This is a genomic window from Agrobacterium vitis (genome assembly GCF_013426735.1).
Lineage (GTDB): Bacteria > Pseudomonadota > Alphaproteobacteria > Rhizobiales > Rhizobiaceae > Allorhizobium > Allorhizobium vitis_D.
Genome location: NZ_AP023272.1, coordinates 57,672 through 113,740 on the forward strand (window position 1 = coordinate 57,672; position 56,069 = coordinate 113,740).

Annotated in this window: 56 protein-coding genes (2 of these 56 cut by a window edge); 35 read left to right on the top strand and 21 right to left on the bottom strand. The window is 59.0% G+C overall.

Features of this window, described 5'->3' with window-relative positions; genetic code table 11:
• A protein-coding gene (locus H1Y61_RS00285; RefSeq protein WP_180573376.1) for a LysR family transcriptional regulator crosses the window boundary here: on the top strand, window positions 1-445 show its end. It extends 485 nt beyond the left edge of the window; the window shows 445 of its 930 coding nt (coding positions 486-930); its start codon lies beyond the left edge, outside the window; it ends in the stop codon at window positions 443-445.
• A gap of 137 nt (window positions 446-582) precedes the next feature.
• Here H1Y61_RS00285 and H1Y61_RS00290 read toward each other — a convergent pair whose 3' ends face one another.
• Window positions 583-1,398, bottom strand: a complete 816-nt coding sequence (locus H1Y61_RS00290) for a class II glutamine amidotransferase (protein WP_174109727.1) — start codon at window positions 1,396-1,398, stop codon at window positions 583-585.
• Between the two features lie 28 nt (window positions 1,399-1,426).
• A complete protein-coding gene (locus H1Y61_RS00295; RefSeq protein ID WP_180573377.1) occupies window positions 1,427-1,687 on the bottom strand; it encodes a hypothetical protein in 261 nt (86 codons plus the stop codon).
• Here H1Y61_RS00295 and H1Y61_RS00300 point away from each other — a divergent pair.
• From H1Y61_RS00300 to H1Y61_RS00310, 3 genes are all read left to right on the top strand, one after another.
• A complete protein-coding gene (locus tag H1Y61_RS00300; protein ID WP_180573378.1) occupies window positions 1,680-2,591 on the top strand; it encodes a pirin family protein in 912 nt (303 codons plus the stop codon). The two genes, H1Y61_RS00295 and H1Y61_RS00300, sit on opposite strands and share 8 nt — an antisense overlap.
• Window positions 2,592-2,713: 122 nt before the next feature.
• Window positions 2,714-3,289 carry a tyrosine-protein phosphatase gene (locus H1Y61_RS00305; RefSeq protein ID WP_180574362.1) on the top strand — a complete coding sequence of 192 codons (576 nt, stop codon included), beginning with the start codon at window positions 2,714-2,716 and terminating at the stop codon, window positions 3,287-3,289.
• A 48-nt stretch (window positions 3,290-3,337) separates the two neighbouring features.
• On the top strand, window positions 3,338-3,742 hold the full coding sequence (locus tag H1Y61_RS00310) for a GFA family protein (protein WP_180573379.1): 405 nt from the start codon (window positions 3,338-3,340) through the stop codon (window positions 3,740-3,742).
• An 11-nt stretch (window positions 3,743-3,753) separates the two neighbouring features.
• Here the strand turns inward: H1Y61_RS00310 and thiD are convergent, their stop codons facing one another.
• The gene (gene thiD / locus H1Y61_RS00315; protein WP_322790780.1) at window positions 3,754-4,626 is read right to left on the bottom strand and encodes a bifunctional hydroxymethylpyrimidine kinase/phosphomethylpyrimidine kinase; all 873 of its coding nucleotides are present in this window, start codon (window positions 4,624-4,626) and stop codon (window positions 3,754-3,756) included.
• A gap of 211 nt (window positions 4,627-4,837) precedes the next feature.
• Between thiD and otsB the strand changes: the two genes are divergently transcribed.
• Together otsB and otsA are read left to right on the top strand one after the other, a co-directional pair.
• A complete protein-coding gene (otsB, locus tag H1Y61_RS00320; protein WP_180573380.1) occupies window positions 4,838-5,644 on the top strand; it encodes a trehalose-phosphatase in 807 nt (268 codons plus the stop codon).
• A gap of 50 nt (window positions 5,645-5,694) precedes the next feature.
• Window positions 5,695-7,098, top strand: coding sequence for an alpha,alpha-trehalose-phosphate synthase (UDP-forming) (gene otsA, locus H1Y61_RS00325; protein WP_180573381.1), 1,404 nt, complete (start codon window positions 5,695-5,697; stop codon window positions 7,096-7,098).
• A gap of 64 nt (window positions 7,099-7,162) precedes the next feature.
• On the opposite strand, the gene H1Y61_RS00330 is transcribed toward otsA, so the two are convergent.
• Entirely contained in the window at window positions 7,163-8,746 is a 1,584-nt protein-coding gene (locus tag H1Y61_RS00330) for a peptide chain release factor 3 (protein WP_180573382.1), read from the bottom strand.
• 84 nt (window positions 8,747-8,830) lie between these two features.
• Here H1Y61_RS00330 and dut point away from each other — a divergent pair, with 84 nt between their 5' ends.
• Window positions 8,831-9,295 carry a dUTP diphosphatase gene (gene dut / locus H1Y61_RS00335; protein ID WP_180573383.1) on the top strand — a complete coding sequence of 155 codons (465 nt, stop codon included), beginning with the start codon at window positions 8,831-8,833 and terminating at the stop codon, window positions 9,293-9,295.
• Here the strand turns inward: dut and H1Y61_RS00340 are convergent.
• Window positions 9,292-9,924: a LysE family translocator gene (locus H1Y61_RS00340; RefSeq protein WP_180573384.1), complete on the bottom strand. Its 633-nt coding sequence runs from the start codon at window positions 9,922-9,924 to the stop codon at window positions 9,292-9,294. The genes dut and H1Y61_RS00340 overlap by 4 nt on opposite strands.
• Before the next feature lie 129 nt (window positions 9,925-10,053).
• Here H1Y61_RS00340 and H1Y61_RS00345 point away from each other — a divergent pair, with 129 nt between their 5' ends.
• The gene (locus H1Y61_RS00345; RefSeq protein WP_174109720.1) at window positions 10,054-10,671 is read left to right on the top strand and encodes a LysE family translocator; all 618 of its coding nucleotides are present in this window, start codon (window positions 10,054-10,056) and stop codon (window positions 10,669-10,671) included.
• Window positions 10,672-10,806: 135 nt separating this feature from the next.
• Window positions 10,807-11,775, top strand: a complete 969-nt coding sequence (gene cysK / locus H1Y61_RS00350; RefSeq protein WP_012654775.1) for a cysteine synthase A — start codon at window positions 10,807-10,809, stop codon at window positions 11,773-11,775.
• 324 nt (window positions 11,776-12,099) lie between these two features.
• Here cysK and H1Y61_RS00355 read toward each other — a convergent pair whose 3' ends face one another.
• The 9 genes from H1Y61_RS00355 to rsmI all read right to left on the bottom strand — a co-directional run bounded on the left by H1Y61_RS00355 (window position 12,100) and on the right by rsmI (window position 21,309).
• The gene (locus H1Y61_RS00355; RefSeq protein ID WP_180573385.1) at window positions 12,100-13,632 is read right to left on the bottom strand and encodes a YifB family Mg chelatase-like AAA ATPase; all 1,533 of its coding nucleotides are present in this window, start codon (window positions 13,630-13,632) and stop codon (window positions 12,100-12,102) included.
• 322 nt (window positions 13,633-13,954) lie between these two features.
• Entirely contained in the window at window positions 13,955-14,902 is a 948-nt protein-coding gene (gene gshB, locus H1Y61_RS00360) for a glutathione synthase (RefSeq protein ID WP_156531300.1), read from the bottom strand.
• Between the two features lie 86 nt (window positions 14,903-14,988).
• Entirely contained in the window at window positions 14,989-15,480 is a 492-nt protein-coding gene (locus H1Y61_RS00365; RefSeq protein ID WP_012654772.1) for a cupin domain-containing protein, read from the bottom strand.
• Between the two features lie 151 nt (window positions 15,481-15,631).
• Entirely contained in the window at window positions 15,632-16,738 is a 1,107-nt protein-coding gene (locus H1Y61_RS00370; protein WP_180573386.1) for a sn-glycerol-3-phosphate import ATP-binding protein UgpC, read from the bottom strand.
• A gap of 11 nt (window positions 16,739-16,749) precedes the next feature.
• Complete coding sequence (gene ugpE / locus H1Y61_RS00375; RefSeq protein ID WP_180573387.1) at window positions 16,750-17,592, bottom strand: sn-glycerol-3-phosphate ABC transporter permease UgpE; 843 nt, start codon at window positions 17,590-17,592, stop codon at window positions 16,750-16,752.
• 10 nt (window positions 17,593-17,602) lie between these two features.
• Window positions 17,603-18,484 (bottom strand): ABC transporter permease subunit, encoded by an 882-nt coding sequence (locus H1Y61_RS00380; RefSeq protein ID WP_180573388.1) that lies wholly within the window; start codon window positions 18,482-18,484, stop codon window positions 17,603-17,605.
• A gap of 75 nt (window positions 18,485-18,559) precedes the next feature.
• A complete protein-coding gene (locus H1Y61_RS00385; RefSeq protein ID WP_180573389.1) occupies window positions 18,560-19,858 on the bottom strand; it encodes an extracellular solute-binding protein in 1,299 nt (432 codons plus the stop codon).
• A 147-nt stretch (window positions 19,859-20,005) separates the two neighbouring features.
• Entirely contained in the window at window positions 20,006-20,392 is a 387-nt protein-coding gene (locus H1Y61_RS00390) for a YraN family protein (RefSeq protein WP_235680794.1), read from the bottom strand.
• Entirely contained in the window at window positions 20,389-21,309 is a 921-nt protein-coding gene (rsmI, locus tag H1Y61_RS00395; RefSeq protein WP_174109716.1) for a 16S rRNA (cytidine(1402)-2'-O)-methyltransferase, read from the bottom strand. The genes H1Y61_RS00390 and rsmI overlap by 4 nt, the downstream gene beginning before the upstream one ends.
• A gap of 299 nt (window positions 21,310-21,608) precedes the next feature.
• On the opposite strand from rsmI, the gene dnaN reads away from it, so the two are divergent.
• From dnaN to pyrF, 4 genes are all read left to right on the top strand, one after another.
• On the top strand, window positions 21,609-22,727 hold the full coding sequence (gene dnaN / locus H1Y61_RS00400) for a DNA polymerase III subunit beta (RefSeq protein WP_041697382.1): 1,119 nt from the start codon (window positions 21,609-21,611) through the stop codon (window positions 22,725-22,727).
• 242 nt (window positions 22,728-22,969) lie between these two features.
• Window positions 22,970-23,563 (top strand): phospholipid N-methyltransferase PmtA, encoded by a 594-nt coding sequence (pmtA, locus tag H1Y61_RS00405; protein WP_012654764.1) that lies wholly within the window; start codon window positions 22,970-22,972, stop codon window positions 23,561-23,563.
• A 13-nt stretch (window positions 23,564-23,576) separates the two neighbouring features.
• Complete coding sequence (locus H1Y61_RS00410) at window positions 23,577-24,164, top strand: histidine phosphatase family protein (RefSeq protein WP_180573390.1); 588 nt, start codon at window positions 23,577-23,579, stop codon at window positions 24,162-24,164.
• Window positions 24,164-24,859 (top strand): orotidine-5'-phosphate decarboxylase, encoded by a 696-nt coding sequence (gene pyrF / locus H1Y61_RS00415; RefSeq protein ID WP_180573391.1) that lies wholly within the window; start codon window positions 24,164-24,166, stop codon window positions 24,857-24,859. The genes H1Y61_RS00410 and pyrF overlap by 1 nt, the downstream gene beginning before the upstream one ends.
• A 19-nt stretch (window positions 24,860-24,878) precedes the next feature.
• On the opposite strand, the gene H1Y61_RS00420 is transcribed toward pyrF, so the two are convergent.
• Complete coding sequence (locus H1Y61_RS00420) at window positions 24,879-26,030, bottom strand: right-handed parallel beta-helix repeat-containing protein (protein WP_180573392.1); 1,152 nt, start codon at window positions 26,028-26,030, stop codon at window positions 24,879-24,881.
• A gap of 251 nt (window positions 26,031-26,281) precedes the next feature.
• Between H1Y61_RS00420 and H1Y61_RS00425 the strand changes: the two genes are divergently transcribed.
• Window positions 26,282-26,572 carry a DUF1330 domain-containing protein gene (locus tag H1Y61_RS00425; RefSeq protein ID WP_156536332.1) on the top strand — a complete coding sequence of 97 codons (291 nt, stop codon included), beginning with the start codon at window positions 26,282-26,284 and terminating at the stop codon, window positions 26,570-26,572.
• Between the two features lie 153 nt (window positions 26,573-26,725).
• Complete coding sequence (locus H1Y61_RS00430; protein ID WP_180573393.1) at window positions 26,726-27,703, top strand: complex I NDUFA9 subunit family protein; 978 nt, start codon at window positions 26,726-26,728, stop codon at window positions 27,701-27,703.
• A gap of 732 nt (window positions 27,704-28,435) precedes the next feature.
• On the opposite strand, the gene H1Y61_RS00435 is transcribed toward H1Y61_RS00430, so the two are convergent.
• Entirely contained in the window at window positions 28,436-29,242 is an 807-nt protein-coding gene (locus tag H1Y61_RS00435) for an undecaprenyl-diphosphate phosphatase (RefSeq protein WP_012654758.1), read from the bottom strand.
• Between the two features lie 173 nt (window positions 29,243-29,415).
• On the opposite strand from H1Y61_RS00435, the gene H1Y61_RS00440 reads away from it, so the two are divergent.
• The 13 genes from H1Y61_RS00440 (at window position 29,416) to guaA (ending at window position 42,896) form a co-directional block, all read left to right on the top strand.
• Complete coding sequence (locus H1Y61_RS00440; RefSeq protein WP_012654757.1) at window positions 29,416-30,108, top strand: glutathione S-transferase family protein; 693 nt, start codon at window positions 29,416-29,418, stop codon at window positions 30,106-30,108.
• Window positions 30,109-30,161: 53 nt separating this feature from the next.
• The gene (gene queG / locus H1Y61_RS00445) at window positions 30,162-31,292 is read left to right on the top strand and encodes a tRNA epoxyqueuosine(34) reductase QueG (RefSeq protein ID WP_409363991.1); all 1,131 of its coding nucleotides are present in this window, start codon (window positions 30,162-30,164) and stop codon (window positions 31,290-31,292) included.
• Window positions 31,289-32,167, top strand: a complete 879-nt coding sequence (locus H1Y61_RS00450) for an SDR family oxidoreductase (protein ID WP_180573395.1) — start codon at window positions 31,289-31,291, stop codon at window positions 32,165-32,167. Before queG ends, H1Y61_RS00450 begins: the two co-directional genes overlap by 4 nt.
• Window positions 32,168-32,477: 310 nt before the next feature.
• Window positions 32,478-32,870 (top strand): septal ring lytic transglycosylase RlpA family protein, encoded by a 393-nt coding sequence (locus H1Y61_RS00455; RefSeq protein WP_409363992.1) that lies wholly within the window; start codon window positions 32,478-32,480, stop codon window positions 32,868-32,870.
• A 198-nt stretch (window positions 32,871-33,068) separates the two neighbouring features.
• Window positions 33,069-34,355, top strand: coding sequence for an RsmB/NOP family class I SAM-dependent RNA methyltransferase (locus H1Y61_RS00460; protein WP_180573396.1), 1,287 nt, complete (start codon window positions 33,069-33,071; stop codon window positions 34,353-34,355).
• Between the two features lie 117 nt (window positions 34,356-34,472).
• Window positions 34,473-35,750: an imelysin family protein gene (locus tag H1Y61_RS00465; RefSeq protein ID WP_180573397.1), complete on the top strand. Its 1,278-nt coding sequence runs from the start codon at window positions 34,473-34,475 to the stop codon at window positions 35,748-35,750.
• Window positions 35,751-35,768: 18 nt separating this feature from the next.
• A complete protein-coding gene (locus H1Y61_RS00470) occupies window positions 35,769-37,355 on the top strand; it encodes a di-heme oxidoreductase family protein (protein WP_180573398.1) in 1,587 nt (528 codons plus the stop codon).
• Window positions 37,355-38,479 (top strand): imelysin family protein, encoded by a 1,125-nt coding sequence (locus H1Y61_RS00475; protein WP_180573399.1) that lies wholly within the window; start codon window positions 37,355-37,357, stop codon window positions 38,477-38,479. The genes H1Y61_RS00470 and H1Y61_RS00475 overlap by 1 nt, the downstream gene beginning before the upstream one ends.
• A gap of 5 nt (window positions 38,480-38,484) precedes the next feature.
• On the top strand, window positions 38,485-39,558 hold the full coding sequence (locus H1Y61_RS00480) for a DUF1513 domain-containing protein (protein ID WP_180574364.1): 1,074 nt from the start codon (window positions 38,485-38,487) through the stop codon (window positions 39,556-39,558).
• Between the two features lie 48 nt (window positions 39,559-39,606).
• A complete protein-coding gene (locus H1Y61_RS00485) occupies window positions 39,607-40,071 on the top strand; it encodes a TspO/MBR family protein (RefSeq protein WP_180573400.1) in 465 nt (154 codons plus the stop codon).
• Between the two features lie 105 nt (window positions 40,072-40,176).
• Window positions 40,177-40,614: a PaaI family thioesterase gene (locus H1Y61_RS00490; protein ID WP_180573401.1), complete on the top strand. Its 438-nt coding sequence runs from the start codon at window positions 40,177-40,179 to the stop codon at window positions 40,612-40,614.
• Window positions 40,611-41,249: a 5'-methylthioadenosine/S-adenosylhomocysteine nucleosidase gene (locus H1Y61_RS00495; RefSeq protein ID WP_174109704.1), complete on the top strand. Its 639-nt coding sequence runs from the start codon at window positions 40,611-40,613 to the stop codon at window positions 41,247-41,249. The genes H1Y61_RS00490 and H1Y61_RS00495 overlap by 4 nt, the downstream gene beginning before the upstream one ends.
• Before the next feature lie 84 nt (window positions 41,250-41,333).
• Entirely contained in the window at window positions 41,334-42,896 is a 1,563-nt protein-coding gene (gene guaA / locus H1Y61_RS00500) for a glutamine-hydrolyzing GMP synthase (RefSeq protein ID WP_012654745.1), read from the top strand.
• 156 nt (window positions 42,897-43,052) lie between these two features.
• Here guaA and H1Y61_RS00505 read toward each other — a convergent pair whose 3' ends face one another.
• A complete protein-coding gene (locus H1Y61_RS00505) occupies window positions 43,053-43,706 on the bottom strand; it encodes a TetR/AcrR family transcriptional regulator (RefSeq protein ID WP_180573402.1) in 654 nt (217 codons plus the stop codon).
• A 195-nt stretch (window positions 43,707-43,901) separates the two neighbouring features.
• Between H1Y61_RS00505 and H1Y61_RS00510 the strand changes: the two genes are divergently transcribed.
• Window positions 43,902-44,072, top strand: a complete 171-nt coding sequence (locus H1Y61_RS00510) for a hypothetical protein (RefSeq protein ID WP_180573403.1) — start codon at window positions 43,902-43,904, stop codon at window positions 44,070-44,072.
• 84 nt (window positions 44,073-44,156) lie between these two features.
• Window positions 44,157-45,272: a lipocalin-like domain-containing protein gene (locus tag H1Y61_RS00515; protein ID WP_235680796.1), complete on the top strand. Its 1,116-nt coding sequence runs from the start codon at window positions 44,157-44,159 to the stop codon at window positions 45,270-45,272.
• Between the two features lie 39 nt (window positions 45,273-45,311).
• Here the strand turns inward: H1Y61_RS00515 and H1Y61_RS00520 are convergent, their stop codons facing one another.
• Window positions 45,312-46,196, bottom strand: coding sequence for a LysR family transcriptional regulator (locus H1Y61_RS00520; protein WP_180573405.1), 885 nt, complete (start codon window positions 46,194-46,196; stop codon window positions 45,312-45,314).
• Window positions 46,197-46,305: 109 nt separating this feature from the next.
• Here H1Y61_RS00520 and H1Y61_RS00525 point away from each other — a divergent pair, with 109 nt between their 5' ends.
• The 4 genes from H1Y61_RS00525 to H1Y61_RS00540 all read left to right on the top strand — a co-directional run bounded on the left by H1Y61_RS00525 (window position 46,306) and on the right by H1Y61_RS00540 (window position 53,316).
• Window positions 46,306-47,877: a proton-conducting transporter transmembrane domain-containing protein gene (locus H1Y61_RS00525; protein ID WP_180573406.1), complete on the top strand. Its 1,572-nt coding sequence runs from the start codon at window positions 46,306-46,308 to the stop codon at window positions 47,875-47,877.
• Between the two features lie 13 nt (window positions 47,878-47,890).
• Entirely contained in the window at window positions 47,891-50,335 is a 2,445-nt protein-coding gene (locus H1Y61_RS00530) for a YbcC family protein (RefSeq protein ID WP_409363948.1), read from the top strand.
• Window positions 50,336-50,712: 377 nt separating this feature from the next.
• On the top strand, window positions 50,713-52,212 hold the full coding sequence (locus tag H1Y61_RS00535; RefSeq protein WP_235680798.1) for a putative bifunctional diguanylate cyclase/phosphodiesterase: 1,500 nt from the start codon (window positions 50,713-50,715) through the stop codon (window positions 52,210-52,212).
• A 111-nt stretch (window positions 52,213-52,323) separates the two neighbouring features.
• Window positions 52,324-53,316 (top strand): adenosine kinase, encoded by a 993-nt coding sequence (locus H1Y61_RS00540; protein WP_180573408.1) that lies wholly within the window; start codon window positions 52,324-52,326, stop codon window positions 53,314-53,316.
• A gap of 43 nt (window positions 53,317-53,359) precedes the next feature.
• Here the strand turns inward: H1Y61_RS00540 and H1Y61_RS00545 are convergent, their stop codons facing one another.
• A complete protein-coding gene (locus H1Y61_RS00545) occupies window positions 53,360-53,899 on the bottom strand; it encodes an SH3 domain-containing protein (protein WP_156549125.1) in 540 nt (179 codons plus the stop codon).
• A gap of 288 nt (window positions 53,900-54,187) precedes the next feature.
• Here H1Y61_RS00545 and H1Y61_RS00550 point away from each other — a divergent pair, with 288 nt between their 5' ends.
• Complete coding sequence (locus H1Y61_RS00550; RefSeq protein ID WP_070151247.1) at window positions 54,188-55,192, top strand: 2-hydroxyacid dehydrogenase; 1,005 nt, start codon at window positions 54,188-54,190, stop codon at window positions 55,190-55,192.
• Between the two features lie 79 nt (window positions 55,193-55,271).
• Here the strand turns inward: H1Y61_RS00550 and H1Y61_RS00555 are convergent, their stop codons facing one another.
• Both H1Y61_RS00555 and H1Y61_RS00560 read right to left on the bottom strand, forming a co-directional pair.
• Entirely contained in the window at window positions 55,272-55,748 is a 477-nt protein-coding gene (locus tag H1Y61_RS00555; protein WP_180573409.1) for a GNAT family N-acetyltransferase, read from the bottom strand.
• Between the two features lie 42 nt (window positions 55,749-55,790).
• Window positions 55,791-56,069, bottom strand: the 3' end of a protein-coding gene (locus tag H1Y61_RS00560) for a molybdopterin-synthase adenylyltransferase MoeB (RefSeq protein WP_156631268.1). Its footprint extends 492 nt past the window's final position; only the last 279 of its 771 coding nucleotides appear in the window; its start codon lies beyond the right edge, outside the window; it ends in the stop codon at window positions 55,791-55,793.

Here is a 56,069-nt window from a genome sequence, read left to right on the forward strand (position 1 = left end):
CAGCATAGAGACCGTCGATATTGAAGACATGGTGCTGGCTTTGCCTGACACCCATCCTTTGGCCCTGCACAGTCAAAACCGTGACAGCGATACCGTCGCGCTTGCCGCGCTGGCCGCAGAAACTTTTGTTCTCTATCGCCGTCCCCTGGCGCAAGGACTGTATGACCGGATCATCGCCGCCTGTCAGGCCGCCGGTTTCAGTCCGAATGTCGCACAGGAGGCACCGAAACTGGTCTCCACCCTCAGCCTGGTGGCGGCGGGCCTTGGCCTGTCGATCATTCCGCAGTCCATGGCACGGCTGGAAACCTCCGGCGTCGCCTATCGTCGTTTTGCGCCCGGCTCCGGCCTCGATGCACCCCTTTCGCTTGCCTATCGCCGCGATTCCTATCGTGGTGCGCTGAAGACCTTCGTTGAGGAAGTGAGGCAGCAAGTCAGCACACCATGATGCCGCAGCCCTATTGGCATCCAGGGCAAACGTAGAGTTTGTCAGGGAAAAGTGGAATCCGGTTTTCCCAAAAAGACAAACGAAAACAAGAGAATCTAGAGTCTGTCTGGTTCAATCTGAACCCGACAGACTCTAGATTAGCCAGCCATTTCCGTCACCCGAGCAGGCGCGTTGCCGATTTCCGGCTCAAAACCCATGACGTTCAGACCGGCATCATTGAGGATCACGGCGCTGCCCGGCGGGATCTCTACCCAGGTTTCCGTGTCATCGTTGAGCGGTTCGGACACCAGGCAATGCCCGCCCTTGCTCCCCATCGGCCCGGCATACAGCGTCGGGGCAAAGGCGTCGGTGGAATAGCGCACCGCATACAGCGCCTCGCCATCAGAGAAGGCGGCGGTGAAACGCACCCGGGTCGTGCCAATGATCTCTGCGCTCAGCCTTTCGGCAAAACCGATGGCCTCGGCCATCGCCGCAATCGGGCGATGTTTCATGCCGAATTGCATGGCTAGCAGGAACAACAACTCAGAATCCGTCGAGCCGGTGCGGGCGTTGAAATATTCGTCGTCCAGCATGCTTTCCATGGCGCGGCGGATACGGTCGAAATGATCGATCTGGCCGTTATGCATGAAAGACCAGTTACCATACACAAACGGGTGGCAATTGTCGCGCCGGGTGGCACCATGGGTTGCGGCGCGCACATGCGCCAGAAACAGCGGCGAGCGGATCTGCCGAGCAATGCTTTTCAGGTTACAGTCCGACCAGGCAGGCAGAACATCGCGAAACCGGCCTGGCTCCGGCCGGTCGCCATACCAGGCAAGGCCAAAACCGTCCGCGTTGGTGGATGTCTTGGCGCGGGTGGCGCAGACGGATTGCTCGATCAGCGAATGGGCGGGTGACGATACCAACTCCTCGATAAAGAGCGGTTCTCCCCGATAGGCTGCCCAACGACACATGGCATTCATGCTCCGGCAAGACCGGTCCTCATTTGTCCCGGCAAAGCCAATCTTGAAGGAAGGTGTATAATGAAGCGTAAAGCTCGGCTTTCTTCATGTCAGATTCGTGACGAAAGCAGTAATCACATTTTGCAGTGCGGCATTGTGTTTTGTGAAGATCGGAGGTGTTTCCGTGAAGAACCGCTTCTGTGAACACTGCGTTGCGCTTGATGCCCTTCGCCTGCGTTTGAAAAGCCTTATATTGGCTGCAAATCATATTCCGCTCGAAAGGAGCCAGACCGATGTCCATTCGCCCCGTCAAACATGAAAGCCGCGCCACGCCCACCATGGAAGGTGCCGGTGTCAAGCTGCACCGCGTCTTCGGCTTTGGCGATCCCTCGATGACTGATCCGTTCCTGATGATGGACGATTTTCGCAATGATGATCCGCAGGATTATATCCGTGGCTTTCCCTGGCATCCGCATCGCGGCATTGAAACCATTACCTATGTTCTGGCCGGAACGGTGGACCATGGCGACAGCCTCGGCAATCAGGGCCAGCTAGGCGCCGGTGATCTTCAGTGGATGACGGCAGGTAGCGGCATCATGCATCAGGAAATGCCGAAGGGCGATTTTTCCGGCAAGATGCACGGATTCCAGCTCTGGGCCAACCTGCCCTCCTCGCTGAAGATGACCGCACCGCGCTATCAGGACATCAAATCCGCCGACATTCCTGTCGTGGTCGATGATGACGGTACGGCGGTGCGGGTGATCAGCGGCGATTTCTGGGGCAAATCCGGCCCGGTCGATGGCATTGCCGCAGAGCCTGTTTATCTCGATATCTCCGTTCCACCCGGCAAGACCAAGCGTTTTCCTGTCGATACCTATCGTTCGGCCTTTGCCTATATTTTCGCGGGCTCCGGCTCGTTCCGCGATGCCTCCAAGCCGTTCGGTGTCAAAGTCGAGAAAGAATTTCAGGGCGAAGAACTGAATATCCGCGACCTCTCGGGCAACCGCACGCTGGTGGTCTTTGATACCGGCGATGAAATCACCGTTCAGGCTGGCGAAAAGGGTATCCGCTTCCTGCTGGTGACCGGCAAGCCGATCAAGGAGCCAGTGGCCTGGCATGGACCGATCGTCATGAACAGCCGGGCAGAACTGATGGAGGCCATGCGCGAATTGAAGAACGGCACCTTCATCAAGGCCGATCATTGATCACTGCGTATTGACGAAATAGTGATAATAGGACGCGGTGGGTGGGCCGCGTCTTTCAGTTCGATGTCAGGTTCAGCTTTTACAGGGTGGATGGTTATTTGATCCGATCCCTGTGTGAGCCCATGTCCATCCTGCTGGCGAAAGCCATCCGCTATACCACCCTTGCCTGCCTGACCGGTCTGCTGTCCTGTGGCGCTTATCTTGGCTATCTCCGGCTGTCGGGCAATTTCCACGAGGTCATTCCAGGCGAGTTCTACCGCTCCGCCCAACCGAGCGCCGCCGATATCAAGGATTATGCCGGGCGCTACGGTATCAAGACCATCGTCAATCTGCGCGGATCATCACCCTCGCCCTGGTATGCGCAGGAAGTCGCAACCGCCCGGGAACTTGGTATCGACCACATCGATTTTCGCATGTCGGCTGCCAAGGGCCTGACCATCGACAAGGCTGAGCAACTGGTCGCTCTGCTGAAGTCCGCACCAAAGCCCATCCTTATCCATTGCGAGGGCGGTGCAGACCGCAGCGGTCTCGCCTCCGTGCTCTATCTGCAACAGATCGCCGGCGTGCAGGAGGACACAGCAGAGCAACAACTCTGGCCGGTGATCTATGGCCATGTTGGCATCCCCTATGTCACCAAGGCCTATGCCATGGACCGCAGTTGGCTGGATTTTGAAAAGGCCATGGGGATCGAAAGCTGAGCCTAATGCATTATAGTCCCCTAGAATGCATCGAGGGAGGCTCAGAACATGCAGATTGATGGACAGTGCCATTGTGGCAATGTGACCTATCGTGCCGAAATCGACCCTGAGAATGTCGGCATTTGCCATTGCACCGATTGCCAACGCCTGACAGGTTCACCATTCCGGGTCACGGTTTCAACCCCGCGCGACAAGCTGCATCTAACGGGAAGTCCACCGAAATCCTATGTGAAATACGGCGACAACGGTCGCGTGCGCCATCAGTTCTTCTGCCCGGACTGCGGCGCGCCGGTACTGACGACTGGCGAGGGCATGGATGCCGATACCTGGGGTGTCCGCTGGGGTAGCATCAACCAACGGGAAGCCCTGCTGCCAAAACATCAAAGCTGGCGCCGGTCCTCCGTCCTCTGGCTCGACAGCATCGGCGCCCTCCCAGGGTCAGAGACGGAATAACATTCTGTCGGCTACTTCGGCCATGTCTGGTAAAAATGATGAACAGGTCCGTGGCCGGAACCAACAGTCAGTTGCCCTGCCGACCGAACAGCGCCAGCCAGCCAGGCCTTTGCCACCGTGACCGCTTTTGCCAAAGCATCGTCTTTTCCACTGTCCTTCGTCCCATGGTCCATGGCTTTGGCAAGTTCGGCGGCAATCGCGCTGGACAGCGAGCAACCGGTACCATGAGTGTTGGAGGTGGCAATCCTTTTGCCTTCCAGCCACAGGGTCAGCGTTGGCGTGACCAGCAGATCGGGGCTCTCGTTACCGGGCAAATGCCCACCCTTCAGAAGCACCGCCTTGGCACCCAGTCCCAATAAGGCCCTGGCCTGTGCCTCCATGCCGTCGCGGTCCACGGCCTCGGCCACACGCAGAAGTGCGGCAGCCTCCGGCAGGTTGGGGGTAATCAGGCGGACCCGCGGCAAGAGCTGGCCGACCAGCGCACCGATCGCCTTCTCATCCAGCAATGCGGCGCCGCCCTTGGCAACCATGACCGGATCAAGGATAACCGGCACTGCCGGATGGCTTGAAAGCACACCAGCCACCGCGCCGACGATATCGGCATTGGCCAGCATGCCGATTTTCACCGCATCGACCCGGATATCGGCAAAAACCGTCTCAACCTGTCTTGCGACGAACATGGGATCCAGCGATTCGATAGCCGTCACCCCTTGGGTATTCTGGGCCGTCAGCGCCGTCAGCGTCGCCATGCCATAGACACCCAAAGCCGAAAATACCTTCAGGTCCGCCTGAATACCCGCTCCGCCAGACGGATCGGAACCGGCAATCGACAAGACATTGGCGATGCGAGGCAGAGGCGTTTCATCGTTTGTTTGAACGGTCATGATCGTCCTCGTCGAAGTCAATAGTCTCCAACACCTCGGCTCCTTTTGATGGAAAAGGTGGGCGGCGGGGCAGATCTATCGCAGTTTTCCATGCTCCTGTCACGGTCCCGCCCATTATGCTGCATTGCGCAATTAACTGCATTTTTCGGGAACCAAACTGGACACCCGTCGTTATCTCGGCGTCAAGAGGTCGTGTGAAACGAGGCGGGATATGGAAAACCAGCAATCGGCAATCAAGCGATCGCCAGCGCGAACCGAACAAAAAGACGCAGCAGCGCTGCTGTTTGATCTTCTTCAGGCCGAGCCTCACCGCTACGCATTGTTTCTCGATATTGATGGTACCTTGCTGGATCTTGCCGAGAGCCCGGATGGTATCCGTGTGCCGGTTGGTCTGGCAGACGATCTGGAAGTGCTTTCATCACGCATGGGCGGGGCGCTTGCGCTGGTAACGGGGCGGGCCTTGGCCTATGCCGACCGGCTGTTTGCGCCAAAGCATTTCCCGATTGCCGGATTGCACGGAACCGAGCGGCGAACGGTTGAAGGCACCGTCATCCGCAGTGAGCCGAGCCCGGCTTTTCTGGCTGTCAAGGAAGAGCTTCCGAAGCTCGAACAGGCATGGCCGGGCGTGTTGGTTGAGGACAAGGGTGCCGCCATCGCCGTTCACTATCGCCAGGCGCCCGCCTACGCCGACGTGGTGGAGAAAGCCATGGCGGATGCCTTTCAGGCGGCAGGTCCCGGCTATGAGCTGCAACGCGGCAAGATGGTCGTTGAAATCCGTCCTGACAGCGCCGACAAAGGCCGGGCCTTGCAGTCCTATCTGGCCGAGCCGCCCTTCACCGACCGCGTTGCCATCGCCATTGGTGACGACGTGACCGACGAGGCGATGTTTGAATGCGTCAACCGTTTGGGCGGGCTGTCGATCCGCGTTGGCGATCTCGAAGGAAGCGTGGCCAGCCAGTCTCTGGCGAGCCCGCAACTCCTGCGTGACACACTCGCCAAATTGGCCCGCCAAAGCTGACGTTCAGGGGCTGACGTTCCGGGGCTGACAACGATAAGAAGGATAATGATATGAGCAGACTTGTTGTGGTTTCCAACCGTGTTCCCGTACCCGACAAGACCAATAAGGCGCCGGCGGGAGGTTTGGCCGTCGCGTTGCGGGCTGCCCTTGAGGACAAGGGCGGCATCTGGATGGGCTGGTCAGGCGTTTCCAGCGGCGAGGAAGAAGCCGGTGAGCTTGCGATGATCGAGGATGGCAAGATCACTTACGCGCTGACGGATCTAACCGACCGCGATGTCGATGAATATTATCACGGCTTTGCCAACCGCGTGTTGTGGCCAACGTTTCACTACCGCCTCGACCTGACCGACTATGCCCGCAAGGATATGACCGGCTATTTCCGGGTTAACCGGTTTTTCGCCGAGCGGCTCGTGCCGCTGCTGAAGCCTGACGATACGATCTGGGTCCAGGATTATCACCTGATCCCGCTGGCCAAGGAATTGCGGCAGATGGGCGTGAAGAACCGGATCGGTTTCTTCCTGCACATCCCGCTGCCGCCCGCCGATGTGCTGTTTGCCATGCCGGTCTATGAAACGCTGATTGAAAGCCTGGCCCATTACGATCTGGTCGGCTTCCAGACTGATTTCGACCATGCCAATTTCGTCGGAGCCCTGGTGCGCGAAGGCATCGGCGAGGCGATCTCCGGCAACAAGATCAAATCCCATGATCGGACGTTCAAGGCGGGCCACTATCCGATTGGTATCGAGACGGCGGCCTTTGCCGCCTACGCCCGCAGGGCGGTGCGTAACGTGATGGTGAAGCGTGCTGCGCAAAGCATCGAAGGCAAGGCACTGGTAATCGGCGTCGATCGGCTGGATTATTCCAAGGGCCTGACCCAGCGGCTGGATGCCTATGAGCATTTCATCAATGCCAATCCGAACTATCAGGGCAAAGTCACCTATTTACAGATCACCCCGAAATCCCGCTCTGAAGTGCCGGAATATGAGGCGATGCAGCGCACCGTGGCCGAACAGGCCGGGCGCGTGAATGGCGCGCTGGGCACGGTCGATTGGGTGCCGATCCGCTACATGACCCGCTCCGTGGCCCGTCCGGTGCTGGCCGGGCTCTACCGGCTGGCCAAGGTCGGGCTTGTCACGCCGATGCGCGATGGCATGAACCTGGTTGCCAAGGAATATGTTGCCGCCCAGGACCCCGATGATCCCGGTGTTCTGGTTCTATCGCGTTTCGCCGGAGCGGCCCGCGAGTTGAAAGGGGCCTTGCTGGTCAATCCATACGACACGGAAGGCACAGCCCAGGCCATTGCCCGCGCCCTCGATATGCCACTTGCCGAACGCCAGCAACGCTGGAAAGGCATGATGGACCATCTGCTGGTCAACGATGTCAACCATTGGTGTGACACGTTCCTCTCGGATCTGATGGAAATGCCAAGGGAAAAGTCCGCCGAAGCGGCGTAAAACAGGGTTCGACCGCACCACGATCATTCAATCATGATGCGGTCTCAGACTTCTCCAACGATAATCACGCCGCCTTGGCGACGTGATATTCCTTGATCGCCACCATCTTGATCGCCGGATAACGTTCTGCCTCATAGCGCAGCGAAAACGCATCCTGCGCCATGAACACCGGGTCGCCATCCAGATCCCGGCAGATATCGCCGCGCCGCGCCGCCATAAACTTGTCGAGTTCGCCGGGTTGATCTGACGAAATCCAGCGGCAGACGGAAAAGCGCGACATTTCAAACGACACAGGCAGGGTATATTCACCCGAAAGCCGCTCCTTCAACACATCGAGCTGCAAGGCTCCGACCACGCCGACAATGGCGGGCGAACCGTCCTCCGGCGAAAACAGCTGCACGACGCCCTCTTCGGCCATTTGCTGTAAGGCTTCCTTCAGCTTCTTGGCCTTCATCGCATCTTCGAGCCGCACGCGGCGCAGAATTTCCGGCGAAAAGTTCGGCACGCCCTGAAACACCAGCGCTTCGCCTTCGGTCAGCGTATCGCCTATGCGCAGCGTGCCGTGGTTGGGAATACCCACCACGTCACCGGCAAAGGCGGTATCGGCCAATTGCCGCTGCGAGGCGAAGAAGAATTGCGGTGCTGTCAGGCCCATCAGCTTGCCGGTGCGCGCCAGCCGCGCCTTCATGCCGCGCTCCAACTTGCCGGAGCAGATCCGCGCAAAGGCAATGCGGTCGCGGTGATTGGGGTCCATATTGGCCTGGATCTTGAAGACGAAGGCGGTCATCTTGTCTTCCGCCGCATGCACCTTGCGGATATCGGCCATCTGGTCGCGTGGCGGCGGAGCGAAATCACCCAGAGCATTGATCAGGTCGCGCACGCCAAAATTTCGGAGCGCCGAGCCGAAGAACACAGGCGTCATATGGCCTTCCAGAAAGGCCTGGCGGTCGAAGGGGCGGCAGGCCTCCTGCGCCAGTTCCAGCTCGTCGATAAAGGTCTGACGCTCGTTTTCCGGCAGGTTTTCCGCGACATTCTTCGGGCTGTTGACCGGCAAAGCCTCGACCTGCTTGTCGGAACCACGGAAGGTGTTATCGACCAGATTATAGGAGCCGCAGAAGCTTTTCGACCGACCGACCGGCCAGGTAATCGGGGCGGTGTCCAGCGCCAGCTTTTCTTCTACTTCATCCAGAACCTCGAAAATATCCCGGCTTTCACGGTCCATCTTGTTGACGAAGGTGATGATCGGAATATCGCGCATCCGGCAGACTTCGAACAATTTCAGCGTGCGCGGCTCGATACCCTTGGCAGCATCGATGACCATGACGGCAGCATCCACCGCCGTCAGCGTGCGGTAGGTGTCGTCAGCAAAGTCTTCATGGCCGGGCGTATCGAGAATATTGAAGACATTGCCTTCATACTCAAAAGTCATCACCGAGGTGACGACGGAAATGCCGCGCTCGCGCTCGATCTTCATCCAGTCCGAGCGGGTCTGTATCCGGTCTTTCTTGGCTTTCACCTCACCGGCCAGCTGGATCGCGCCGCCGAACAGCAGCAGCTTTTCGGTCAGCGTGGTTTTACCAGCATCCGGGTGAGCGATAATAGCGAAGGTGCGGCGGCGGGAGACCGCCTCTGCGAGCGTTTCGGCCATGTGAGGAATTCCTTTTAACTGGCCGGTTATCTAGCGTTTTGGCGTTCAATATGCAATTGACCCCGGCAAACAAAGGATACCTCCATGCACGATACGTCCGCGCCACGCCTTCATCTCAAACGTCTACCCCATGGTGACGGGCTGGAATTGCCCGCCTATGAGACGGCGGGTGCGGCTGGCATGGACCTGCGCGCAGCCGTGACCGAGGCCGAGCCGCTGACCCTTGCCCCCGGAAAACGCGCTCTGGTGCCAACCGGGCTGATTATGGAAATCCCCCAGGGCTTTGAAGCGCAGATCCGCCCCCGCTCCGGCCTTGCCTTTAAAAACGGCATCACCTGCCTCAACACCCCCGGCACCATCGACAGCGACTATCGCGGCGAAGTAAAAGTGCTGCTGATCAATCTCGGCCCCGAGGATTTCACCATCACTCGTGGCATGCGCATCGCCCAGATGGTGATTGCGCCGGTGACCCAGGCGCAGGTGATTGAGGTAACAGAAACATCGGATACGGTGCGGGGTACGGGCGGATTTGGCTCGACGGGCGTTTAACGCTGCGCCTGTGTCGCCATTCTCACGGCCAGCACGGCCAGTACCGTCCCCATTAGCCAGCGCTGCACCATGATCCATAGCGGGCGGCGGCTGAGAAACAGGGCGATGGAGCCGGCCATCAGCGCGATCATCCCATTGATCGTGGTGCCGATGGCGATCTGGGTGAGGCCGAGCAACAGCGATTGGATGAAAACGCTGCCGCTGGCGGGATCGATGAATTGCGGCAGCAGCGACAGATAGAGAACGGCCACCTTCGGATTGAGGAGATTGGTCACGAGGCCCATGGCAAGCAGCCGTTTCGGGCGGTCCTTCGGCAGGTCGCGCACCTGAAACGGTGAACGCCCGCCCGGCCTGACCGCCTGCCAGGCAAGATAAGCGAGATAGGCTGCACCGGCCAGTTTCAGCGCCTCATAGGCATAGGGCACGGCCATCAGCAACACCGTAATTCCCAGCACCGACATCAGCATATAGATCAGGAAGCCCAGCGCGACACCACCCAGCGAAATCAGCCCGGCCATCGGCCCCTGACAGATGGAGCGTGAGACGAGATAGACCATATTCGGGCCGGGTGTCAGCGCCATTCCGAGGCAGATCAGGGCAAAGGCAAGAAGTGAAGTCGTCGTGGGCATGGCGTGTCCTTGGCAGGAGGCTATAAACCCCAAAAGACCAGAAAGTCCGACATCGGGCAATTTCAATCGTGTCACCGTTGCAAGTTGCAGCCGGGCGGATTAGCACTGGCGTATCGATGGAGACGTATTATGACCCTTGCCAGCCTGCTTGCCTATGCCGGAGCCCTGTTCATTGCTGCTGCCATTCCCGGCCCCGGCATGACGGCGATTGTGGCGCGGGCGCTTGGCTCCGGTTTTCGTCCGACCTTTTTCATGGGGCTGGGCCTGATCCTGGGGGATCTCTGCTATCTGACCGCCGTTATTCTGGGCCTTGCCTATATTGCCCAGACGTTCGTGACGCCATTCCTGATCATCAAATTCGCAGGCACGCTCTACCTGGCCTATATCGCCTGGAAACTCTGGACGGCAGGGCTTTTGCCACAAAATATCGAAGCGCGCAAAACTGCGGGCGTGATGACCTCCTTCCTGTCCGGCCTGTTCGTGACGCTCGGCAATCCGAAGACCATGCTGTTCTACGTCGCCCTGGTGCCGACCCTCATTCCGCTTCAGGCCATTGGCCCGTCGGATTACGGTCTATTGGTCGGCACGACATTCGTGGTGCTGATGGCCGTGCTCATTCCCTATATTCTTCTGGCCGCCAAAGCCCGGCTGCTGCTGAAACAGCCATCGGCATTGAAACTGCTCAACCGGGCCGCCGCCAGCATCCTGGCCGGAACCGCCGCCTATATCGCCACAAAGGCAGCGTGAAATAAACATTTGTTTTCGCTGGCTTTGCAGCGGGTTTTTTCTCCCCGGAACCACGGCGATAGGCAAAGGGTTCTGGTCGCTTGGGTGATTTGATCCTATTGTCGCTGCAAAGCGCGTTATTCTGGAGGACCAAACATGTCTGAAGCAAAGAAGCCTGGCCGAGGCCGCATCTATGGTTCGATCACCGAGACCATCGGCGATACGCCCATCGTGCGGCTGGACAAGCTGGCGAAGGAAAAGGGCGTCAAGGCTCATCTTCTGGCCAAGCTGGAATTCTTCAACCCGATTGCCTCCGTCAAAGACCGCATCGGTGTGGCGATGATCGAGAGCCTGGAGACGCAAGGAACGATCACACCGGGCAAGACCGTTCTGGTCGAGCCAACCTCCGGCAATACCGGCATTGCGCTGGCCTTTGCCGCTGCTGCCAAAGGCTATCGCCTGATCCTGACCATGCCGGAAACCATGTCCATCGAGCGTCGCAAGATGCTGGCGCTGTTGGGCGCAGAACTGGTGCTGACCGAAGGGCCCAAGGGCATGAAGGGCGCGATTGCCAAGGCCGAGGAACTGGCCGCGACCATTCCCGACGCGATCATCCCACAGCAGTTTGAAAACCCGGCCAATCCGGAAATCCACCGCAAGACCACCGCTGAAGAGATCTGGAACGACACCAATGGCGAAGTAGACATTTTCGTTTCCGGCATCGGCACTGGCGGCACGATTACCGGCACCGGCCAGGTGCTGAAAGCCAAGAAGCCGTCTGTTCAGGTGATCGCCGTGGAACCCGCCGACAGCCCGGTTCTGTCGGGCGGCAATCCCGGCCCCCACAAGATCCAGGGCATCGGTGCCGGTTTCGCCCCGAAGATCCTCGATACCGGGATCTACGACGAAGTCGTCACCGTCACCAATGACGAAGCGTTTGAACTGGCCCGGCTGGTCGCCCGGCTGGAAGGCGTGCCGGTTGGCATTTCATCGGGTGCCGCCCTCACCGCCGCCATCAAGGTCGGTCAGCGCCCCGAAAACGCTGGAAAGACCATCGTGGTGATCATCCCCTCCTTTGCCGAACGCTATCTCTCGACGGCACTGTTTGCCGGGCTTGGCGAATAATCGCATTCAATGCGCTTATCCAAACGATTGGCGATTGGCGATTGGCGATTGGCGATTGGCGATTGGCGATTGGCGAGCATCGAACAATGAAGACGAGGGCTACAGCGGAATTTGTAGCCCTCAATTTATTGGCAAACCTCGATCTCGGCATTTCGTCATCCTCGGGCTTGTCCCGAGGATGTGTTGTGGCTGAATAAGCGGTAGACATTGTTATTTAAATTGACGCACTTAGATACTCGGCACAAGGCCCAGCATGACGTCGAGGATAAATGCAGCCTTTGTTAGCAGTTTGAGGGCTACAGCAGCAGGTGCAGTCCTGTTTCGTTATGCAGCAGCCGTCAGGCGTTCCGAGGGAATGCGGTAGGAAATTGCCTCGGCCAGATGAATCCTGCCAAGTGCCTCCGAGCCATCCAGATCGGCCAATGTTCTCGCCACTTTCAACACCCGGTGATAGGCGCGGGCCGAGAATTTGAACTTCTCCGCGGCGTCCCGCAATAATTGCAAGCCGGCAGCATCCGGCGCGGCCAGCTTTTCGATCAGCGCTGTCGAGCACCGGGCATTCATGCGGATTTCAGGTACGCCCGCCTCGATAAACCGTTCCGTTTGCCGCTGTCGGGCGACGGCGACCCGGCGGGCGACATCGGCGCTTTTTTCCGCGGCCATCGGCTTGATCAGGTCCATGGCCGAGACGGCGGGGACATCGATGCGAATGTCGATCCGGTCCAACAGCGGACCGGAAATCCGGCCCTGATATTCGGTCAGGCAGCGAATGCCGCGTGCGCAGGTATGGCCCGGCTCACCCGCCATGCCGCAACGGCAAGGGTTCATCGCGGCAATCAACTGGAAGCTGGCCGGATAGGTGACGCGATGATTGGCGCGAGCGATGACGCATTCGCCGCTTTCCAGCGGCTGGCGCAAGGCATCCAGCACCTGCGGCGAAAATTCCGGAAACTCATCGAGAAACAACACACCGTTATGGGCAAGCGAGGCCTCGCCCGGCCGGGCGCGCAACCCGCCGCCGACCAGCGCCGCCATGGTGGCGGAATGATGCGGCGTGCGAAATGGTCTGCGGTCTGACAATTTTCCACCGGCCAATTGCCCGGCGATGGAATGGATCATCGACACATCCAGAAGCTCCGGTGCAGACAGGACCGGCAGGATGGATGGCAACCTAGCCGCCAACATGGATTTTCCCGATCCCGGCGGGCCGACCATCAGCAGGTTGTGGCCTCCCGCCGCGGCCACTTCCAACGCCCGCTTGGCGCTTTCCTGACCACGAATATCGGCAAGGTCGGGCAGATTGCCCGGCAGCGCCCGGCTGGCCGGATTCGGGCGCGTCAGAACCTGGGTGCCACGAAAATGATTGGCCAGCGCAATAAGACTGCGGGGGGCGAGAATATCCATGTTCGACCCCGCCCAGGCCGCTTCTGGGCCGCTATCGGCGGGGCAGATCAACCCTTTGCCAAGCGCATTGGCCGCCATGGCCGCCGGTAGCGCGCCCGCCACGGCGGCAATCGTGCCATCTAGGTTCAACTCACCAACCACAAGATAATCGCCCAGCACATCAGCGGGAATGGCGCCGAGCGCGGCCATCAGACCAAGGGCAATGGCCAGATCGAAATGCGAGCCTTCCTTGGGCAGATCCGCCGGTGCCAGATTGATGGTGACACGCTTGGGCGGCAGCGCCAGCCCGGAAGCATGCAGAGCCGCCTGAACCCGTTCCCGGCTTTCGGCCACCGCCTTATCCGGCAGGCCGACAATCTGCACGCCGATCTTGCCGGGCGCGACCATGACCTGCACATCGACAGGCACACCATCAATTCCCTGAAACGCAACCGTTCCCACCCGTGCAACCATATCCCAGCCCCCTTGCCGGCAGCGATCCATCCGCCCCTACGCAATTTCATGGATTTCGCCGGACGAAAAAGAGAAAATGCGTTTAAAATCAATTTATTAAATCAAGACATCGAGCGGAGCGCCTAACGGGCACGCTGCAATTTCCTGCAACCATAGTTTTGCATGAAAAACAAAGGACGACAAGAACAATAAATGAACAAAGACCCGTTTCGAGGGCAAAATGGTTGTATTTGGTTGCGCTTTCAGAACAAAGGGGAACGCTTCCGGCACCCCGCAACGCCAAAGGTTTTAGCAAACCCAACGTGGCAGGGCGCAGAAAGGATCAGGACCGCTTTTTCTCGATAGCGTTCCAGAGCAGGCTGGCGATATCGGCGCCGCCGAAATTCTTCACCTCGCGGATACCGGTTGGCGAAGTGACGTTGATCTCGGTCATATAATCACCGATCACATCGATGCCGACCAGCAGGAAGCCACGTTCGCGCAGGGCAGGCCCGATCCGGGCGCAGATCTCGCGTTCGCGCGTCGTCAGTTCCGTCGGTTCCGGCTTGCCCCCGGCATGCATATTGGAGCGCGCATCATGTTCAGCAGGCACCCGATTAATCGCGCCGACGGGCTCGCCATCCACCAGAATGATCCGCTTGTCGCCCTTGCGCACGGCGGGCAGATAGCCCTGGGCGATGAAGGGCTCGCGGAACATCTGGCCGAACATTTCCATCAGGGAGGAGAAATTGCGGTCATCGCGGGTGGAATGGAACACCCCTGCCCCGCCATTGCCGTAGAGCGGCTTCAGGATGATATCGCCCTGTTCGGCCCGGAAAGCGGCAATTTCCGCCGGGTCGCGGGTGATCAGCGTCGGCGGCATCAGGTCGGCATATTCGGTGACGAAGATCTTTTCCGGCGAATTGCGCACCCAGGCCGGATCGTTGACGACAAGCGTCTTCGGATGAATGCGCTCCAGCATATGCGTGGCGGTGATATAGGCCATGTCGAAAGGCGGGTCCTGGCGCAGCAGCACCACATCCATGGTGGACAAATCGACGCGCTCCGGGCTGCCGAGGGTGAAGTGATCGCCCTTCACATCGCGCAGTTCCATCGGCTCAACCGTCGCATAGACGCGGCCATCGCGCATGGTCAGCCGATCAGGTGTATAGTGGAACAGCTTATAGCCCCGGGCCTGAGCCTCCAGGCTCATGGCGAAGGTGGAATCCCCTGATATATTGATGGAGGATACATGGTCCATTTGGACGGCGACATTGCGGATCTGGGCCATAATCTTTCTCGCGTTGCATTTGGAGGAAGATTTAGGACGCGGCGACCACGAACGCAACGTCCGGCAGAGGCCAAATTTTCACCCAATCAAATCGGCGCGCGTGATCCGCTCCGCAGGGCATTTCGAAGCCGGTAAAGCGTCGCGATTGGCTCCGGAAAAGGTTTACGCAGAAATGCGATCTTGCGCACATAGGTCTCAATGCGCCAGGTGGCCCAGGTCCCGCCCTTGAAATAGGCGATATCACCAGTCTTCAGCAACCGCTCGGTGCCATCCTGGGCGGTCACATGCACTTCGCCCTCCTGGATCACCACAGTCTCATCCCAGCCGAAATACCAGCGGAAACTGCCAGCGGTGCAATCCCAGACAGCTGTCGAGCTTGCTTCATCAGGGCTTTGCGAGTGATTGGCCAGCCGGGCCTGCGGATCGCCCTCAAGAATCCAGTCCGGATTGATTGGCGCTGGTTGCAGGCTCAAATGATCGGCATTGGCGGCCACCAGCGGTGGTGTGTCTTCCGCTCTAAACCGTGGCAAAGCCATGGCGGCCCCGGCCATGGCTGCAAACAAAAGCTTGACTGGCATCGATGTCCCCCATGATGTCCCCGAATTTTATGGGAAGCCTATCAAATTCGGGTTAATCCAGTCACATGCATTTTAGCGTTTGCCCAAGAAAGCGGTGAAGGGAAACGTGACAATCGGCTCTCGCTGGCAATGGCGTGAGCCGACCGGCTTTTCAGGCCTCTACCGTCTCAGCCTGAGCCCCGAAGGTCATCTGTGCGGTGGCAAAGGGCAGAGCAAGGCGACGGCCTTCCCGGTCGAAGAAATGGAATTTCTCTGGATCGACCCCCAGCCGCATCTCGTTCGACAGCACCGTCGAAACCGGCAGCGAGGCGCAAAGAGCCTGATCGCCGACAAAACCATGTACGAGGCGGACAGCACCCAATTCTTCCACATAATCGACCCGGAACGGCACATAGGGCTGGCCAGGGGCTGCCACTGTCAGATCCTCGGCACGAAGGCCGATCGTCACTTCGCCGCGATAATCGGTCTCGCCCTCAAAGGTGAAGCTGACCGGCCAAAGCGACAGACGATTGCCGTCCAGGCGGCCGGTGATCAGGTTCATGGCTGGCGAGCCGATGAAGCTGGCGACAAAGGTCGAGGCAGGAGCGTGATAAACTTCAAGCGGCGTACCGATCTGCTCGATCCGGCCACCGTTCAGCACCACCAGCCGGTCGGCCAGCGTCATCGCTTCCAACTGGTCGTGCGTGACATAGATCGATGTCGTGCCAAGCCGGCGTTGGAGCTTGCGGATCTCGACGCGCATGGAGACGCGCAGCTTGGCATCGAGATTGGACAGCGGCTCGTCGAACAGGAAAACGGCGGGCTTGCGCACGATGGCACGGCCCATGGCAACGCGCTGGCGCTGGCCACCGGACAGTGCCTTGGGCTTGCGGTCCAGATAGGGTTGCAGTTCCAGCATCCGGGCGGCCTCGGCCACGCGGGCCTCAATCTCGTCCTTAGGGGTTTTGCGGTTTTTCAGGCCATAGGCCAGGTTCTGCCGCACCGTCATATGCGGGTAGAGCGCGTAATTCTGGAACACCATGGCGATGTCGCGGTCTGCCGGTTCAACCTGATTAACGGCGCGATCACCAATGCGCACCACGCCTTCTGAAATGCTTTCCAGCCCGGCCACCATGCGCAAAAGCGTGGATTTGCCGCAGCCGGAGGGGCCGACCAGCACGATGAATTCGCCGTCGTTGATCTGGATGTCCACGCTGTTCACAGCACGCACACCGCCGTCATAGATCTTGGAGACCTGATTGATATCGATGGAAGCCATTGGACTGTCCTTTACTTGTCGGTTTCGGTGAGGCCCTTGATGAACCAGCTCTGGAACACCACCACGATGATGACAGGGGGCAGCATAGCGAGCACGGCCATGGCAAAGGCTTCGTTATAATCGGGAATTTGTGCGCCCACCCAGACCTGAAGGATCTGCTTGATACCGCGCATCAGCGTGTAAAAGCTCTCGTCCGTGGTCATTAGCATGGGCCAGAGATACTGGTTCCAGCCGTAGACGAACATGATGATGAACACCGCCGCAATCATCGTGCGCGACAGCGGGATCAAAATATCAATCAGGAACTTGAACGGACCGGCACCGTCGATACGGGCCGCTTCCAGCAACTCTTCCGGCACGGATTTAAAGAATTGCCGGAAAAAGAAAGTGCCGGTGGCAGAGGCCAGCAGCGGCAGGATCAGACCGGTATAGGAATTCAAAAGCCCCAGATCACTCGCCACCTTGTAAGAAGGCATAATGCGCACTTCCAGCGGCAACAGCAGCGTGGTGAAGATGATCCAGAAGGCCAGCGTGGCAAAGCGGAAGCGGAAATAGACAATCGCATAGGCTGCCATCATCGACAGCACGATTTTGCCGATGGCAAAGCCAAGGCCGAGGATCAGCGAATTGAGCAGCATGCTGAGACCCGTGACCTTGCCGTTAAAGCCGGTCTGGGCAAACAGCACCTTGTTATAGGTCTCGCCAAGATGTCCGCCCATGGAGAGCATCAGGCCCTTTTGGTGGATTTCGGCTGCCGTATGCGATGAGGTGGTGAAGGCCACAACCAGCGGGCCGAGCATCACAAGAACACCGAGCAGCAAGATCACATGGTCGAAGAGTTTGGTTTTATACATGGTCTTCTCCTCAACCGTAATGGACGCGCCGCTCGATGAAGCGGAACTGGATCATTGTCAAAACCAGCACGACGACCATCAGGATCACCGACTGCGCGGAAGAAGAGCCGATGTCATTGCCCCGGAAGCCATCGGTATAAACCTTGTAAACCAAGGTGATCGGGTTATCGGCGGGCTTATCCTTGACGATCACGTCGATCACACCAAACGTATCGAACAGCGAATAGGTCATGTTGACCACCAGCAGGAAAAACGCGGTCGGCGTCAAAAGCGGCATGGTCACGGTCCAGAACCGGCGCGTGCCGGAGCGGCAATCCAGCGTGGCGGCTTCGCGCACCGAGGCCGGAATGCCCTGAAGGCCTGAGAGAATGAAGATGAAATTGTAGGGAATCTGGTTCCAGACCGCGATTGTCACCATGGCAAAGGCGGTGTCAAAATAGTTCAGACCCACCTTCATGTCCCAGCCAAACAGGGCGACGAATTTCACGAAGGGACCGATGTGCTGATCAAAGAACATCATGCCGATCAGGCCAGCCACAGGCGGCGCGATGGCGTAGACAACGATCAGCAGGGTCTTGTAGGCCGATTGTCCGCGGATCACAGCATCAGCCTTCACGGCGAGCACGGTTCCGATGGACAGCACCAAAAACGTCACCACCACGCTGAAGCACAGCGTAAACAGCGCGATTTTGCGATATTCAGACGAGTTGAACATATCGATATAATTGGCCAGCCCTACGAAGGTTGAGCCAAAGCCGAACGGGTCCTCAATATAGAAGGACGACTGGATGGCCTGCACCGCCGGCCAATAGAAGAAGATCGCCACAATGCACAATTGCGGAGCCAAAAAGACATAAGGCAGAAATCGCGAGTTGAACTGAACGCGCTTCATCGCGGCAACCTTTCAAAGCAAGTCCCGGAGGCGATAGATCGCCTCCGGGAGAGATCAGATCTCAATTGTCAGGGTTCAGCCTGCGGTCTTGGCAAAGCGTGCCAGGATTTCGTCAGCTTCCTTCTTGATGGTTTCCATCGCAGCCTTTGGCGTGGTTTCACCTGAGAAGATCTTGTTGTATTCGCGCTCCATCACCGAGCGGATCTGCGGGTAGAAGCCGAGGCGATAGCCCTTGTCCCACTCGCCGCCGGGAAGCTGCAACTGCTTGATGCCCACTTCGGCAACAGGAGCCTTTTCGTAATAGCCTTCCTTCTTGGCCAGTTCGTAAGCCGCCGTGGTGATGGCAACATAACCGGTGGCCTGATGGTAGAATTTCTGGATGTCAGGCTGAGTCAGGAAGTTGAAGAAAGCGGCGGTGCACTTATTTTCAGCTTCCGTCTTGCCAGACATGGCATAAAGGGCAGCACCGCCAATGAAGCTATGTACGCCTGCACCCTTGATGGAGCCCCAATAGGGCAGGAAGGTTGCCGAAAACGGCATGGAAGCGGTCTTCTGCAAGCCGCCGAACGAGCCGGAAGAGCCGACCCAGAGCGCAACCTTGCCCTCTTCAAAAGGCTTCTGGTTGTCGTTCCAGCCTGCGCCGTAATAGGCGAAGTAACCTTCGTCCTTCCAGGCCTTCAACTTGTCATACATCATCACGTGGTTTGGATCGGTGACATTGATGGTGGTGCCAGCCAGACCGTCATAACCATTGTTGTTGGAGGCGAACTGGATGTTGTTGCGCGAGAAGAAGTTCTCGGTGAATTCCCAGGTCAACTGCGACTGAACCAGCGGAATATAACCGGCAGCCTTCAGCTTTGGTGCAATGGCTTCAAACTCTTCCCAGGTCTTCGGTGCTTCAACGCCAGCCTTTTTCAGGGCTTCGGTGTTGATATAGAGAATTGGCGCCGAGGAGTTGAACGGCATGCCGACAAACTTGCCGGTCTTATCGGCGTAGAAGTAACGCACACCTTCGATGAAGGCACTGCGGTCAAACTTGTAACCAGCCTTCAACAGCAGATCTTCCGCCGGAATGGTCGCACCCTTGGCGTTGATTATCGTCGCAGAACCGGCATCAAACACCTGCAGAATGTTGGGCTGATCGTGCGAGCGGAAAGCAGCGATACCAGCGGCCAGAGCTTCTTCGTAAGAGCCCTTCGACACAGGTGTCAGCACGCATTCGCCTTGGGCAGCGTTGAACTTCTGCGACAATTCATTGATGACTTCGCCGTTGCGGCCACCCATGCCGTGCCACCAGCTGATGTTGGTTGCGGCAAATGATGATGTGGTCGATACGGTCACGGCCAGCGCCGCCATCGAAAGCTTTTTGAACATGGTAGATCCTCTCCGCCAATCTGGGGTGAGCATGCCCTTAGTGAGCCAAGATGACAGAGACTTGAATGTTTTATGACAGCACCGTCACATTAGCGGCGAAACTGAAATCCGACTAAAATACCCAATATTTTTAGGGGTAATTCGTCCTCAAAAAGCACCCGGAAAATGTCTCGGCCAACGCCAGGGCAGTACCGCAACAATGTCGCAGCGGATCGACAGGCGGCTGGCATCCGGCTGGCGGCACAGCCAGAGATCTCCGGCAGCGCGAATGCGGCGCTGGCTCTCAAAACTCACCGCATCGACGGCGGATTGTTGCGTGGCACGCGCCTTGACCTCAACCAGCACGACCAGATCGCCGCGTCGAACGATAAGGTCGATTTCGCCTGAGCGGGTTTTGTAACGCAGGGCGACGATCCGATAGCCCTTCGATAGAAGATAGGCCGCCGCCAGATATTCCGACCAACGGCCACGCCGCTCGGCCCGCTTGCGCGCTGCGCCGGATTTTTCCCTCAGCTTTTTTTCGTCAGCCCTCACCCGGCTTTCAACTCCAGCAGGCGTTGGTAGAGATCCTTGCGCGGCAGGCCGGTCTGGCGGGCGGCCTCAGTAGCCGCCCCCGCCGTCGGCAGGGTTTGCGCGAGCTGTACCAGCAACCGGTCCACATCGGCGGCATCCGGGGGACCGGAGGGCAGCGGCGGCCCGACCACCAGCACGATCTCGCCCTTGACCTGGCGCTCGTCATCATACCAGTCGGATAATTCTGCCAGAGTGCCGCGCCGGAATTCCTCGAATGTCTTGGTCAGTTCACGGCAGACGCAGGCGCTGCGCTCCGCGCCCAACACCTCGGCTGCCGCGGCAAGGGTCGCGCCAATCCGATGCGGCGATTCAAAGAAGATCAACGTTGCCGGTGTTGCCGCCCATTGCGCCAGCCGGTCGCGGCGGGCCTTGTCCTTGGTGGGTAGGAAACCCGCAAACAGGAAGGCATCATTGGGCAGGCCGGAGCCGACCAGGGCGGCAAGCGGCGCCGACGGCCCCGGCAATGGCACGACCCGCAGCCCCGCCTCGATGGCAAGCTTCGCCAGCCGATACCCCGGATCGGACACCAACGGCGTCCCCGCATCGGAAACCAGCGCCACGGATTTACCTGAGGCCAGCGCCTCGATCAGCTTCGGTCCGACCTCTTCGGCATTATATTCGTGATAGGCATAGGGACGGGTGGTGATGCCATAGCGGTCCAGAAGCACACGGGTGACGCGGGTATCTTCGCAGGCCAGAACATCGGCTCCGGCCAGCACTTCCAGAGCCCGCAAAGTGATGTCGGAGAGATTGCCGATCGGGGTGGCCACCAGATAGAGCGCCGGCTCGATTGGCCGGGCCGTGACCGGGCGATCATGCAGCCGGAAACTTTTCTGCCCGTCATCCGGCGTGTTCACAATCTCTGCCACGGCACTCATCCCATTCTCGCTTCATTCGGACAGCCCTTGGCCGAACCAGTCCACTCAGACGCATGACACGCATGGCCTAACCCTTGTTATGGGCGAGGCAGGCCGCCCCCGCAAGCGTCCCTGCACGCCAAGGAGCGTGATCTGTGGTGGAAAGCCTCGGTGAAGGCGTGCCAAAAGACGGCAGGCCCTTGCATTTTGATCGTCTTTGCTGCCATTTTGCCCGTCCGAATAAAGCCGGGCATCGTCGCCCGGATCAAGGCAAGCCGATCCCGAATGCCGGATCGCACAGGTCGAAAGTGGCAGCGTCGATGCGTATTACTCTTGAACGGTCCAATCTTCTGAAGTCCCTGAACCATGTTCACCGGGTGGTCGAACGGCGCAATACCATTCCGATCCTGTCCAACGTGCTGCTGCGTGCCGAAGGCCAGAGCCTGTCGATGAAGGCCACCGACCTCGACCTGGAAGTGACAGAAGCGACGCCGGCCAATATCGAGCAGGCCGGCGCGACCACGGTTCCCGCGCATCTGCTGTATGAAATCGTCCGCAAATTGTCTGACGGCGCTGAGGTGCTGCTCTCGACCAATCCGGATGGTGCCAGCATGACGGTCGCCTCCGGTCGGTCGAAATTCTCGTTGCAATGCCTGCCGGAGCAGGATTTCCCTGATCTGACCACCGGCAGCTTCAGCCATTCCTTCAAGCTGAAGGCCTCGGACCTGAAAATGCTGATTGATCGCACCCAATTTGCGATCTCGACGGAAGAAACTCGTTATTACCTGAACGGCATTTACCTCCACACGATTGAAGCCGATGGCAAGTTGAAGCTGCGCGCCGTCGCCACCGATGGCCACCGCCTGGCCCGCGCCGACGTGGAAGCGCCGTCCGGTTCGGAAGGCATGCCTGGTATCATCATTCCGCGCAAGACGGTTGGCGAGTTGCAGAAATTGGTCGATAATCCCGATCTGATCGTGGCGCTCGAAGTGTCCGACGCCAAGATCCGCTTCAATATCGGCGAGATCGTCATGACCTCCAAGCTGATCGACGGCACCTTCCCCGATTATCAGCGGGTCATCCCCCAGGCCAATGACAAGGAAATGCGGGTCGATTGCCAGACCTTCGCCCGCGCCGTTGACCGTGTTTCCACCATTTCGTCGGAACGTGGCCGGGCGGTGAAGCTCGCTATCGGCGACGGCCATCTGATGCTGACGGTCAACAACCCGGATTCGGGCAGCGCCACCGAGGAAGTCGCTGTCGGCTACGAGAGCGACGCGATGGAAATCGGCTTCAACGCCAAATATCTGCTCGACATCACCGCGCAACTGTCCGGCGAAGAAGCGATTTTCCTCCTGGCCGATGCCGGATCGCCGACCCTGATCCGCGATACCGCCGGTGACGATGCGCTTTACGTGCTGATGCCGATGCGCGTTTAGACCATCCGTCTCTGCCATCAATCAATAACGCCGTCTCGTGCGCAAGCCGGGGCGGCGTTTCTGTTTTACCTGAACCGGAAAGCGCTGGCTGAATTGCGTCTTTTGCAACACCCTCCGACTTGGGTGAGACACAAAATTTTCACATGCGCGCCATTTTGTCTTGTTTTCGCGACAAATCGCATCAACATGCCGATTATGCGCCCATGATCGGCGCAGCATATCTTTTTGGGAGATGACGGCGAATGAAGCTCAACCTGAAGCAGCGGCTGGAAAAGAAGTTCGATGAGGAAATCCGTTTCTTCAAGGGCATGATGCAAGGGCCGAAGCTGGTAGGCGCCATCGTGCCGACCTCCACCATTACCGCCCGGCGCATGGCCAGCATCATTACGCCGGAAAGCGGACTGCCAGTGCTGGAACTGGGGCCTGGAACGGGCGTGATCACCAAGGCGATCCTGGCGCGCGGCATCAAGCCAGAGAAGCTGGTTTCGGTCGAATATTCCGCCGACTTCCACCGGCACCTGACCGAGACGATCCCGGGCGTGAATTTCGTCCATGGTGACGCCTTCAACCTGGAAAAGACGCTGGGCCCGCTGTCCGGCCTGTCGTTCGACTGCGTGATTTCCGCCATGCCACTTTTGAACTTCCCGATGCAGGAACGCATCCGGCTGCTGGAGGACTTGCTGGACCGGATGCCGCATGGACGACCCTTCATGCAGATTTCCTACGGGCCGATGTCGCCGATCATCGCCAAGGGCGGCAGCTATTTCATCCAGCATTTCGATTTCGTGGTCCGCAATATCCCGCCAGCCCAGCTGTGGATCTATCGCCGCCGCTGAAGAGAACCAAGACATGTTCGCCGTCTACATCACCCATCCGCAGGTCCGGATCGACCCCGACGTGCCGGTGCCTCAATGGGGACTGTCTGACCTGGGGCAGGAGCGGACCCGCAGGACGGCGACAGCCGCGTGGGTGCGCCAGCTTGGCCGCATCGTCAGCAGCACCGAGACCAAGGCTGTGGAAACAGCGGCGATCCTGGCGGGCCCGGCCAATATTGATGTCGAACAGATCGAGACCATGCATGAAAACGACCGTTTCGCGACTGGCTTTCTGACCCCGCCGGAATTTGAAAAGGCAGCGGACTGGTTTTTTGCCCATCCTGAGGAGAGTTTTTGCGGCTGGGAGCGGGCCATCGATGCGCAATCCCGGATCGTCGGGGCGATCCAGGATGTTCTTGGCCAGCACGATCCGACTGTTCCCATCGCCTTCATCGGTCATGGCGGCGTCGGAACCCTGCTGAAATGCCATCTGCAAGGCCAGCCGATCCGCCGAAGCGGCGATCAGCCGCCGGGCGGCGGCAATCTCTTCTGCTTCACTCTTGCGGATCTGACCGTCACATGCGACTGGACCGCCATGGAAATCTGGCAGGGAGATCGTTGATGGATGCGCGCAATCGTTTGATCGTGGGGCTTGACGTCGCCACCGTCACTGAGGCGGAAAAACTGGTCTCGACGCTGGCCGAAGACGTGACTTTCTACAAGATCGGCTATCAACTGGCTTTTGCAGGCGGGCTGGAATTTGCCCGAGACCTCGCCCAAAGCGGCAAGAAGGTCTTCCTGGATATGAAACTGCTCGATATCGACAATACCGTCGCCTCGGCGGTGGAGAATATCGTCAGGATGGGCATGACCATGCTGACGCTGCATGCCTATCCGAAAGCCATGCAAGCAGCCGTGGAAGCAGCCCAGGGATCGGGTCTCTGCCTGCTTGGCGTGACCGTCTTAACCTCGATGGATAACCAGGATCTCAATGATGCCGGTTATCAAGGCGATGCCCGGTCGCTGGTTTTGAAGCGGGCCGCCCAGGCAAAAGAAAAAGGCATGGGCGGTATCGTATGCTCGGCGCAGGAAGCCCAGGCTGTGCGCGCCATTCTCGGCTCCGACATGGCCATTGTCACGCCCGGCATCCGCCCCGCGGGCAGTGATGCCGGTGACCAGAAACGGGTGATGACGCCAGCAGACGCCATCCATGCTGGCTCCAGCCATCTGGTTGTCGGCCGCCCGATCGTCAAGGCAGACGATCCAAGAGCCGCAACCCAGGTCATTCTCGCCGAAATGCAGGCCGCTTTCACCTGACGTCTATGAGGAGCTGTCCTCAAGGCTTGATGCCATTGCCGCTCAACACATTGTTTTGGCCATTGTCGCGGATCAGGTCGGCGTCTCCACCAATGATCTGGTTGCCACTGACGGTGTTGAAATCCGCAAAGCTGTGGTTGTCGGCACCGCTACCGAAAGGGGCCGGCGGGTCCTGGTAGCAATAGAGATTGCGCCAGGCCTCCCGAGCATTCAGCCAGATGGCCGGGCGCGGGCGAAAAGCGTCCTGGTAGGTGAATTTATTATCGGCGATCCGGTTATGCTGCGGGGTCTGGTGACGAATCGTGCCGCCCTCGCCGCAATTGCGATAGAGAAAAATACCGCCATGCTGCGCATTGGCGAAGCTATTGGCTTCGATGACATTATGCGCCGATCCGTCCACCGCGATCATTTCGCGGCTTCGCGTCGCCAGTTCGAACCTATTGCCTGAAATGGTGTTATGCGCGGTCTCCGCGTCGAGATAGATCGCCGATCCCTTGGTCTGCCCCTGGATGATTGAGTGCGAGAGGGTCACATGGGTGACACCGGGCGCGACATAAAGCGGGATTGGGCCATCGGCGACAATCGACAGATTATCCAGCACGATGCCGGACGGTGCGACCGACTGGGCATATTCCGTATGATTGCGATTGAGCGAGGATTGCCGCACCAGTTCCGCCTCGCCATTGGCACCAAGCCCCATGATGTGGATGGAACCGTAGATCTTGCAATTGCGGATCACGATGTCGTGCGGAACGCTCCAACTGCCATCATCCTTGCGCAGCGAGGCAATGCGGATGGTGGGCGGCGCGCCCTTCGGCACGCTTCCTGGCAGGCCGATAACACCGCCATGGCAATCGATACTGACACCGCTGGAATCTGCCCCCAGCAATTCCAGGTTTTGCATCACCAGATCGTCATGGGTCAGGTCAACCTTGCAAGCCAGACGCAAGACGCTTTCGGCCTCAAGCGGCGTGTCGCGCAACGCGTCATAGACCGAGGGAGCGCAGGGCTTGGCAAGCGCGCCATGGCTGGCAGCCGGCGCGGAGGCCGCGACTGCACTGCCTTCCATCAGCGAGACGGTGGTAAAGGGGACCGGCAGCAAAGGAACGGACAATAGGAAAAACAACAGGACCGGCGTGAGCTTTGGAAGCCTGTTGATCTCCCTGCTCATTTCATTGTGTATCAGGTTGCGGATATTGCCCACCTTGACCCCGTCTCCGATTGGCGACCCAGACGGGCTGGCTGTCGCGCTGGATTTGACAATGCCTCATTCTTGCGGCCAAAGCCAAGGCCCCAAGACATCGCATAAGCGCCCTTTCCATTCTACCCGCCCATTGGCCGCCCATTGGCCGCCCATACTGGCGGCTTGACCTTGCCGCAAAATTCGCCGATCACCAAAGAGAAACCGAAAGAGGTGATTTGATGGCAAAGGGATATTGGATCGCGCGCGTCGATGTGCGTGATGCGGAACGCTACAAGGATTACGTCTCGACGGCAAAGCCGGCTTTTGAGCGTTTCGGTGCTGTCTTTCTGGCCCGTGGCGGCAAGACGGAGGCCGTGGAAGGCCAAAGCCGGGCCCGCAACGTGGTCATCGAGTTTCCGTCCTTTCAGGCCGCTTATGATTGCTATCACTCGCCGGAATATCAGGCCGCCGTCAAGATCCGCCAGGAAGTCGCCGACGGCGAGATTGTCTTGGTCGAAGGTAACCTTTGATCCCAGTTTCAAAGCGGTTCCATTAACTCTGGTCCCAGACATTAACTCTTGTCCAAGACATGGGACAGCATGATTCTGCTTCACCTCGCTGCGCATTAGCGATATGAGACAGCAGATGAATTGGTCTGATATTCCGATCCGCAGGAGCACTCTATGACGTTCGCAAATCTTCCGCCGCTCGTTACCGTTTTCGGAGGCTCCGGATTCGTGGGCAGGCATGTGGTGCGGGTGCTGGCCCAGCGCGGTTACCGGGTGCGCGTCGCCGTCCGCCGCCCCGATCTGGCGGGTTTCGTGCTGCCATTCGGCAATGTCGGACAGATTTCGCTGTCCCAGGCCAATCTGCGCTACCGCGACAGCGTCGCAAAGGCCGTTGAAGGCGCGTCAGTTGTCGTCAATTGCGTTGGCATCCTGCTAGAATCAGGCCGCAACAAGTTCGATGCCGTACAGGATTTTGGCGCCCGTGCCGTGGCCGAAGCAGCAACCGCTGCAGGTGCCAGGCTGGTGCATATCTCGGCCATCGGCGCCGATGCGAAATCCGCCTCCAGCTACGCAGCCAGCAAGGGCCGTGGCGAAGATGCCATCCGCCAGGTCGCGCCGGGCGCGGTCATCCTTCGGCCATCCATCGTTTTCGGCCCTGAGGACAGCTTCTTCAACAAGTTTGCCGCAATGGCCCGCCTGTCGCCCGTCCTACCCTTGATCGGCGGCGGCAAGACGAAATTCCAGCCGGTCTTCGTCGAAGACGTGGCCGAAGCCGTGGCCAAAGCCGTCGACGGCAAGGTGGCAGCCGGTCTCTTTGAGCTGGGCGGACCGGAAGTTCTGACCTTCCGGCAATGTCTTGAGGAAATGCTGCGGGTTATCGACCGCACTAATCCGCTGGTGTCGCTGCCCTTCGGTATCGCTTCGCTGCTTGCCTCCGTCGCCTCGGCTATTCCGCTGATCACGCCGCCGCTGACCAACGACCAGCTGACGCTGCTGAAAAGCGACAACGTCGTCTCCGAGGCCGCCAAGAAGGAAGGCCGGACGCTCACAGGCCTTGGTATTACGCCGACAGCTGTTGCCGCCGTGCTTCCCTCCTATCTCATCCATTTCCGTCCGCATGGGCAATATAGCCGCTCCGGCAAGGCAGCCTGATCGGCATCGGATTGAGAATCACTCTTGGGAATTGTTCATGCGCTCCATCCGGCGCATGAACGGCGGGTTAGAGTTGGTCAGGGGGAAGCTGAATCCAGCTTTCAAGGGACGACAAACTCTGTCTCCAGAATGGCTTTGGCTTTGTGTCGGCGTTGCACAAAAGACGCAGAAATTAATTAGTTTCATTAACTGCCAATTCAGCACATTCCGCTATTGATGTTGAGGTGGGCCATGCGTAAAGACGGATCAATGCATGGGGCCAGCGTTCTTCGCACCCGCCATTTCACATTCTTCTGAGGTACTGATTTCATGGGCAAATCTATCGCACTGTTTTTTGCGTGTGCGGCATTGGTTGTCATCGCAGGTTCCTTCGTCGCTCCCTCGACGGTCGCAGCTCGTAAGGGCAATTGCGCACCCGCCTACGGTGTTGACCCTTGCAGCACGGGCTCGATTGCCCGCTGAGACCTGCGGGGCATCCTGTTCACCGTCATAGACCCTTTCCGGGAACCGTAAAAAGCGGTTTTCCATCAGGGTATGCGTAAAACAAAGAGATAGTTTCTCTCGTTTACGTTTCCGGAAGCGCGTTTCCATTTTTCTCTGAAAAACACTACAGCGCCGTGCGTTCATAAAACACGCGGCGCTGTAGGAATTCGTGTGCGTCACGCCGCCAATCGTTTGACGACGCGCCACAGGATGGGCAGGGCCCTCAAAACAAAGCCCCTTGGGTTTGTCTTACCCCCAGACCAGAAGGCCAATCAGGCCCACGACGCCGACGGCAATCCGCCACCAGGCAAAGGGTGCATAGCCGCGGCGGGAGACGAAATCGAGCAGTCCACGCACCACGAACAGCGCCGAAATGAACGCCGCAAGGAAGCCGACGCCGATCAGCAGGCCGTCATCCATGCTGAGCGCATTGCGGTTCTTGTAGAGATCCAGCACGAAGGCCCCCAACATGGTCGGCATCGCCAGGAAAAACGAAAATTCGGCGGCCGAACGCTTGTCTGTGCCCATCAGCAGCGAGCCAACAATGGTTGCGCCCGAACGCGATGTGCCGGGAATCATCGCCAGGCACTGGAACAGGCCGATCTTCAGAGCCAGTGACAGCGGATAATCCATCACGTCGGTATAGCGGGGCTTGAAGGTCATCCGGTCAACCCACAGGAGAATCACCCCGCCCAGGATCAGCATCACGCAGATCAGCATCGGGGTTTCAAACAGCACGGCCTTGATGAAGTCGTGGGCCAGCGCGCCAATGATGGCCGCGGGCAGGAAAGCCACCAGCACGGCCAGAACGAAATGGCGGCTTTTGGGATTGCTGGGCAAAGACAGCGCAATCCCCAGCAATTTCTGGATATAGACAGCCAAAATAGCAAGAATGGCACCGAGCTGAATCAGCACTGCAAAGGTGTTTCCGGGCGATTTGAAGCCGAGAAAATGGCCGGCCAACAGCACATGCGCCGTCGAAGACACCGGGATGAATTCCGTAAGGCCCTCGATAAGACCGAGAAGAAGGGCGCTGACGATCGATTGATCTTCCATGGATTGTCCTTTGATAGGCGTGACAAGGAAAGCGATTCGCTTGTATGACGGAATGAAATTCCTATAGACGCAAGGTTGGCCCCCTGGCCAGATGTTATGGCCAGATGGAATGGCCAGCCAAGAGAAACCAGACAGCCCCGATCATCGCCCCCAACCGGAACAGTGCCCCATCAATGCCCACTTTGTATCACCATCCGATGTCAACCACGTCCCGCTTTGTCCGATTGATCCTGTCGGAATACGGTTTTCAGGCAGATCTGGTCGAAGAACAGACCTGGGAAAAGCGCCGGGAATTTCTCACGCTCAATCCCGCTGGCACCCTGCCCGTCTATGTCGATGACAATATGCGCACGCTCTGTGGCTGCACGGTCATCTCGGAATTCCTGGACGAAACCCATGGCGTGTTGAAGAGGGACCGCCGGCTCTTGGCCGAAGACCCCTTCCAGCGCGCCGAAATCCGCCGGCTGGTGGACTGGTTCCTGCAAAAGATGGAACAGGACGTCACCCGGCCACTGGCCCGTGAGCGGGTGTTCAAATTGCAGATCCCCAACGGTCTCGGCGGCGGCGCACCGGATTCCAAGGTGCTACGCACCGCCCGTGGCAATATTCGCCAGCACATGAAATATCTGAGCTGGCTGGCTGGCTCGCGCACGTGGCTGGCGGGTGACCGGCTGAGCTATGGCGATCTTGCTGCCGGTGCGGCGATATCGGTGCTGGATTACCTTGGCGAGATCGACTGGGCGGAGTCACCGATTGCCAAGGACTGGTATCAGCGGCTGAAATCACGCCCGTCGTTCCGACCGCTGCTGGCCGAACGGGTGCGCGGCCTCACCCCTGTTTCCCACTATGCGGATCTGGATTTCTGACGGAAAAAACCATGATCAAGGAAAGCAGCCCTGAGCGGACGGCGGAAAAGGCCATGGCGCGGGCTGCAAAGCTTTCCGCCTTCATCCGCCAGGAAGCGGCGGACAAGGGTTTTGATCTCTGTCGGATCACCGGGCCGGAGAGCATTCCCCAGGCCCCTGCCCGGCTGATGGAGTTCGTGGACGCTGGCTATCACGGTACCATGGCCTGGATGGAGGAGACGCGCGAGCGGCGCGGCGATCCGAAAGTGCTGTGGCCGCAGGTCCGCTCCATCGTGATGTTCGGCCTGAATTACGGCCCTGAGACCGATCCGCGCTCTCTACAGGCGCAGCCCGACAAGGCGGCGATTTCCGTCTACGCCCGCAACCGTGATTATCACGACATCATCAAGGGCAAGCTGAAGGACATCGCCACCCGCTTTGCCGCCCGGGCCGGTGAGGATGTAAAAGTCTTTGTCGATACAGCGCCTGTCATGGAAAAGCCGCTGGCCGCTGCTGCCGGGCTTGGCTGGCAGGGCAAGCATACCAATCTGGTTAGCCGCGAATACGGCTCCTGGCTGTTTCTCGGCAGTCTGTTCACCACCGCCGAGCTGGAACTGGACGCAGCGGAGCGCGACCATTGCGGCTCCTGCCGCGCCTGTCTCGACGCGTGCCCGACATCGGCCTTCCCTGCTCCCTACCAGATCGATGCCCGCCGCTGCATTTCCTATCTGACCATTGAGCATAAGGGCGTGATCGATCGCGATCTGCGCCCGGCTTTCGGCAACCGGATCTATGGCTGCGACGATTGTCTGGCCGCCTGTCCCTGGAACAAGTTCGCGGCGCAAGCGCGCGAGATCAAGCTTCAGGCCCGAGAAGACCTGACGGCACCGGACATCGCCTTCTTCCTGACCCTTGACGATCCTGGCTTCCGCAGCCATTTCAGCGGTTCGCCGGTCAAGCGGATCGGACGTGACAGGTTTGTGCGCAATGTGCTGATCGCTGCTGGCAATTCGGGACTGTCAACGCTGATCACGCCCTGCTTGGACCTGCTCGCCGATCCCTCACCGGATGTGCGCGGCATGGCGGTCTGGGCATTGTCGCGCCTGATGGAGCCGCAAGCCTTTGGCGCTCTCGCACATTATAGAGTGAATGAGCCCGATAGCGATGTCAGGGCGGAATGGATAGCAGCCGGAGTGACCCCATGAGACTGATGATTTTCGGTGCTGGATATTCCGGCAAGGCGATTGGCCAGCATTTTATCCAGCAGTGCATTCCCGTCAGTGGCACGACGCGCTCACCGGCAAAGGCCAAGGCTTTGAGCGATCTCGGCATCGAACCACTGGTTTTTGACGGCCAACGTCTTTCAGACGAGATCATCCAGGCCATGGCCTGCGCCACCCATGTCGTCCAGTCGATTGCTCCAGGCAGCGACGGCGACCCTCTGCTGCGGCTGACGGAGGGCCAGGTGAAGACATGGATGCCCAAAGTGCAATGGCTGGCCTATCTATCGACCGTCGGCGTCTATGGCGACCATCAGGGTGCCTGGGTGGATGAAGACACGGTCTGCAAGCCTGTCTCGGTACGATCCAAAGAGCGAGTGGAGGCAGAACAGGCCTGGGAGAGCGCCGCACTTGCAGCAGGTGTGCCGCTCTCGACGCTGCGGCTGTCAGGCATTTACGGGCCGGGTCGCAATGGTCTTGTCAACATGGCCGAAGGCACCGCCCGGCGTCTGGTGAAAAAGGATCAGGTGTTCAACCGGATCCGCGTCGAAGATATTGCCTCAGCCACCTGGTTTCTGGCCGGGCGAAACGAACAGGGGATCTTCAATATCACCGACCACGAACCCGCCCCGCCACAGGATGTGGTGGCAGAGGCCGCAAGGTTGATGGGGATCGAGCCGCCGCCGGAACAAGCGTTCGAAACGGCAGAGCTGTCGCCGATGGCGCGGTCCTTTTACGGTGAGAATAAGCGGGTAAGGAATGCCAAGGTCCGGGCGCTGGGCTTTGCCTTTGCCTATCCCGATTACCGGGTTTCACTCCACCAACTGTGGACATCGGGGCTCTGGAAAGTCAGCACCTGAACTTTCATTTCACAATTCCCCTCCATTTCGCTCAAAAATTGCGCCAATTTTGCCATATTCTACTGAGCACTCCAGCATTTGAAGCGTATTTTTTCGATACAACGGAAAAATATTTCGTGATCGATTCAAATTCCCATAGCCCGCAATATTTTTGCGTTTTTAGGCTGTTTTTAAACAGTTTTTCTAAATTCCTTCCAAAACGTTAATTTCACCCTATCATCACAAATATATCTTAACGTAACATTCCGTGATCGACCAAGGCACTTTTTTGCCATTTTTGACCACCTTTAAGCCTCCCTACGCAAATTTCATGTCAGAAATAGCAAAGGGAAACGAAAACTTGGTGCCTTTAAGTCGGTCAGTCCTCATCGCAGCAGCTATTACCTCTTTTGTTGCTTTCAGCCCTATCCAGGCCTTTGCAGCAAATGGCTGCGGTGGCGCTTCCTGGTATGCCCTATACTCGCGCACTGCTTCCGGCGAACGCATGAACCCCACCACATTGACCGCCGCTCACAAGTGGCTGCCCTTCGGCTCCAAGGTCAAAGTCACCAATCGCAACAACGGCAAGACCGTCGTAGTGCGGATCAATGATCGCGGTCCGTTCATCAAGGGCCGGGTGCTGGATCTCTCGAAGGCCGCAGCCGCCGATATCGGCATGGTCGGCAGCGGCACTGCCAAGGTCTGCTACGAGCTGATCGGCTAGGATTTGTTGATGTTCAGGCCTGGTCGGCTGCAAAAGGCACATGAGTTAAACACCGACAAAGATACGCTGTTATCCTGATACGTATTGCTTCTGTCGAAAATCTGCCCCCACTTTTTGGTAGTCTTCAGTAACGCAGCTTGCCCCAACGGCATTTCATCGCTACCACGCAAGGTCTGATGGATCACCAAGGAGAAGACCATGCGTTTGGGCGGACGGCTAGCCGGGGCAATAGAAGTTCTGAGCGATATCGAGACACGCCGCAGGCCAGTGGCCGACGCCCTGAAGGATTGGGGCCTGGCGCATCGCTTCGCCGGATCCGGTGATCGCGCCGCCATTGGCAATATCGTCTATGACGCCTTGCGCATGAAGCTTTCCCACGCCTACATCATGGATGACGACAGCCCCGCAGCCCTCGGCTATGCCGTATTGTTGCGGCAATGGGGAATGGCCCCCGAAAGCCTTGCAGCGGACCTTGATGGCGACAGCTTTGCTCCGGCACCGTTGACGCAGGCTCAGGCAGCGGCCTTTTCCAGCCGAACGCTGGAGGACGCACCGCAGTTTGTCCAGGGCGATATTCCTGAATGGGTGGTGCCTAGCTTCGAAGCCGTGTTCGGAGCCGACTGGCTGCGCGAGGCACAGGCGCTGGCCGTGCGCCCCAGCCTCGATCTGCGCGCCAACACGTTGAAGGCCAATCGCGACAAGGTCCTCAAGGCGCTGTCGCATACGCAGGCAAGGCCTGCCACCATTTCCCCCATCGGCATCCGCATCGAGCCGGGTGAAGGCCCGTCGCGCCTGCCGAATGTCACCGCCGAGCTTGGCTTCCAGAAGGGCTGGTTCGAGGTTCAGGACGAAGGATCGCAGATCGTCTCGGCGCTGGTCGAACCGGGAGAAGGTCACCAGGTGCTGGATTTCTGCGCAGGCGGCGGTGGCAAGACGCTGGCCATGGCGGCCGCCATGGGCAACAAGGGACAGGTGCATGCCTATGATAGCGACCGCAAGCGGCTAGCGCCGATCATCGAGCGGCTGAAACGAGCAGGCACCCATAATATTCAGGTCCATGACCGGATCGCCGCCCTGCAATCTTTGACTGGACGGTTCGACAAGGTGCTGGTCGATGCCCCCTGCACCGGCACCGGCACCTGGCGTCGCAGGCCCGACACCAAATGGCGGCTAACCGACCGCAATTTGCAGGAGCGGATCGAACAGCAGCAACAAGCGCTGACTGAGGCTGCTACCTATGTCCGGTCCGGCGGCGAGCTGATCTACGTCACCTGCTCGGTGCTGCCAGAGGAAAACGACCGGCAGATCGAAGCCTTCACCGCCGCCCATCCGCAGTTTTCGCCGATGCCGATGCTGGAGCGCTGGACGGGGCTGTTTGGCGCGTCTGTCGCCAAGCCCATCTCCGCCAATGGCAAAAGCCTGACCTTAAGCCCTGCCGCAACAGACACGGATGGGTTTTTCTTCTGCCGGATGGTCAAGGCTTGAAATCAGGATGCACCCTAAATACTTAGGGCTATTCCTGATTGTTTGACACTAGTTTAATTTTGTTCCATGACATGCCCATAAATCACAAACGACGCCAAAGGCGTCAAAGGAGAGGGCATGTCTCGATCACTCATGATCGGCGCCGGTCTGGCGCTTTTCATCGCTTCGACCAGTTTTGCCGCTCCGGCAGCGAAAGCGCCGGAAGCCGATGCGGTATTGAAGCATTATGCAGAGCTGGCGGAGGCGAAATACCAGGATTCGCTTACCACAGCCAAGACGCTGGATGCTGCCGTTGACGCGCTGCTTGCCAAGCCTAGCAAGTCTACCCTCAACAAGGCCCGCTCCGCCTGGATCAAGGCGCGTGTGCCTTACCAGCAGTCGGAAGTCTATCGCTTCGGCAACAAGATCGTCGATGACTGGGAAGGCAAGGTCAATGCCTGGCCGCTGGACGAAGGCCTGATCGACTATGTCGATAAATCCTACGGCACGGAAAGCGATACCAATGCGCTGTACACCGCCAATGTGATTGCCAATACCAAGATCAAGATCAATGGCGAAGAGGTGGACGCCACCAATCTGACACCGGATTTCCTGGCTAACAAGCTCCAGGAAGCCGGTGGCGTCGAAGCCAATGTGGCAACCGGTTACCATGCCATCGAATTCCTGCTCTGGGGCCAGGACCTGAACGGCACTGGCCCAGGCGCTGGCAACCGTCCCTTTACCGATTACGACCTGAAGAATTGCACCGGTGGTCATTGCGACCGGCGCGCCCAATATCTGAAGTCGGCCGCGACCCTGCTGGTCTCCGACCTTCAAGAAATGGTCGATGCCTGGAAGCCGGAAGGTGAAGCAACCAAGACCTTGCTGGCCGATCCGACCTCCGGCCTCAAAGCTATTTTGACCGGCATGGGTTCGCTGTCCTACGGCGAACTGGCTGGCGAGCGCATGAAGCTTGGGCTGCTGCTGCACGATCCGGAAGAAGAGCATGACTGCTTCTCCGACAACACCCATAATTCGCATTATTACGACGCACTCGGCATCCGCTCGGCCTATACCGGCAAATATACACGTATCGATGGCACCAAGATGACCGGCCCGTCCCTGTCGGACCTGGTGGCCGCCAAGGACAAGGCGCTGGACAAGGAAATGAAGTCCAAGCTGAACACGACGATGAAGGCGATGACCGCTCTCGTCAAGCGTGCCAAATCCGTCGAGCATTACGACCAGATGATTGCCGAGAATAACAAGGAAGGAAATGCCGCCGTTCAGGCTGGTATCGACGGCCTGATTGACCAGACCAAGTCGATCCAGCGCGTCGTGGCTGCCCTTGATCTCGGCGAAGTCAAGCTGGAAGGCTCCGATAGCCTCGACAACCCCAGCGCCGTCTTCAAGTAAGAGCTGATTGAAAATCAGATGGCCGCTGCCCACCACCGGGCGGCGGCCATTATCACGGGGATGCCGAACGTGCGGCTGACGACAGCGACGATAATCCTGCTTGGCGGCGCTCTTCTGATGGGAAGCCAGCTCAAAAGCAGCCTGATAGCGGGCGCCTTTGCAGCGGAGCTGCGCCCGGATCTCACACCGGCAGATCGCATCAAGGTCAATGTCGTTACAGTCCCCACCAACGACTTTTCAAAAGCCGAAGCCTTCGAGGCGATGGCGGCGGGCGCTGCGAGTTTTACCGGCCCCGCCGATGCCAAGGCCTTTACCCACCCTCTCGCCACCTTGAGTTTCGAACAGCAACAGCAATTTTCCCTCGGCGAAGCGCTTTTTCAGAAATTCTGGGTCTCCGCTCCCTCCTCCACCCAGGCCTCGGACGGGTTGGGGCCGCTGTTCAATGCCCGCTCCTGCGAAAGCTGTCATCAGCGCGGCGGTCGTGGCCATCCCCCCGGACCGGATGGCGATGCCACCTCGATGTTTCTAAGGCTGGCCCGTCCCGCGCATACCGACGAGGAAAAGGCCGCGATTGCCGCCTTGAAGGCGCTGAATTTTGGCGATGACACCTATGGCCGGCAATTGCAGGACCGCGCCGTACCCGGTCTTGCCGCCGAAGGGCGGCTGGCCGTGACCTATCAACCGAAGACCGTGACGCTTGCCGGTGGTGAAACGGAGACGTTGCGGGTTCCCACCTACAGCATCGACGCGCTCGGTTATGGTCCGCCTGGAGCCGACACCACACTATCGCCGCGTATCGCCAATCCGATGATCGGCATGGGCCTGATCGAGGCGATTGCCGACGAGGATATTCTGGCCAATGCCGAGCGGCAGGCCCAAGAGGGCAAGGGCATTTCGGGAACAGTTGCCAAGGTGCGCGATCACCTGACCGGCGACATCAGGATCGGACGCTTCGGCTGGAAGGCGGAAAACGCCACGGTCCGCGATCAGGCGGCAAGCGCCTTGGCCGGGGATATCGGCATTTCCTCTCCTGACGATCCGCGCCATGCTGGTGATTGCACGGCAAACCAGCCGCAATGCCTGGCGCTGCCGAACGGGGTGCAGGCACGGCTTGGCCCGGTCGAGGCGCCGCCGCCGGTTTTGGATCTGATGACATTCTATAGCGAAACGCTGGCCCCTCCCAAGCGCCGCGACGTCACAAAGCCTGATGTGCTGGCCGGCAAGGCACTGTTTTATGCATCCGGTTGCGCCAACTGCCACCAGCCGAAATATGTGACGCGGCGCGATACCGCCAACCCGGCCCTTTCCTTCCAACTGATCTGGCCCTATTCCGATTTTCTGCTGCATGATATGGGTCCCGATCTGGCCGACGGACAACAGGTCGGATTGGCGAGCGGCCAGCAATGGCGCACGCCGCCGCTCTGGGGGATTGGCCTCACGGCGAAAGTCGGCGGTCGCCAGGCCTATCTGCATGACGGGCGCGCCACCTCCCTGCCAGAAGCTATTCTCTGGCACGGCGGCGAGGCGGAAAATGCCCGCAACGCTTTTGCATCCATGACGCCGGGCGACCGCAAGGCGTTGATTACATTTCTGGAGTCACTCTGATGCCCAATGCTCGATGCCGGATTTTAACCCTCGCCCTGACACTATCCCTCCTCCCGCTCCAGGCCTTGCCCGTTTTGGCGCAGGACGCCACCCCCCATGCAACAGCCCTGCAAACCGCCGCGGTGCCAGACGTGATGGCAAAGACGGTGGATGGCTTTATCCGCCCCGGCTATCGCAATTTTCTCGACAAGGCCAAGGCCCTGCATGGGGGGATGAATGCCCTATGCACAACCCCTTCCGAGCAAACCGTCAAAGCGGCCAAGGATGGATTTGAGCAGGCCGTGCGCGCCTGGGCGCGGATCGAGATCGTCCGGGTTGGGCCGGTGATCGAGGAAAACCGCTTTGAGCACATCCTGTTTTACCCGGACCGCAAGGGGCTGGCACTGAAGCAGATCCAGGGGGCCATCGCTTCCAATGACGACAGTTTCACCAAGCCGGAAGCCCTGCATGAAAAAAGCGTGGCAATCCAGGGTCTTGGCGCTTTGGAATATGTGCTCTACGGCACCGGCTCCGACATATTGAACCAGCCAGATGGTACGTTCCGCTGCCGCTATGGCGCGGCGATTGCCGGCAATATCGAAAACATGGCGGGCGAACTTTCCAGCCTCTGGGAAGCACCCGGCGGCATCCAGACCGCCTGGAAACAGCCCGGCCCGGACAATGACACCTTCCGCACCCCCTCGGAGGCTGTCACCGGCCTGCTCGGCATTCTCGTCCACGGAACCGAAACCGTGCGTGACGAGCGGATCGAGACATTCTTCAAGGGTGCAGGCGGGCGGATCGCACCCAAACAGGCGATTTTCTGGCGCTCCGGCCTGACCTTTGTCAGCATGCAGGAAAACCTGACCGGTCTCAAACAGCTTCTCAACGGCACAGGCGCTGCAAACCTGTTGCCGGAGGGCAAGCGGGGCGTCATCCCCGCCATCAATACTCTGGCCGACCGGCTGATCCAGACCACCCAATCCATGACGCCGGATGTGGAAGCAGCCGTTGGTCAACCCGACAACCGTAAGAAATTGGTCAGCCTGCTGGATGACAGCCGCAGCATGATCACCGATCTCAGCGATGGGCTGGGCGGTGGCGTCGGCCTCAGCGCCGGTTTTTCCTTCGCGGACGGGGATTGATCCAGATGCGCGGCGCGTTGATGGACCGGCGACACTTTCTGAAAGCCGCAGGCGCCGTTTATCTGGCCGGGCTGACAACAGCGCAAGCAGAGACCCTGACGGCAACCGATGCCGTCTATGCCTCCGCCTTTCGCGCCGAGGATGGATCATTTGGCGCCGCCGTGCTCAGCGAAGATGGCCGGATCGTTGCGCGCGTCGCTCTGCCAGGCCGCGCCCACGGGCTTGCGGCCAGCGCCAATAAGGTGGCAGCCTTTGCAAGGCGTCCCGGTACATTTGTCTTCATTTTCGATCGGCAACAGCAGGTGGCGCCTGTTGTCGTCAACGCCCTGGCGGGACGCCATTTCTACGGCCACGGACATTTTTCACCCGATGGCAAGGTGCTCTATGCCAGTGAAAACGATTTCGACAACAACCGCGGCATGATCGGGCTTTACGATGCGACAGACGGATTTCGCCGGATCGGCGAATTTTCCGCCCACGGCATCGGCACCCATGACATGAGCGTCAGCGATGATGGCAGCCTGCTGATCATCGCCAATGGTGGCATCGAGACCAATCCCGATTTTGGCCGCACCAAGCTCAATCTCGACCATATGCAACCATCTCTGGTGCTGGCCGATGCCAAGACCGGCGCTTTGGTCGAAAAACACGAACTGCCCGAAACCCTGCGCCAGCTTTCGACCCGGCATATCGATCTCGACGCGCGTGGCCGGATCTGGTTTGCCTGCCAGTATGAAGGCCCCCGCCGCGACCTGCCACCACTGGTCGGCCATTTCAGGCGGGGCGAAGCGCTACACTGGCTCGACCTGCCGCCCGATATCACCCGTGGGCTTGCCAATTATGTCGGGGCAATTGCCGTCAACCGTCACGAGGGACTGGTCGGCGTCACCTCACCGAATGGCGGTGTCTCGGTCACGTTGGATGCCGACAGCGGCAAGGTGCTGAAAACCGCAAGCCTGAGCGAAGCGGCTGGTATTGCGCCTGCGACCCATGGCTTTGCCACGTCTTCCTATGATGGCCGGTTCCTGGACAGATCAGAGACCGTAAATTGGGATCAGCACATCATCCGCATGGGGTGATGGCTTATCCCCTTCCATCCAGGGCTTGATGCTATAGATAATCACGTCATGCGTAACGCTCTCACCAATCTCATCTTCATGGCCGCCGTCACCGGCATCGGCACACTGATCGGCCTGACCAACTTGCCGGGCGACTGGTATGACGGGCTGCAAAAGCCTTTCTTCAATCCGCCGGGCTGGATCTTCGGCCCGGTCTGGACCGTGCTTTACGTGCTGATCGGCCTTGCCGGTGCTCGGATCTGGCGGCGGATGCGGCAATCGCGGGGCGCATCGCGTGCCATGGCGCTGTGGTTCGGCCAGATGCTGCTGAATTTCCTCTGGTCTCCGGCTTTCTTCGGCGCACACAGCACCGGTCTCGCCCTGATCGTCATTCTGCCGATGCTGGCGCTGATCCTTGCCTTTGTCTGGCAGGTCCGGCGTTTGGACCGGGTGGCGATGCTATGCTTCATCCCCTATGCCGCCTGGGTTGCTTTTGCCACCGTGCTGAACGGGGCGCTTTTCCTGCTGAATTAAGCAACGCAGCAGAACCTCCGCGCCCAAACCCCATCAACAGGCTTGCCGAACCGGTTCTGTCATGCCAAATGGCAGGCAGACGAGAGGCAAAGAGGCGGCAGCCACATGGACGCGGAAATCCAGCAGCGGATCACGGCAAGCTTTGCGCGGCAGGGCGCCATGCAGACCATCGGCGCGGAACTGACCCGTATCAGCCATAAACTGGTGGAAATCGAGCTGGCGTTTCACGACAAGCTCACCCAACAACATGGCTTCCTGCATGCAGGCGTAATTTCCGCCGCCCTCGACGCGGCTTGCAGCTACGCCGCCTATACAGTGATTGCGCCGGAAACCTCGCTGCTGACCATCGAATTCAAGGTCAACATGATGTCGCCGGGGCGCGGCGACCGTTTTCTGTTTCGCGGCGAGATCACCAAGCCCGGCTCCACCATTATCGTCGCCGATGGCCGTGGCTATGCCATCTCCGACGGCCCAGCCAAATTGATTGCCTCGATGACCAGCACACTGATGGTGATGCGGGGCCGTGAGGATATCAGGGAATGACATTTGAACTGAAATCGGTTTGCAGCAAGTCCATTCTGTTCGTCATGGCAGTCGATGCCGAATATGGCCCGCTCCTGCGCCTGCGCATCCAGCCGGTGATGACCGGGGTCGGCCCGGTGGAAAGCGCCATTGTCACCACCAATGCCCTGAGAGATCTCCAGGCGGCAGGGATGCTTCCCGATCTCGTCGTCTCGCTGGGTTCGGCAGGCTCGGCACGGCTGGAACAGACCGAGGTCTACCAGGTCTCCTCGGTCGCCTACCGGGATATGGACGCCTCGCCGCTCGGTTTCGAGAAAGGCTGCACGCCGTTCCTCGATCTGCCTGCTACGGTGGACCTGCCACTGCGAATTCCCGGCGTTGCCGTGGCCAGCCTGTCGACCGGCGGCAATATCGTCTCAGGCCCGGTCTATGACAGCATCGCCGCGGACATGGTCGATATGGAAACCTATGCGGTGCTGCGCGCCTGTCAGGCCTTCAACCTTCCGCTGATCGGCCTGCGCGGCATTTCCGATGGCAAGGCGGAGCTGAAACATGTCGGCGACTGGACGGAGTATCTGCATGTTGTTGACCGCAACCTCGCCCAGGCAGTGGACGCGCTGGTCAAGGCGGTAGAAGACGGCACCTTCTGGTTCTGATCCGGCCCAGCCGAACACGAGATTTTTTGACATGCCGGCATTTCCCGGATTGCCACGGACACTGCTTTTCATTAAAGGCTCGACATGACCCAGACAGCACATCCCGACAGCGTTCTCATCATCGATTTCGGCAGCCAGGTAACGCAGCTGATTGCGCGGCGCGTTCGTGAAACCGGCGTTTACTGCGAAATCGTCCCTTTCCAGTCATCCGAAGAGGGCTTCGCACGGTTGAAGCCGAAAGCGGTTATCCTGTCTGGAAGCCCGGCCTCGGCACTGGATGAAGGCAGCCCCCGCGTTCCCCAGGTGATTTTCGACAGCGGCCTGCCAATCTTCGGTATCTGCTATGGCCAGCAAACCATCTGCGCCCAGCTGGGCGGCAAGGTGGAAGCCGGTCATCACCGCGAATTCGGTCGCGCCTTTCTTGAGATCGAGCAGGATTGCAAGCTGTTCGAAGGTCTCTGGTCGGTTGGCTCACGTCATCAGGTCTGGATGTCGCATGGCGACCGCGTTACCGCGATCCCGCCGGGCTTTCGGGTTCTGGCCACCTCGTCCAATGCGCCCTTCGCGTTCATTGCCGATGAGGCCCGCAAATATTACGCCGTGCAGTTCCATCCGGAAGTGGTGCACACGCCTGACGGTGCCAAGCTGATCCAGAATTTCGTCCATAATATCGCTGGCATTACTGGCGACTGGAGCATGTCGGCCTACCGCGCCAAGGCGGTCGAGCAGATCCGCGCCCAGGTCGGTGACAAGCGGGTGATTTGCGCCTTGTCCGGCGGCGTCGATAGTTCGGTCGCAGCCCTGCTGATCCATGAGGCGGTTGGCGACCAGCTGACCTGCATCCTGGTTGACCACGGCCTGATGCGCAAGAACGAGGCGGCGGATGTCGTTGCGATGTTCAAGGAACATTACAATCTCCATCTGATCCATGTCGATGCCATTGACCGCTTCGTCGGCGAGCTGGAAGGCGTTTCCGACCCGGAAACCAAGCGCAAGATCATTGGTCGCCTGTTCATCGAGACCTTCGAGGAAGAAGCCAAGAAGCTTGGCGGCGCAGACTTCCTCGGCCAAGGCACGCTCTATCCTGACGTCATCGAAAGCGTTTCCTTCTCCGGCGGCCCGTCTGTCACCATCAAGAGCCACCACAATGTTGGCGGCCTGCCTGACCGGATGAACATGAAGCTGGTGGAACCGCTGCGTGAATTGTTCAAGGACGAAGTGCGCGTTCTGGGCAAGGAGCTTGGCCTGCCCGACTCATTCATTGGCCGTCACCCCTTCCCAGGCCCCGGCCTTGCCATTCGCTGCCCCGGCGGTGTCACCCGCGAAAAGCTCGATATCCTGCGCGAAGCAGACGCCATCTATCTGGACGAAATCCGCAAGGCTGGTCTTTACGATGCTATCTGGCAGGCCTTCGCCGTGCTGCTGCCGGTCCAGACCGTCGGCGTGATGGGCGATGGCCGTACCTATGAATTCGTCTGCGCGCTGCGCGCTGTCACTTCCGTCGATGGCATGACCGCGGATTTCTACCATTATGACATGGAATTCCTCGGCCGCGCCGCCACCCGCATCATCAACGAAGTCCGCGGCATCAACCGCGTCGTCTATGATGTGACATCCAAACCGCCCGGCACCATCGAGTGGGAATGATTTTTGCCGGTCAGGCGCGCATATAGGCCGCCGCATGATGTCGCTGGATTTATGCGGCTCGTCCCGTCAGGCCTCGCATCCAGGATGCAGGCGAAGACGGAACCAGCCGTGCAAAAGGATGTACGGCTGGCAGACCGGCTTTCGTGAGCAGCAATTTCAGGCATTGCCGATGTTTGCTTCTGGCTCGCCACTCCCCAGGCGCTGTAGCGCAGGCATCAAAACCGTATCCAGCAGTCGGTTGAGGAAAGCTTCGTCAGCCGGCATGCGCTTCACCACCGCTTGATAGAAAATCATCGTTTGCGCCACGTCGTCGAGCGGCACCGCATCCAGGGCCTGCGCCCGCAATGCTCCCCTTTGCACAGCCCGATCAATGACACCACGCCATCCTTCGTTGCGGATTGCTTCGAGTTTCCTGGAAAGCAGAACTGCTAATTCCGGATCATGGTGCATGGGCAATAGCAGGCCCGCGAGCATACGCGCCCGCTCCGGATTCAGCGCTTCGGCAAGCATTTTCAAAAACGCAAACAGGTCGGCACGCAGAGAACCATGGTCTTCCAAGTGCAATTGCAGCTTTGCGAGATCATCCTCAATCGCCGCAATGATCAGGCTTTTTGCATCTGGATAGCGCCTGTAAATGCTGGTCGCGGGAATACCGGACAGCCGTCCGACCTTGGCCATGGTTACACCCTCAAGACCCGTCTGGCTGAGAAGCTCAAGCGTGACGCGAATAAGCGCATCATCAAGGTTCTTATCGCGCGGCCGGCCCTGCTGCGGTGAATTTGAATCGTCAGAGTTCAACACAATACTCATCTTAAAAGCTTCCCTGTCGATATCGACACGCATCGCAGCGATACGCGCTCTTGATAGAGTCGGCAATTGGGTCTATGAATTTCGCTATAGGTCCATAGCGAAATTGTAAACGATGAACGACATCAATACCTGGTTCCCTCCGCTATCACAAACGGCAAGCAGACGGTCGATCCGGTGGGGAGGTGCCTCACAGCTGTGACGGTAGAGCAGGAAATCGTCTCGCCCACGGAACCGAAATACGAAAGCGTGGCGACGATATTCGGCACCTTCGACGGAGAAACCGTGACCGGCTTCACACACATTGAAATGATGGGAACTGGCGTGGCTGATCCCGTTGGGAACACCGCAGCCCGCGCACGCCCTTAGGGGGTATTTCTCCAAAAGCACAACTATTACCAAGTCTCTGACATGCTGAAGCAGCCTCGACTTGAAAAATTGAAAGATAGCAAAATGAGCGATTTGAACAAAGATTTCCCCCTTCTGTCGCAAAGGGCCCGCAGACGGGCGGTGCTTGGCGGGGGCTTGGCGCTTGGGGCCTTCAGTCTCACAGCGACCTCTGGCTTGGGCGCACCCATCGCCACCGGCACGGCCCGCTCCACATCGGGCACGCCGCTGTTTGTCGATACGGTCAAGGACCTGGCTTCTCATCCCTTGACCGTTCTGGAATCCTGGTATGTCAATGCGGCCTTCGAAAGTCGGGGCAAGAGTGTCGGTTTCGAATGGCATCAAAGCGTCACCCCGCAGGGCAGCATGACCGAGTTCCTGCTGATGAACGGATCTGACGGCATCTGGCGACCGCAAGTCGCTTCAGAACCGGCATCGGATAAAGTTGGCGCTTCAACGACGGAATGCCATGTCTATTCAAGTCTCGGCACGCTGAAAGGGGACCGGTCCCAGTTCCAGCTCAAGCTCGGATCGGGACAGAACTCCGTCGAGGTGGTGCTGACGCCGCAGCGAGAGGAACTCTATAACGGCACAACCGGCCTTCTCCGCTTTCTCGGCTCTGATTCCTATGAGTTTGCCTTCCCCAACATGCAGGCCAAGGGATCGATGACCATTGATGGCGACGTGTTTCCAGTCGATGCGAAATCGGTGTGGTTTGATCGGCAATGGGCCAAGTCGGAAGCCGCCGACCCGCAAGAGCAGGCGAAAAAGGCTAAGCAGATCAATCAATCTCACTGGACGTGGCTGGGACTGACGTTCGGTGCCTCAGACAAATGCGCGATTTCATTCTGGGATGTCATGGAACCCAACCAGCGCTCGACCTTCCTGACCTATTTGCGCGAGGACGGGGTGCAGATGAATGTCGATGCGCAGGTGGAATACGATCGTATCTGGACAAGCAGCGATACCGGGCAGCGTTATCCTGCCGTTGCGCATGTAACCGCGCCAGCAATCAATCTCGACATTGTGCTGACAGCAATGCTTGAACGACCGGAATTTGTCTATCAACCAGGACAAGGGCATAGCGGATGCCAGTCACTCTGCCTGGTGAAGGGCAAAATCGGCGCGAACATCGTCAGCAAGCCGGCTATCCTGGAACTTATTGGCGGTATCGACCTCTGACACAGGCTCCAAGGCGGCGATATCCGGTGCAGACCGCGATCATAACACCCTACCGCTGGCCAACAGTTCGGCCAGCATCGTATTGGGAAAGCGCCGTTTCTGGATGATTGCATAAAAGCTTTCGATGACTTCTGGAATGCGGCAGTGTTCGATGAGCACTCCCGCCTCCAGTTCGTCGCGCACGACGATAGGCGGCACCAGCGTGAGCCCTTCGCGCTCACGTGCCAGAAGGCGAAGCATCGCCATATCATCGACCTCGGCGAGAATGATGGGTCTGATGCCAGCCATTTCGAGAATCCGATCGAAGGCCACGCGGATATCGCTATCGAGGCTGGGCAAGAGCAACGGCTCGGTGCGCAGGTCGTCGGGAAATTTAAAACTCTGCCCACCAGGCCGGGGTCGCCCGACCAGGCTGACCGGCTGCTCGTTCAGCAGATGATTGCGCAGCAGTGAGCGTGCATCACGCGGGGCGGCACTGTTTGCCAGCACCACATCGACGGCATGGGCTTCGAGTTGCGCCAGGAGATCGCGCATATTGCCGGAGCGCACGATCAGTTCCACGTCGGAGCGACCGACCAGCGGGCGCAGGAATTCCAGCTGAAAGTTGCGCGACAGCGTTGTCAGCGCCCCGACCCGCAGCACTTGACGGCTGGCGGTCGGGCGGCCACTGAGCGTGCTCATCAATTCGTCACCGGCCTTGAACACCGTATCGGCATAATCAAGCGCGATCTGTCCGGCCTCTGTCAGCACGAGCTTCTTGCCGACGCGCTCAAACAGCGCATGACCCATCTGATGTTCGAGCTTCTGGATCTGAACCGAAAGCGCCGATTGCGACAGGTTCATGTGTTGAGCGGCCCGTGTCAGGCTGCCTTCATGCGCGACCGCCCAGAAATAGCGGAGATGATTAAAGTTCAGATCTCTCATATCGTTCTTTTAAAACGAACGATATCGACAAAACAATGAATTTTTCTTGGGCTCAGGGCTTGGATAAGAGTGGTCTCCGAAGCGATCCTGCCTGAAGGGAATACGACCCGTGTCCATCCAGTTCCTGCCCTTGCTGGCGCCCCTTGCCCTGCTTGCAAGCGCCGTCATCAGCTTTGCCCAAAAACAGCAAAGGCCCAGATATAGCCCTCGGCTGGCGCAGGCCGCAGCGCTGCTGGCACTTGCAATCGCACTGGCCTCAGTCATCGCGCTGATCCTGCTTGGCCCCGGCAGCAGTCCGTTGATCGGGTTTGCAACAGTGGGTCTATCGGTTCGGCTGGATGCCGTCAGCGCCACCATGCTGGTTCTGGTGACATTCATCGGCTGGGTGGTCACACGCTATGCCGCCACCTATCTGGATGGTGAAGACCGGCAGGGACCATTCACCGGCTGGCTCTGCCTGACCCTCGCCGCGGTGCTGATGCTGGTCACGGCAGGCAATCTGCTGCAACTGGTGCTCGTCTGGATCGCCACCAGCCTGTTTCTTCACAAATTGCTGCTGTTTTACCCGGGGCGGGTGGCGGCACAGCGCGCCGCACGCAAGAAATTCATCACCGCCCGCCTCGGCGATGCAGCACTGGCCGCTGCGGCCGCTTTGCTGGCAATGGCGTATGGAACCGCCGATATCGGTGAAATTCTCAATGCTGCCCGTGCCGGATATGACGCAGGACAGAGCGGAGGCCTTATTGTTGCCGCAGCAAGCCTGCTGGCGCTGGCAGCCGCGGTTAAATCCGCGCAGTTTCCCACCCATGGCTGGCTGACCGAGGTGATGGAAACGCCAACCCCCGTTTCCGCACTTTTGCATGCTGGGGTGATCAACGCCGGTGGCTTTCTGCTGATCCGTTTTGCCGATGTCATGCTGCTTGCCCCCGGCGTGCTGGCAGCGCTGGTCATACTGGGCGGCTTCACGGCCCTGTTCGGCAGTCTGGTGATGCTGACCCAACCAGCGGTCAAAACCTCGCTCGCCTGGTCTACCGTGGCGCAGATGGGCTTCATGATCTTCGAATGCGGCCTGGGGCTGTTTGCGCTGGCCCTGCTACATATCGTGGCGCATTCACTCTACAAAGCCCATTCCTTCCTCGCCTCCGGTGGTGCGGTGGAACGGGTCGCAGCACTCCCCAGGCCCGGCCCGGTGGCCGTGCCCGATGCGGGCGCGGTTGGACGGGCCTTCCTGTCAGCCCTTGCCATTTACTGTGTCGTGGGCTTGTGTTTTGGGCTGGCGCATAAATCGCCACAGGCCATTGCGCTCGGTGCCATCCTGATTTTCGGTGTTGCCTACATGCTCGCCCAGGGCTTTGCCGATGCGGCCCCCAAGGCATTGACCCTGCGCACGGCGGTCTATGCCATCACCACTTCGATCGGCTATTTCGCCCTGCAAATGGCTGCCACCCTGATGACATCGGGGGTCCTGCCCGCCACGCCTGCACCGCAACCGCTGGAATGGGCGCTGATCGTGCTGGCCGTCGTCAGTTTCGGACTGGTCGCCGTCGTGCAGGCGATGTTCCCGCTCTGGGCCTATCATCCGGCAGCGGCGGGCCTGCGCGTCCATCTTTCCAACGGCTTCTACGTCAATGCCATCTTCGACCGCCTGGTCGGCGGCTGGTCGATCCGCAGCCTGTCTTGATGAAATCGGAGTTTTGATCATGTTGCATAGCCCTATCCCAATCAAAGCCGATCCAATGATCTTCGAGGCGGCGGCAGACCGTGCCGCACGGGCCATTCCCCCCGTCTGGCCACTGATGTCGAGTGTCGCCGTCAATCCTTTTCTGGGGCAGGCTGGCGAAACCCTTGCGAAGGCAGGTGCCCGGCTGGCGCGGGTGGCGGGCATCGCCATCACCATGCCGCGCCACTGGTACCAGCAGAAAATTGACACGGGTGAGATTTCCGATGCGGATCTGCTCGCGGCCTTGGCCTGCGCGCCTGCCGATCCGCGGCCAACCGATCTTGCCGCCCTGAAGGCCGCCGCCGCTCTCAACCCGCCAAGACCACAGGCACTGGCCTCGGTGGCGGATCTGGCGGCGCAGGCCTCAGGGGTGGATTGGCCGGGCCTGACCGCTGAGCGGCTTGGCGCATGGATGGCGGGCTATTTCGATGAGGGACAGGCGCTCTGGGCAGCGCCGCGTGGCAAGAGCGCCTATGGTGCCTGGCGGGCCGTGGCAACCCATGACCTGACGCCGGAAATCGCCGGTCTGCGCGGTTTTGCGCGGCATGTCTCGGACGCGCCGGAAACAGCAATGGCGGTTATCGCCCGTGTTTGCATCCGTCTCGGCCTGCCTGCCGAGGCGCTGGAGACCTATTTTCACCAGATGCTGATGTCACTGGGCGGTTGGGGGCAATATGCACGCTACAAACTCTGGCAGGCGGAACTGGCCGGTGGATCCGACCAAACGATCACGGACCTTCTGGCAATCCGCCTGATCTGGGAAGAGGCGCTGTTTCTGCGCTATGGCGACCAAATCGGCGAAGCCTGGGCGCATGTGCGGGTTGCCCATGCGGCACCGGTCGTGGCGACGCCCGATCTGATGATCGACGCCATCCTTCAGGACGCAGCCGAACGCGCAGCACACCGGGAACTGGCGCGGACTCTGATACAGGCGCAGGCAAAAACCGCCCCGCAGATCCACGAGACCCGGCCTCTGGTTCAGGCCGCCTTCTGTATCGATGTGCGCTCCGAAGTGTTTCGCCGTGCGCTTGAGAGCCTCAACCCACAGATCCAGACGCTCGGCTTTGCAGGCTTTTTCGGTCTGGCCGCGTCGCATCGCCGTTTCGCCTCCGATGTCGCGGAATCGCGGTTTCCGGTTCTGCTCAATCCTGCACTCAAATCCCGCGCTGGCGGGCCTTACAGGGCCGAGGATGCCGAGCCGCAGCGGGTCAAGGCGCGGGCAAAGCGGGCCTGGGGCCGGTTCAAGCTGGCGGCTGTCTCTTCCTTCGCTTTCGTCGAGGCGACGGGGCCGATCTATGTCGGCAAGCTGCTGAGTGATGCACTCGGCCTCCCCCACGCTTCAGCCCCAAATGACCCCGCACCGCAACTCGATCCGGCGCTCGATCTGGCGAGCCGGGTCAAGGCAGCCGGTGCGGTGCTGCGCGCCATGTCGCTGACCACAGGCTTTGCACGGCTGGTGCTTCTGGCGGGACATGGTGCCAATACTGTCAACAATCCCCATGCCAGCGGCCTGCATTGCGGTGCCTGCGGCGGCTATTCAGGCGAGGTCAATGCCCGCCTGCTGGCGGCCTTGCTGAATGACCCTGAGGTCCGGGCCGGACTGACCGAGATCGGTATCGAGATCCCGCAGGATACACTGTTTCTGGCGGCCCTGCATGATACGACCACCGACCGGGTGACGCTCTATGCGGATGATCATCCCTGCCAAACCCATGAGGCCGATATCACACAGGCCAGAACCTGGCTTGCCGATGCAGGCAAGCTTGCAAGGGGCGAGCGCGCGCTTCGCCTGCCGCGCGCGGCAGATGAGGCCTCCCTCTCAAAACGCAGCCGCGACTGGTCAGAGACCCGGCCCGAATGGGCGCTGGCCGGCTGTAAGACCTTTATCGCCGCTCCCAGATCACGCACCGCCACTAAAAACCTCGAAGGACGAGCCTTCCTGCATGATTATGACTGGAAACAGGACAAGGACTTCAGCACGCTGGAATTGATCCTGACCGCCCCGGTCATCGTTGCGAGCTGGATCAGCCTGCAATATTACGGCTCGACCGTGGCACCTGAGGCTTTCGGTGGTGGCAACAAGCTCCTGCACAATGTGACGGGTGGCATCGGCGTGGTGGAAGGCAATGGCGGGCTTTTGCGGGCCGGTCTTCCCTGGCAATCGGTCCATGACGGGCAGAACTATATGCACGAACCGCTGCGTCTATCGGTCTGCCTTGAGGCGCCCGTCAAGGCGATCACCGAGATTCTGGACCGCCATGAAGGGGTGCGCACCCTGTTTGACAATGGCTGGCTACATCTTTTTACCCTCAACGAGGAGGGCAGCATGGCCTGGCGATACAATGGCGGTCTGCAATGGGTGCCGATGGATGACACAGAGGACGCCGAACAGAGGCCAAAGTTCAAGGTTGCCGTGTAATCGGGATTGGCGGCTAGAGTCTGTCAGGTTCAGATTGAACCAGACAGACTCTAGATTCTTTTGTTTTCGTTTGTCTTTTCGGGAAAACCGGGTTCCACTTTTCCCTGACAAACTCTAAAACAGGAATCCAATGAGCGCGGTCTGGGGTGGGCATCCCGTCTGCGATGATCCTAATTTGGCGTCACATCTATGCCCATCACATCTGCGTATTTCCTATTTAAGCAATATTTTTAACGGCTATTTCACAGTGATTGTGCTTTCGTCATGACTGGCAAACGGGGTTGATCGTGGCCGGGGAGATCGACAGCGTGAAGATGGCATCTATATTTCGGAGCAAACCAATAAAAGACGGCGCTATATTGCTGAGCGTCGGGGCTGTGATATGGCCAATTGCCATCCGTTTTGACTTCCATGAGCATCTCGATGCCTTCCTGCATCGCAATGAAGCCTTACAGCTCGACGAGCTTTTCAATGTCGTCGCTATTACCGGTCTGCTCAGCCTGATTTTCGCGGCCAGACGCATCGGCGAGCTGAAGGCCGAAATCCGGTTGAGAAACACTGCCGAAGACAATATGGACTGGCTGGCGCATCACGACCCCCTGACAGGCCTTCCCAATCGGCGAGCCCTGTCAGAGCGGCAGGCGGAGATGGAAGCCCTGCAGGATGGACGCCATTGGGTGATCTATTCTATCGATCTTGACGGATTCAAGAAGGTTAACGACCTCGTGGGCCATCAGGGCGGCGACCTGCTTTTGCGGGAAGTGGCGCAGCGCTTAACGCATGCCTTGCCCAATGCCGATGTCTACCGGATGGGCGGCGATGAATTCCTGCTGGTCAGCCCTCGCCCGGCCAATATGGATTATCGCCATGCTGGCCAGCATATCGTCAGGCTTCTGTGCACCCCTTACGATATTGGCGGCATGACCAGTGAAATCGGTGCCAGTGTTGGTTTTGCGCTGTTTCCGGAAGACAGCGACGACTTCAAGGATGCCACGCACTGCGCCGATGTGGCGATGTATGTCGCCAAGAAAGCCGGGCAGAACAGCGTCTATGGCTTCGAGCGAATCATGGAAGATCGGGTCATGCGGCGGGCCGAAACCGAAATGGCGCTGAAGCGTGCGATCCGTGACAACCTGATCGTTCCCTATTATCAACCTTTGATCGACCTCAAGTCCGGTGAATTGCGTGGATTCGAGGCTTTGGCGCGGTGGAAGACCGGCCCTAACCATTATGTTCCCCCCAGTGATTTCATCGAATTGGCGGAAACCGCCGGGCTGATCGTCGAGCTGTCGGATAGTCTGCTTCGCAAGGCGTGCCTTGACGCGTTGCAATGGCCCGACACGGTACGGCTTGCCTTCAACATCTCACCAACGCAGTTCATCGACCGGCAGTTGAGCCTGCGGATCATGTCGATCCTGATGGAGACAGGATTTCCGCCCAACCGGCTGGAGATCGAGATCACCGAGACGGCGCTGGTGCATGATATCGAACTGGCAACCCAGATCCTGGCCGACCTCCGGCAGAGCGGCATCCGGATTGCCTTGGACGATTTTGGCACGGGCTATTCCAGCCTGTCGCAATTGTCGAAATTCACCTTCGACAAGATCAAGATCGACCGGAGTTTTGTCATGAGCTACGATGTTGACAAAAAACAGGAAGATATCATGCGCGCCATTCTGGGCCTCGGCCAGGGTCTTGGTATTGCCACTACCGCCGAGGGTATCGAGGATGAGAACCAGTTGGCATTTCTGAAAAGCATCGGCTGCGATTTCGGCCAGGGCTTTTTGTTCAGCAAGGCGCTGCCAGCAGAAGAGGCGCTCTCATTAACGACCAGGGATGCCACAATAAAGCCCGACGCGGCAACCGCGGCGCGATAGAAACTGAGCTCGATAGCCGGCGGGGCCATTCAGGCCGACAATTTTATCTTTCCTGAACGCCAAAATTCGCTAAGAGCTTATCGTAATATCAATGGACGGATTCAGCCTCCCATGACGCAATTTGACGTGCTCACCATCGGCAACGCTATGGTTGACATCATTTCCCACTGTGAGGATCAATTCCTGGAAGAAAACGGCATCGTGAAAGGCGCCATGAACCTCATCGATGCGGAACGCGCCACACGGCTTTACAGCCTGATGGGGCCAGCCATCGAGGCCTCCGGCGGCAGTGCGGGCAATACGGCAGCAGGCATTGCGAGTTTCGGCGGTAAGGCTGCTTATTTCGGCAAGGTCGCCGAAGACCAGCTCGGCACGATTTTCGCCCATGACATTCGCGCCCAGGGCGTTCATTACCAGACCACGGCCAAGGGCCAGCATCCGCCAACCGCTCGCTGCATGATTTTCGTCACCGAAGACGGCGAGCGCTCGATGAACACCTATCTCGGCGCCTGCGTGGAGTTTGGTCCTGAAGACGTCGAGCCGGAGGTGGTGAAACAGGCCAAGGTCACCTATTTCGAAGGCTATCTGTGGGACCCACCACGTGCCAAGCAGGCGATCGTCGATTGCGCCCGCATTGCCCATGAGCATGGACGGGAAATGTCGATGACCCTGTCCGACAGTTTCTGCGTGCATCGCTACCGTGCCGAGTTCCTCGACCTGATGCGCTCAGGCACCGTCGATATCGTGTTTGCCAATCGGCAGGAAGCACTCGCCCTCTATGAGACAGAGGATTTCGACGCGGCACTGGACCAGATCGCCAAGGATTGCAAACTGGCCGCCGTGACCATGAGCGAAGAGGGAGCGATGATCATCCGCGGCAGCGAGCGCATCCATGTACCTGCCACCACCATCGCCGAACTGGTGGACACGACCGGTGCCGGCGATCTGTTCGCCTCCGGTTTTCTCTACGGCTATACGCAGGGGCGATCTCTGGAAGAGTGTGGCAAGCTCGGTTGCCTGGCAGCCGGTCTGGTCATCCAGCAGATGGGACCGCGACCGCTGGCCTCGCTGCAAGAAGCAGCCGCCGAAGCAGGGCTTATTTAAAAGGCCCGATTATGGGAAGCCTTCCGTTATCTAGAGGCTCCCCTTATTTGAAGGCTTCGCCGGGATAAGCGCCCCAGATTTCACCCTGGGCAACCCATCCTTTGGTGCCGTCCACTTCGGCGCGGCACCAATTGCCATTGCATTCCAGCAGCTTTATCAGCACGCCGGGTTGAAGCTTGGCGACCACGCCCGCCCCGGCCTGCCCGTCGCGCCGCATATTGACATAGATATCGTCGCCCTTGCCTTTCATCCACGGGGCTGCAAGCGCGCTGCGCTCACCGGACAGCAATGTCTGGTTCACCCAGCCCTCAGTGCCATCAGCGTCGCGAATGCGCCGCCAATTGTCATATTCCTGAATGATTTCAACCGGCAAACCTGCACGCGTATACATCCAGGACGTGGCATAATCCGTGCTGGGACCGATACGCAGATTGACCCGCGCCGATTTCAACGTCACGAAACGCGGCAGCGGCAGGCCGCTCATGCCCTTGGTTGGACCTTGCGCGACGGCGGCGCCTGCCCATATGACACAGAGAGCGGCGATGAAAGGAATGAGACAGGAGCGTTTGAACCCGTTGGGCATGGCATTTCCGTTGATCGATCGATAAAACGAAACCCGAAGCCCCCGCCAGCGGTTCCGTCGCTTGTATGTGATCCTTGACGGCGAAGATATAATTGTCTTCCCGAACAGGTTTGATAGAAATAAACCGGACTGCGCAATATCTCTCTCGACCATAATGGCTCGAGAATAATAGTGCGGAGCTGGCGAAACCTCTTGAAGCATCCGTCCCGCGCCAGCGACGCGCGACGACTGGCCGGAATCATCGCCTGTGTTGGTTAAGGACCTGTTTACAAAGCATCGAAAGTCTTCATGACCCAGCGGAAAAAGACCAAGGTTTACATCACGCGCAAACTGCCGGACGCAGTGGAAACCCGCATGCGGGAATTGTTCGAGGCAGAGTTGAACATTGACGACACGCCGCGCAGCCGGGACGCCCTGATGGAAGCGGTGAAAACCTGTGATGTTCTGGTACCGACCGTGACCGACCGGATCGATGCCGGACTGATCGAGGCGGCTGGCCCGCAACTGAAACTGATTGCCAGTTTTTCCAACGGCACCGACCATATCGATGTCGATGCCGCGGCCCGCAAGGGCATTACCGTGACCAATACGCCGAATGTGCTGAGCGAAGATACCGCCGACATGACCATGGCGCTGATTCTCGCCGGTCCGCGGCGCCTGGCGGAAGGCTCGCGCATTCTGACCGACCAGCCCGGCGAATGGGCCGGATGGTCGCCGACCTGGATGCTGGGACGGCGGATCTGGGGCAAGCGGATCGGCATTGTCGGCATGGGCCGGATCGGCACCGCGGTCGCCCGGCGCGCCAAGGCTTTCGGCCTCGCCATCCACTATCACAACCGCAAACGGGTCAGCCCGCAGACGGAAGATGAGCTGGAGGCAACCTATTGGGACAGTTTGGACCAGATGCTGGCGCGGGTCGACATCGTCTCGGTCAATTGTCCATCCACACCGGCCACCTATCATCTTCTCTCGGCGCGACGCTTGGCGCTGATGCAGCCGACCAGCTATATCGTCAATACCGCACGCGGCGGCATTATCGATGAGAGCGCCCTCATTCAATGCATCCGTGACGGCAAGATCGCGGGCGCCGGTCTGGATGTGTTCGAGAATGAACCGGCGGTCAATCCGAAGCTGTTGAAGCTGGCGGAAGACGGCAAGGTCGTGTTGCTGCCGCATATGGGATCAGCAACCATTGAGGGCCGGATCGATATGGGGGACAAGGTGATCATCAATATCCGCACCTATTTCGATGGCCACAGGCCACCGAACCGGGTTTTGCCGGGGCGCGACTGATCACAGATACTTTCATAAAAGGCTTGAGATAGTCGAAACCGAAATACGAACAGCCATTTTCAATGGCTATTCGCATCAATCAGGCGAGTGGCTTTTCCATCAGCACGAACGTTGCCCGGTCATAACCGGGATGGCTTTTTTCCCCGACAACATGGAAGCCCCATTTTTCGAAGCGCTTGTGATTGTTATCAAGCTCGATACGGGTTTCCAATTGCAAGTGCCTGACACCACAGGCATGAGCAACACCTTCTGCCGCTTTCAGCATGGCGCGGCCAATCCCTTGCCCTTGAAGGCCCGGAAGAACGGCGACCTTGCCGACATAGAGCCTGTCTGCCTCGCTCTGGCGGCAGAACAGACAGCCGACCAGCTTGCCGTCGATCAGCGCGGCATAACCGATTTCCTCATGCGCCTTGGCTTTCAGGGCTTCCGCCGTCAGCTTCAACGCCGAAGACGGCGGATCGATCAGCGGATGCATGTAGTCGAAAGCTTCCAGCACCAGGGCCAGAAGATCATCCCAATTTTCAAAATGCTCGTCGATCTGAATGATCTCGACCATGGTCAGCCTTTCCTGTTCCTGTCATCGCTCTGGCCTGTTTTGTCATGGCGCGGACCTGTTGCTGTCACGACGCCGGTAGCGCACCGTGTCGAACCGAGCGGACAGGGCATCATACATTAGCAGACGTCCTACTAACGGTTCCCCAATGCCGGTAATAAGTTTGATCGCTTCCATGGCCATCAAGGTGCCGATCACTCCGGTCAGCGCACCGATAATGCCGGTCTCGGCGCAGGTGGGAATGAGACCGGCAGGCGGCTTTTCCGGAAAAAGATCGCGGTAACCAGGATAGAGCACCCCATCCGGCCCGGTCTCATAGGGTTT

What these genes read in the sequence shown, in the direction of transcription:
- H1Y61_RS00450 (WP_180573395.1), top strand. Translation starts at nt 31,289, where the DNA reads ATGAGACTGATGATTTTCGGTGCTGGATATTCCGGCAAGGCGATTGGC.
- H1Y61_RS00490 (WP_180573401.1), top strand. Translation starts at nt 40,177, where the DNA reads ATGGACGCGGAAATCCAGCAGCGGATCACGGCAAGCTTTGCGCGGCAG.
- H1Y61_RS00440 (WP_012654757.1), top strand. Translation starts at nt 29,416, where the DNA reads ATGCCCACTTTGTATCACCATCCGATGTCAACCACGTCCCGCTTTGTC.
- H1Y61_RS00550 (WP_070151247.1), top strand. Translation starts at nt 54,188, where the DNA reads ATGACCCAGCGGAAAAAGACCAAGGTTTACATCACGCGCAAACTGCCG.
- H1Y61_RS00420 (WP_180573392.1), bottom strand. Translation starts at nt 26,030, where the DNA reads ATGAGCAGGGAGATCAACAGGCTTCCAAAGCTCACGCCGGTCCTGTTG.
- H1Y61_RS00430 (WP_180573393.1), top strand. Translation starts at nt 26,726, where the DNA reads ATGACGTTCGCAAATCTTCCGCCGCTCGTTACCGTTTTCGGAGGCTCC.
- dnaN (WP_041697382.1), top strand. Translation starts at nt 21,609, where the DNA reads ATGCGTATTACTCTTGAACGGTCCAATCTTCTGAAGTCCCTGAACCAT.
- H1Y61_RS00300 (WP_180573378.1), top strand. Translation starts at nt 1,680, where the DNA reads ATGTCCATTCGCCCCGTCAAACATGAAAGCCGCGCCACGCCCACCATG.
- cysK (WP_012654775.1), top strand. Translation starts at nt 10,807, where the DNA reads ATGTCTGAAGCAAAGAAGCCTGGCCGAGGCCGCATCTATGGTTCGATC.
- gshB (WP_156531300.1), bottom strand. Translation starts at nt 14,902, where the DNA reads ATGGCCCAGATCCGCAATGTCGCCGTCCAAATGGACCATGTATCCTCC.
- pyrF (WP_180573391.1), top strand. Translation starts at nt 24,164, where the DNA reads ATGGATGCGCGCAATCGTTTGATCGTGGGGCTTGACGTCGCCACCGTC.
- H1Y61_RS00295 (WP_180573377.1), bottom strand. Translation starts at nt 1,687, where the DNA reads ATGGACATCGGTCTGGCTCCTTTCGAGCGGAATATGATTTGCAGCCAA.
- H1Y61_RS00340 (WP_180573384.1), bottom strand. Translation starts at nt 9,924, where the DNA reads ATGCCCACGACGACTTCACTTCTTGCCTTTGCCCTGATCTGCCTCGGA.
- H1Y61_RS00545 (WP_156549125.1), bottom strand. Translation starts at nt 53,899, where the DNA reads ATGCCCAACGGGTTCAAACGCTCCTGTCTCATTCCTTTCATCGCCGCT.
- H1Y61_RS00290 (WP_174109727.1), bottom strand. Translation starts at nt 1,398, where the DNA reads ATGTGTCGTTGGGCAGCCTATCGGGGAGAACCGCTCTTTATCGAGGAG.
- H1Y61_RS00455 (WP_409363992.1), top strand. Translation starts at nt 32,478, where the DNA reads ATGTCAGAAATAGCAAAGGGAAACGAAAACTTGGTGCCTTTAAGTCGG.
- H1Y61_RS00485 (WP_180573400.1), top strand. Translation starts at nt 39,607, where the DNA reads ATGCGTAACGCTCTCACCAATCTCATCTTCATGGCCGCCGTCACCGGC.
- H1Y61_RS00555 (WP_180573409.1), bottom strand. Translation starts at nt 55,748, where the DNA reads ATGGTCGAGATCATTCAGATCGACGAGCATTTTGAAAATTGGGATGAT.
- H1Y61_RS00470 (WP_180573398.1), top strand. Translation starts at nt 35,769, where the DNA reads ATGGCCGCTGCCCACCACCGGGCGGCGGCCATTATCACGGGGATGCCG.
- H1Y61_RS00355 (WP_180573385.1), bottom strand. Translation starts at nt 13,632, where the DNA reads ATGGTTGCACGGGTGGGAACGGTTGCGTTTCAGGGAATTGATGGTGTG.
- H1Y61_RS00345 (WP_174109720.1), top strand. Translation starts at nt 10,054, where the DNA reads ATGACCCTTGCCAGCCTGCTTGCCTATGCCGGAGCCCTGTTCATTGCT.
- H1Y61_RS00385 (WP_180573389.1), bottom strand. Translation starts at nt 19,858, where the DNA reads ATGTTCAAAAAGCTTTCGATGGCGGCGCTGGCCGTGACCGTATCGACC.
- ugpE (WP_180573387.1), bottom strand. Translation starts at nt 17,592, where the DNA reads ATGTATAAAACCAAACTCTTCGACCATGTGATCTTGCTGCTCGGTGTT.
- H1Y61_RS00505 (WP_180573402.1), bottom strand. Translation starts at nt 43,706, where the DNA reads ATGAGTATTGTGTTGAACTCTGACGATTCAAATTCACCGCAGCAGGGC.
- H1Y61_RS00435 (WP_012654758.1), bottom strand. Translation starts at nt 29,242, where the DNA reads ATGGAAGATCAATCGATCGTCAGCGCCCTTCTTCTCGGTCTTATCGAG.
- H1Y61_RS00465 (WP_180573397.1), top strand. Translation starts at nt 34,473, where the DNA reads ATGTCTCGATCACTCATGATCGGCGCCGGTCTGGCGCTTTTCATCGCT.
- queG (WP_409363991.1), top strand. Translation starts at nt 30,162, where the DNA reads ATGGCGCGGGCTGCAAAGCTTTCCGCCTTCATCCGCCAGGAAGCGGCG.
- otsA (WP_180573381.1), top strand. Translation starts at nt 5,695, where the DNA reads ATGAGCAGACTTGTTGTGGTTTCCAACCGTGTTCCCGTACCCGACAAG.
- H1Y61_RS00425 (WP_156536332.1), top strand. Translation starts at nt 26,282, where the DNA reads ATGGCAAAGGGATATTGGATCGCGCGCGTCGATGTGCGTGATGCGGAA.
- H1Y61_RS00310 (WP_180573379.1), top strand. Translation starts at nt 3,338, where the DNA reads ATGCAGATTGATGGACAGTGCCATTGTGGCAATGTGACCTATCGTGCC.
- rsmI (WP_174109716.1), bottom strand. Translation starts at nt 21,309, where the DNA reads ATGAGTGCCGTGGCAGAGATTGTGAACACGCCGGATGACGGGCAGAAA.
- H1Y61_RS00515 (WP_235680796.1), top strand. Translation starts at nt 44,157, where the DNA reads ATGAGCGATTTGAACAAAGATTTCCCCCTTCTGTCGCAAAGGGCCCGC.
- H1Y61_RS00460 (WP_180573396.1), top strand. Translation starts at nt 33,069, where the DNA reads ATGCGTTTGGGCGGACGGCTAGCCGGGGCAATAGAAGTTCTGAGCGAT.
- H1Y61_RS00480 (WP_180574364.1), top strand. Translation starts at nt 38,485, where the DNA reads ATGCGCGGCGCGTTGATGGACCGGCGACACTTTCTGAAAGCCGCAGGC.
- dut (WP_180573383.1), top strand. Translation starts at nt 8,831, where the DNA reads ATGCACGATACGTCCGCGCCACGCCTTCATCTCAAACGTCTACCCCAT.
- H1Y61_RS00520 (WP_180573405.1), bottom strand. Translation starts at nt 46,196, where the DNA reads ATGAGAGATCTGAACTTTAATCATCTCCGCTATTTCTGGGCGGTCGCG.
- H1Y61_RS00540 (WP_180573408.1), top strand. Translation starts at nt 52,324, where the DNA reads ATGACGCAATTTGACGTGCTCACCATCGGCAACGCTATGGTTGACATC.
- H1Y61_RS00475 (WP_180573399.1), top strand. Translation starts at nt 37,355, where the DNA reads ATGCCCAATGCTCGATGCCGGATTTTAACCCTCGCCCTGACACTATCC.
- H1Y61_RS00370 (WP_180573386.1), bottom strand. Translation starts at nt 16,738, where the DNA reads ATGGCTTCCATCGATATCAATCAGGTCTCCAAGATCTATGACGGCGGT.
- H1Y61_RS00305 (WP_180574362.1), top strand. Translation starts at nt 2,714, where the DNA reads ATGTCCATCCTGCTGGCGAAAGCCATCCGCTATACCACCCTTGCCTGC.
- guaA (WP_012654745.1), top strand. Translation starts at nt 41,334, where the DNA reads ATGACCCAGACAGCACATCCCGACAGCGTTCTCATCATCGATTTCGGC.
- H1Y61_RS00330 (WP_180573382.1), bottom strand. Translation starts at nt 8,746, where the DNA reads ATGGCCGAAACGCTCGCAGAGGCGGTCTCCCGCCGCCGCACCTTCGCT.
- thiD (WP_322790780.1), bottom strand. Translation starts at nt 4,626, where the DNA reads ATGACCGTTCAAACAAACGATGAAACGCCTCTGCCTCGCATCGCCAAT.
- H1Y61_RS00410 (WP_180573390.1), top strand. Translation starts at nt 23,577, where the DNA reads ATGTTCGCCGTCTACATCACCCATCCGCAGGTCCGGATCGACCCCGAC.
- pmtA (WP_012654764.1), top strand. Translation starts at nt 22,970, where the DNA reads ATGAAGCTCAACCTGAAGCAGCGGCTGGAAAAGAAGTTCGATGAGGAA.
- H1Y61_RS00365 (WP_012654772.1), bottom strand. Translation starts at nt 15,480, where the DNA reads ATGCCAGTCAAGCTTTTGTTTGCAGCCATGGCCGGGGCCGCCATGGCT.
- H1Y61_RS00380 (WP_180573388.1), bottom strand. Translation starts at nt 18,484, where the DNA reads ATGAAGCGCGTTCAGTTCAACTCGCGATTTCTGCCTTATGTCTTTTTG.
- H1Y61_RS00495 (WP_174109704.1), top strand. Translation starts at nt 40,611, where the DNA reads ATGACATTTGAACTGAAATCGGTTTGCAGCAAGTCCATTCTGTTCGTC.
- otsB (WP_180573380.1), top strand. Translation starts at nt 4,838, where the DNA reads ATGGAAAACCAGCAATCGGCAATCAAGCGATCGCCAGCGCGAACCGAA.